Genomic DNA, 57671 nt, shown 5'->3' with positions numbered 1-57671 from the left:
AATTTGACATCGGCAAAGATTTCTAAGCCTCGTTCATCTTTAATTTTTAATAGTTCTTCCCGACTACTGTGAACGATTAAAATATCACCAGCATTGAGAACTTTATCGGCTAAAGGTTGGGATAAATGTACCTTATTTCTGATTAATTCCAAAACATCAAAATCGAACTTTCTTTGTAGTCCACTTTGAGATAAAGTTTGACCGATAAGATTAGAACGAGGGCTAATAATTACCTCACTCAGATATACTTTAGAACCATAATCATCGTCCAAAAATTCCCCCGTGGAAGATTTGCGATCGGGTAGTAATTTCGGGGCAAAAATTGCTAAATAAATCAAACCTGCTAAAAAAGTTACTACTCCCAAAGCAGTGAATTGAAATAAGCTAAATTGCCCATAACCCAGCTTGGCAGAAATACCACTAGCGAGAATGTTAGTAGAAGTCCCCACCACGGTAATCATCCCCGCTAAAACCGTGGCGTAGGAAAGGGGAATTAATAACTTAGAAGGGGAAATTTTTTGTTTTTTACACCAATCTTCGACGATGGGTAAAAAGATCGCCACCACTGCCGTGTTATTAATAAAAGCACTAATCGGCCCCACCAATGCCCCTAGTACAAATACCTGTTGGTGGGGATTTTTACCCCCCCAAACCAACAAGCGATCGCGAACTACTTGAATCACTCCCGTGCGGGTAATTCCGGCACTAAGCACAAACATCGCCATCACTGTCACCGTGGCAGAATTACTAAATCCGGCGATACCTTCTTCGGGAGTAACTAAACCCAACAGAATCAGGACAATCGCCACACATAAAGCGGTTAAATCTACCGGTAGCCATTCCGCCACGAAAGCGACTAAAGCAACGACTAAAACCGTTAAAGTCAGAATAATTGGTGTTGGCATTGATTTATTTTTTCGTCATGAACCAGCGAATAAATAACTTCTCCAACTCGATCCAAACAAACATTAAGGCACTAAATCCAAAACAGATTAATAATTCCGTGCCACTAATCCATTGAGTGCCGAAGAAGCTTTGTAGAGGAGGAGCATAAATTAACAACAATTGTAGGATCGTTGTCAAGCCCACGGCGGCGATAATGTAAGGATTAGAGAAGGGATTCATTTGCACAGCTAACTGGGTATGGGAACGCACCGCCAAAGCATGACCCATTTGTGCTAAACAGAGGGTAGTAAATACCATGGTTTTCCAGCGTCCGGGATCTCCGATTTCGGGGGTTGCCTGAGTATATTGGTAAGCCCAGTACATCATAATAATGGTGAGAATGGCAAAGACGATGCCGATGCGAATCATATACCAACCCAACCCGCGAGCGAAAATGCTTTCCCGGGGGCTAAAAGGTGGACGTTTCATCACATTAGGTTCGGCGGGTTCCATTGCCAGAGCAAGAGCCGGTAAACCGTCAGTAACAAGGTTCATCCAGAGGATTTGCAAGGGAGAAAGGGGTACACCGCCTAAACCGAGCAGCGGAGCCGCCGCAATGGTTAAAACCTCGCCAATATTACTGCCGAGAATATATTTAATAAAGCGCCGAATGTTACTGTAAACCACGCGCCCCTCTTCGGTGGCAGCGACGATGGTGGCAAAATTATCATCTAGCAAAATCATATCGCTGGCTTCTTTGCTGACATCGGTTCCGGTAATGCCCATGGCGATGCCGATATCCGCTTGTTTTAGTGCCGGAGCATCATTGACTCCATCCCCCGTCATGGCGACGAATTTGCCCCGTTTTTGCAGGGCTTGGACGATTCTCAGCTTATGTTCGGGAGAAACGCGAGCATAGACGCTAACACCATCTACTTCTCCCTCTAGGTCATTCTGAGACATTTTTTCTAATTCTTTACCCGTGATTACTCGCTCCCCGGGGGCAGCAATGCCTAATTCAATGGCGATCGCCTTGGCCGTTAATTGGTGATCTCCGGTAATCATAATCGGACGAATTCCCGCTTGACGACAGAGGGCAACCGCTTCTTTAACTTCTTTGCGGGGTGCATCGAGCATTCCCACCAATCCCAACCAAACCAAGGATTGTTCCTCACTATCTTCTCTTTCCGCTTCCGGCACTTCTGTCATCGGTTTATAGGAAAAACCTAAGACTCGTAGGCCATTACCCGCCATTTCGTCATTTTGTGCCAAAATACGGCTTCTTTGTTCATCTGTTAAGGGTTGACTTTCCGCCCCAACTTGGATTAGAGAACAACGTTCGAGAATTAATTCCGGTGATCCTTTGGTAAACATTAAATAGGCAGAATCCCCCAAACCTAACTGGGCATTCTCACAGATTACTGACATTCTCTTTCGTTCGGAAGAAAAGGGAAATTCGCCTAAACGAGGGCTTTTTGGTGCCAATGCTTCCCGATATAGTCCTCCTTTACCCGCTAACGTCAGTAAAGCTCCTTCGGTGGGATCGCCTAAAATTGACCATTCTTGCTCTTTATTCTGCAAAAGTGCATCATTACACAGCACACAAGCCGTTAAAATTGCCTGTAGTTCGGGATCACTTTCACTAGCACCATTAAACTCACCGATGGGTGCGTAACCTTCCCCCGTGACAGTAATTGTCTGCCCGAAAGTATTGACTTTCTGCACCACCATTTTATTTTGAGTTAAAGTTCCGGTTTTATCGGAGCAAATCGTCGTTACCGAGCCTAAGGTTTCCACTGCCGGCAATTTACGGATTAAAGCTTGTCTTCTCACCATTCTTTGGGTTCCAATTGCCAAAGTCACCGTCACCACTGCCGGTAAACCTTCGGGTACAACGGCCACAGCCATACTGAGGGAAGTTTCGAGGAATGATTCAAAAAACTGCCAACCAAAGCGAATTACGCCACCAAGCACGACTACAGCCACTAAAGCTAGGGAACTACTCACTAAAACGTTACCTAACTGCGACATTCGCTGTTGTAGGGGTGTGGGTTCACTTTCTACTCCTTGCAACAAAGCGGCGATTTTACCGATTTCCGTATCCATTCCCGTCTTGGTAATCGCCACTTTCCCCCGTCCCTGTACTACTTCTGTACCCTGATAGACGAGGTTAATGCGATCGCCTAAAGAGGCATCTTCCGGTAAAACCCTCTCTGCTTGTTTATTCACCGATTCCGCTTCACCCGTGAGGGCAGCTTCGCGAATTTGCAGGTTTTGTGCTTCTAATAATCTGCCATCGGCGGCAATTTGTACCCCCGCTTCCAGTAACATAATATCCCCAGGGACAAGTTCCTTGGCCGTTACTTCAAAGGTGCTACTATTACGAATAACCCGGACTTTCGGCGAGGATAACTGCTTAAGGGCTGCTAAAGCCTTTTCTGCCCGACTTTCCTGTAAATATCCTAAAATACCGTTTAAAATAACAATTATAAAAATAGCGATCGCATCTTTGGGAAATTCCGCTTTTTTCAGGTCTAAAACCGCCGAAACCACCGCCACGGCAATCAGCATCACTAACATAATGTTAGTAAACTGTTCCCAGAGAATCATTAACGGGCTGCGTCCTCCCGTTTCTTTTAGTTCATTTAAACCGAAAATATCTTTTCTTTTAACAATTTCCGCCTCGTTTAAGCCAGTTTCCCCATTGGTTCTCAGGATTTCTAGGGTTTGTTCGCCAGTTAAATTATGCCAAGCACGATTGTTCTCTATCTCCGAGACTTGAGGTGAAGTAGTGGGAAAAGTCATAGCGATCGATTGAAGAGGGTGTACGCGTAAACTAAAAAGGTGAGCTAGTTAAGCTAATTACATATCACAATATCAGTTATCAGTTATCAGTGACCAGTTATCAGTTATCAGTGACCAGTAAGCAGTCAGCAGTTATCAAGGAAGTGGGGTGTGGGGAGAACAAAGTCGCCTCCTGCCCCCTGCCTTCTCGATAATCTGAAAAAAAATGTAACGAAATGTGAAGTATAATGGCGAATGTAATAAAGACAAGACATTAGAGAGTAGATAGGAAACGATGCGAGTTGCGATCGCTGGTGCGGGACTAGCCGGATTATCTTGTGCGAAATACCTTGTCGATGCGGGACATACGCCCATCGTACTGGAACGTCGCGATGTATTAGGGGGAAAAATTGCCGCTTGGAAAGATGCCGATGGTGACTGGTACGAAACCGGTTTACATATCTTCTTTGGCGCTTATCCCAATATGCTGCAATTATTCCAAGAATTAGGCATAGAAGATCGTTTACAGTGGAAAGAACACTCGATGATCTTCAATCAGCCGGAAAAACCAGGGACCTATTCGCGGTTTGACTTCCCTGATATTCCCGCCCCAATTAACGGTATTGTTGCCATTCTTCGCAATAATGATATGTTAACTTGGGAGGAAAAAATTAAATTTGGACTCGGTTTACTCCCTGCCATTGTTAAAGGACAAAGTTACGTCGAGGAGATGGATAAATATTCTTGGTCAGAATGGCTAGAGAAACAAAACATCCCTCCTAGGGTAGAAAAAGAAGTGTTTATCGCTATGTCGAAAGCCCTAAACTTTATCGATCCTAACGAAATTTCCGCCACGATTCTACTAACGGCATTAAACCGATTTTTACAGGAGAAAAACGGCTCAAAAATGGCCTTTCTCGATGGTTCACCCACAGAAAGACTCTGCCAACCTTTAGTTGATTATATCACCGCTAGAGGTGGCAAAGTGTGCTTAAATGCCCCTTTAAAAGAGATTCTCTTAAATGAAAATGGCGCAGTTAAAGCCTTCTTAATGCGCGGTTTAGATGGCGGGGAAGATTATCTTTTTGAAGCCGATCTTTATGTGTCTGCGATGCCTGTAGATCCCTTAAAAGTTTTACTGCCTAAACCTTGGCAAGAAGATAAATTCTTTCAAAAATTAGAAGGATTAGAAGGGGTTCCCGTCATTAATTTACACCTCTGGTTTGATCGCAAACTAACCGACATCGATCATTTATTATTCTCCCGTTCACCTTTACTCAGTGTTTATGCTGACATGAGCAACACCTGTAAAGAATACGCCAACCCCGATCGCTCGATGTTAGAATTAGTTCTCGCTCCCGCTCAGGATTGGATTAGCAAATCCGATGAAGAAATTATCGCCGCCACGATGAAAGAATTAGAAAAACTCTTTCCCCAACATTTTACTGGCGATAATCCCAGTCAATTGTTAAAATATCATCTGGTGAAAACTCCCCGATCGGTTTATAAAGCCACCCCTGGCCGACAAGCTTATCGACCTTCTCAGAAAACTCCGATCGAGAATTTTTATCTCGCCGGTGACTATACCATGCAAAAATATTTAGGAAGCATGGAAGGAGCGGTTTTATCGGGGAAATTAGCGGCAGCAGTGATCAGCAAAGATCACCCCGCAGCACCGCTAAACCCGAATAAAACCCAATCCACACCAGTGTCCAGCGCTCGTTAATTCTCTGGCTAGGGACTAATGACGAAAATGGCCTTGAGTGAGACAATGCTATATCATTAGCCACAGTTCGCCGTTAATCTAAGTCAATCATTCCGCCCCAGCAGAATGCTCCAATTGCCAAAACCGACCCACCCCACCAAACCCCTCGTCTCCCTTGCGGAGTCCTACGAACTCTGTCGCCGGATTACAGAGAAGTATTCCAAAACGTTTTATCTCGGTACTCTCCTGATGCCGAAAGCAAAACGTCAAGCGATCTGGGCAATTTATGTCTGGTGTCGTCGTACCGATGAACTGGTCGATGGTCCCCAAGCCTGGTTAACTACCCCTGAAACCCTCGATTTATGGGAAAAACAGCTAGAAACTGTCTTTTCTGGGGTTGCCCTTGAGGATGCCGATGTCGCTCTCGTGGATACTCTAGAAAAGTTCCCCATGGATATCCAACCCTTTCGGGACATGATCGCCGGGCAACAGATGGACCTCTATCGCAGTCGTTATCAAACCTTTGATGAACTAAAACTGTACTGCTATCGGGTGGCGGGAACGGTGGGGTTAATGTCCAGCGCGGTGTTAGGATTGGAAGATGGCGATCGCTCGGCTCCTTGGCGACGCAATCAAAGCGTCTATATTCCCCAAGAAGAAGCGATCGATCTCGGTATTGCCAATCAATTAACCAATATTTTGCGGGATGTGGGGGAAGATGTCCATCGTGGGCGGATTTATCTACCTTTAGAGGATTTAGAGCGTTTTAACTACAGCGAAGACGATTTACTCAAAGGGGTTAATGATCACCGTTGGCAGGCGTTAATGCGCTTCCAAATTGAGCGCGCTCGTTATTACTACGATTCCGCCGAAAGGGGGATTCGCGCCCTTAATCCCGATTCCCGTTGGCCGGTTTGGGCGGCTTTACTGCTTTATCAAGGCATTTTAGACGTAATTGAAGCAAATAATTATGATGTCTTCGCCCGTCGTGCCTTCGTGCCTTTAGCCAAGAAAATGCTCTATTTACCCGTGGCTTGGTTGCGATCGCAAGCCTTATAAAGATGCGACGGGTTTTGTCGCTTGGCGACTCCACCCATCGAGTCTTAACTAGGGTTGGCTGAAAAAGTCTTTCCTGGGGGCAGGGTGTGGGGTGTGGGGTGTGGGGTGTAGGGTTTTACCCATTTTCATCTGGTAAACTACCTAATTTTCAGGGAAAAAGTCCCTGAATTCTCCCCCTGATCACTACCATATCTGGTACTTTTTGACCTCCCCAAAGTCTAAAAGTCTTACCCAACAAGGTTTTTAGATTTATTCAGCCAACCCTAACTATTAACTTTTCCCAATTCAGCTGCTCAACTTGGGTTTGCTTTTTCAGCGCGATTTAGGAGTCACCAACCAGAAAGGTCCGGTTTCCGTGCAGGGAACATCTCGATCGGTTTCGTAAACCACAAGGCCATCTTGCCGATCCAAAACCAGGGCTTCTCCTAGACGGACGTAGGATATAAATGGGCCGAGATAGCGGACAATAGGCTCATCGCTACAGGCTGGCAATACCCGATCGTTAAAATACTCGCACCCCACATCCTCGACGCTTTCATAGTAGCGGATGCTGAGATCATCGATCGCTTTCCCCGGAAAGCGGTCTTGGATAGCTGACCGGAGAAATTCTGGCAGCGGTCGATCGGGCGATAATAATGTGGCAGATTTCATGGCTTTTCCCCCTAAAACTAAAGGAAGCGGGAAACTCTGACAAATGTCTATCCTCTCGGAACTATTCGCTTCCGCTCCCCACCTGGTCAATTTTTTACTAGGGATGGGATCTGGCGCAGGGAGTCCCCTTGTATTCATTGTAACAAATTTCTCCGCAAAGGTTCAGGGCGATACGGTGAGAACAGTTTTTCTTGATTTTTCGTTACAAAGATTGACAAATTTATCCTTTTATTTTGGCGATAATAATAATGGCGTTGCTTAACCGAGGTATAAATACTATCGCTCTTGGAGGGAGTCTGGCAAAAGTCTTACAGTCTCTAAACTCTAGCTCTCTTATGGGGTAAGCCTTCAAGCTATCGCTAACTAACAGAAACCCGAAATTTGAGTTTTTATTAGAAAAAAAGTTAGCGATCACTTGTCAAGCAAGAGTTTCAGAATCTAGATTCGGTCAGGGATTTCCGAAAGTTCCAGAAGAACGCTATAGCGGTTCTCACACCTGTGTGGCACAGCTAAACCTTTGCTGGGTAAGCTTTTTAACATCTATAATGTACCTCTTGCAAACAGGAAACGCTATAATTTGGCACATATCCACAAGTTAGCTTAGTCCGAGGTTTTAAAAATTGCCTAGAGGACAATTCATAGTTAAAATCGGCAACGCCTCCTCCCAATACTAATTTTCAATAATCTTTTCTTAAGGAGTTTATTTCTCATGACACATCAACATATCATTCTCAAACTCAATGATGGAATTTTCGATACTAAACCGGAAGTCGTTAACGAAGTCAAACGGCTGCAACAAACCCTAAAAGATTGGGGAACTTTAGCGGCAAACGAATCAATAGATGGAAAGTTCGGACCGAAAACTGACGAAGCCGTTAAGCGTTTTCAAGGGAAACACTCTCTCACACAGGATGGTATAGTGGGTCGAAATACCTGGGCGGCACTCTTGAAAGTGCCACTATCAGAAATAGATATTATCCCTCGCCCCAGTGGTGGCACAGGTCAGGGGAATTCACCATTTTCAGGAAATAAAGGGATAATTCACAATGAACTGATAAGTCATGGATTTTCTCCTGTACAATGTGCAGCAATTTTAGGGTGCTGGCAGCAAGAATCTTCGTTTAATCCACGCGCAGAGGAAGGCCCGCCACCAAAGGGATTAGGATTAGCTCAATGGAGTTTTGACCGACGGAAACTTGTACCTGCATTCACGAATAGTGTGGCTACTGACATTCACAATCAAGTCGATCTTTTCGTTCAGGAATTAAATACTACAGAAAAAAAAGCTGGACAGATTTTACGTTCTGCCATAACTCTAGCACAAGCAATGCAGGGAATGAAAGAGTATGAGCGATTCGGAATTGCGGGAAATCGCGAAAAGTTCGCAAAACAAATCTTAAAGGAACTCACATAGTCATCAGTAAGCGATGCTCGGTTTTTGAAGTTCTCTAGATTTGCTCTGCTGACAAAACTATAGGAGAGGGAAATAATAGTGTGTAGTTTACTAAGAAATTAACTCTAGTTCTAACAAAGTTATTATAATCATCTCCTGATAAGCGAAAAGTCAGACTATTACCATAATATGAAATTAACGTTCCCTGATGTGAAATCAACATTCCCTTTAACGGCAATTCTCATTTTTTTGAGTGTTCCGACCTTTTCCCTCAAATCACAAGCTGCACCTCCACCTACTAAAGTAGGACAGTGTAGCAACACTTTTGTTTCTAAGGTAATGACTAGATTACAAGATGCAGTTACCAAGAAACCGATCTTGGGTTCGGGAACATCAATTGAATTTACTAACGGAATCTATCTGGTTTCTTATGACACGGTTCCTGAAGCCGAATCTTCCAAGCCCAGAGATCCAGTAAAATTGTGTTTAATTTCAATTCCGAAAAACTGCCCTCCTGGTGACAATCGAGGAAAAGTTTATACCGTAACTAACCTCAGAACCAAAAAAACATTCACGCTCCCAGATTCTCAGCATAGTTGTGGAGGAGCATAAACAGGTTTATTTTTCAATCCTCTAAACTATTCTAATTTTAACTTACTCTAACTAAGGAGAACAAAAAAATGCCTTTTACCGCCAAAGTGATTACAACTAATGAATGGGGATCAAGACCAGCCGGTCCCTTTGATAAAACAGTGCCTAAATTTATCGTGATTCACCATACCGATAATCAGAATCCCCCTAACGATTCCTCAAAGGGAACAATAGATGGAGCTAAACAATTAGCTCGTGATATTCAAAAATTTCACATGGATAGTAGAGGCTGGAGTGATTCTGGACATAATTTTCTGAATACAACTGGAGGAATTCTTCTAGAAGGAAGACATGGAACTCTTGATGCAGTCAAACAAGGAATGTGCGTTCAATCTGCCCATGCTCGCCAAGACGGAAACCGACTTGCTGGCGGTAATAAGTGTCCTGGAATTGAAAATGAAGGCAACTTCATGACTTTTCACATGGGACAAAAACAGTGGGATAGTTTAGTAGAATTATGCGTTTCTTTATCTAGCTCTTGCAACATTAGCCCCAAGAATATTCGAGGACATCGAGAGTTTAGTAATACTGATTGTCCGGGGGATTGGTTATTTAGTCAATTACCTCGTTTACGACAGGAAGTTGCTAATAAATTAGGTAGCACAGTTGAAGAAGATGAACCCTTACTTAAACTAGGTTCAATTGGTCAAGATGTTATTGAACTTCAACAAAAACTAACAGATAAAAGCTTTTCTCCGGGGGCAATAGATGGAGATTTTGGAGAAAATACCAAGCAAGCTGTTATTGCTTTTCAACGTTCTGTTGGACTAACTGCTGATGGTATTGTTGGACCTCGTACTCGCAAAGCTTTAGGTTTATAGGCTTAATTTGATGTGTAATTAATTCTATCGAGGTACTTATGACTAGAAAATTTATCGCCTGTAAACAACAAGTCTTCAATCGTGGAGTACCCCCTGATTCGTTTCTGAATGAATTGATCGATTGGGCCAAGCAAGCTCCAGATGATATCTTCACGCCGAATGATAAACACGACATTTACTCCAACGTCAAACCAGAACTCGGACCTTGGCAAGGTGTCCTACACCGCAAGGCAGTCATGCTGGAGGTACTGAGGGTGCTTGGCGGCTTCGAGAGTTCATGGAACTGGAACGAAGGAAGGGACACGACGAATCCTGACTCCAACACCCCTTGCTCGGAAGAAGCTGGAATTTTTCAATGCTCAGGCGATTCGATGGATTTTGACCCTAGCTTGAAAAAGTTGCTCAAAGATACTTCTGGCAAGACGGATTGCGAGACGTTTATCAAAGTCTCGAAAAGCAACCACAAATTCGCTATCGAGTATTGCGCCAGACTTCTGCGGTTTACCGTCAACCATCACGGACCTGTAAAACGAAAGGAAATTAATCCTTGGTTGAAACGCAATGCGGTGGTGGAGTTTCAGGGTTTTCTATCTGATTGAATTTCTGTAAGGGGGTACTAACCCCCCTCAATTTCAAGCTGACGACAAGGAGACTACTCCATGAAAAATCGGCGTTGCTGAATCAAGGTATGAATGCCAACTGTGCAGGTTCCCGTGCAAAAGTTAGTTTGGCTCTAGGTTTTAAAAATACTAGAAAAGAAGATTCATATCTCAAATCAGCAACTCCAGAAGTGGTTTAGTAGTGCCGAATTCTCGTTCCCAATCATTTAGGAGGTAGGAAAGATGACAATTTATGTCACCCGCGAGGGAGATAAACTGGTGGCCGATTCCCCACTGGAATTGGTGGAAAAATTACAACAATGTCAGGGGAGAATGACGGAAACAAGACAGGAATTCATGACTCGGATGGCTGCACAGATGGTGGCCAGCCAAGGCGTTACTGTTCCTATCACCGATCCAGAGAATTTTATCGCCGAGCTAATCCATAACGATTTTCTCAGCGTGGTGGACAGTATTGATGGCTGAAAGTCGGCCGGGGAATTGACGGCAAAACTTCGCCCCTAGGGTTTCTAACACTCAACCCCACTACCCTAGGTCAAAAAGCAAAATTTCCGAGTCTTCTAGAGATTGAATAGCCAAAGAAGTTTCCTCGCTAATTGCCGCTCCATCCCCCGCTCGTAAATGCACGCCATTTAGGGTTATTTGCCCTCTAGCCACTTGTAACCAGCCATAACGACCGGAAGCTAAGGAATGAGTCAGGGACTGGCCTAGGGGCAGAATTCCTGCGTAGAGATTAACGTCTTGATCGACTTTAACCGCGTTACCGGCACCGGTGGGAGAGGCGATTAATTGTAGGGTATGGGGAGAAAATTCGATCGCTTTTTGTTCATAACTGGGTTCTAGATTTTTTTGGTCGGGAATAATCCAAATTTGCAGAAGATGGAGGGGATTAGTGGCAGAATGATTAAATTCACTGTGTTTTATCCCCGTTCCTGCGCTCATCCGTTGAATTTCACCGTGTCGAATCACGGAACCAGTGCCGAGACTGTCTTGGTGTTCTAGTTCTCCCGCCAAAACATAGGTTAAAATCTCCATATTCTGGTGTCCGTGGGTGTGAAATCCTTTTCCCCCAATCACTTTATCCTCATTAATAACTCTGAGACTCCTAAAATTAATCTGTTGGGGATCATAATATTGGGCAAAAGAAAAAGTATGATAGGTATCCAACCAACCATAGTTAGCGTGGCCTCTTTCCTCCGCTTGGCGTATAGTAATCATCAGTTTTCCTCTTTTTTATCTCTATATTCCTAGTATATGAAATCTTGCCAAAAATGAGCAGTAGGCACTTAAAATTCAGATAGTTACTTTAGCTGCTTTTTTAGCACCAAAAGCCTCCTATTGGGAGCTTAGGAAGAATGTAGTTACTTCTTAGAGCAGAGCAAATCATACTAAATCTGGTTATTAAAGACTGATTATTTATTACCCCTTTTGCCTGTTCTCATAAGTAGGCTATACGCAACGGATTTAGTATCATCTCGAGAATTGGCAAATATAGCTCGATTTTTGTTTAAGCTGTACTGCATTAAATTGCGTATTGAATAATTTAGTACAAATGCTCAAATTTCTTCTCCCTGCTTCCTTTCCCCCTCTCCCTGGCAGTCTTAAAGAGTTATTTAGATAGTCAACAGCTTATGATTGCGGTAAAAAACCCTAACTATAGCATTTGGGCAGGTTACTTCATAAGTTGCAGTTCAGCTTGCTTGATCAAGATTTCAGGTCAAACTTAAACCAAATCTCGCCAATCTATCCCTAAATCTTGTAATTTTTGAGCCATCTTTTCCGCTACTTCTTCAGGGGGGGGAACGAGTTTACCTTCAGGGGTAAAAAAGCGTAATTGGCTGTCATGAACCCCTAAAAATAATTCTAACTGTTGACTCCATAACCAACCCTGTTCATTCGCTGCAATTTCTTCGTATTTTCCTGCCATCAACTGAAACCCCTTAAATTCTAAACTGGTGGGATCAAACCAGAAATAGTTAGGAGTCCGGAAAGTTTCCTGATAAATTTCTTTCTTGAGACCTCGATCGGTTTCTGCCGTTGAATCAGACAAAATATCGATGATGACATGGGGATATTTGCCATCTTCTTCCCACACTACCCAACTTTTACGCGGTTTTCTTGCTACTCCCAAAACCACAAAAAAATCAGGACCCCTAAAATATTCTGATTTACGTTGATTGGGACTGTAATAAATAGTCAGATTACCAAAAGCATAGAAATCTTGGCGGTCTTTCCATAATAACTCTAGTGATTGGATCAAAAGCATCAATTGACGCAGATGTAACTCTGTTTCCATAGGGGGTTCATCACTCAGTAAATCACTTTTGGGAAAGATAATTTTCTTTAACTCATCTTCAACAATAACCATGACAACCACTCAATTATTTAACCTTCCCTATTTTAGCTCTTCAGTAGAACGTTCTACTGTTTCCTATCAACCTAATCGTTTAGCAGGATTACGACGCTTTGCCATAGCGATTACCTTTCTCAATATTTTAGGTCATACCGGCCTTAGATTTGAACAATCTTCGGCCTGACAGGGGGACAAGAAGGCTGAAATCCATATATCGTAAGCTTTTCATGGTTTTAGCTCGAAAAAGTTTGCCGCACCATCTCTCACTTATTAATAATAATTCCTAGTAAGCTCGCTCCTATCCCTAGTTCTTTCGTTAGCTTTTTGCCTAGAATCGCTAGATCTATTTCTAGTGAGAGAAGCCAGAAGCCTTTGTTAGCAAGTTTTCTAGCTCGCTTGTCCCCCTGTCAGTTAAAAAGCCTGAATCAATTTTATAACCAACGTCGGGCTAAGTTACAATCTCTGTTAAAAGGCAATCGTCAAAGTTCCCAGAGAATTTGCCGTTTAACTCGCTGTCGTAATCAGAAAGTAGATGATTATCTTCATCAGGCTAGTCGTTATTTAGTTAATCTCTTAGTTGACCAAGAGATAACAACTTTAGTAATTGGGAAAAATGACGGTTGGAAACAAGAAGTGAACTTAGGAAAAGTCAACAATCAAAAATTTGTGACCATCCCTCATGCTCGATTAATTGAGATGATTAGTTATAAATGTCAATTAGTAGGAATCTCTGTGATTATTCAAGAAGAATCCTATACCTCCGTTGCTAATTTTTTGAATTTAGAGCTGCTACCAGTGTATGGACAAACAACTGAAAAGCCAGTGTTTTCAGGAAACTGAATTTCGCGAGGGTTATATCGTACAGATAAGGGGATTCTGGTTCAATCTGATGTCATGGGTTCCTACAACATTTTGCGAAAAGCATTCCCAAATGCGTTTAACCGCTATGGGATAGAGAGGTGCGTAGTTCACCCAAGGAGAATTAATCTCTCGAAGTAAAAGTGAAGGGAATTTCTGAAATGGAATTCAGTCTGTCTATATTTGACTATACTTTTACTAACTATAGTTACTTTAACAAAATAGTCCTAAAAGTCTTTCCCAGTAAACATTTCACGATTCCATAGGCAAAAATTATCACAAAAAGTCTAGAAGATACAAACTTTTTCAGCAAACCCTAATTAGTTGTCGTAACAATTGTCGTCAGAAGCGGGTAACGCGACTCGAACGCGCGACATTCACCTTGGGAAGGTGACGTTCTACCACTGAACTATACCCGCAAAACTATTCCTAATCATAGCATTGACCCCCCGACGAGAGCAACTGCTCTAGGCTGTTTTTCATCATCGCGCCGGTTTGTCCAGAAACGCTAAACTGTAAAGCTTCCCGATAGACTCGCCGCCGGATGATCAAGAATATTCACCGTCCCACCAGAAGACTCGACTTCCCCTTTGACAAAAGACCATAACCTCTGCTGTAGGAGGGGTTAAGACAATTTCTGATGCTCCGTTACTGGGTACCAATCAACGCCTTCTGTTGCGGAGAAGTCGGTCGAGTTATCTTAGAAAAACGATAACTTCCCTCTCTAATCGCACATTCTACCATATTCAGGTAAATCGTCTCTAAGTCCCCCAATAAAGTCCGAAAACTATTTCTAGGGATCTTCCCTTGATTCTGTTCTTTTCTCTGTTTAGATTGCACCGATTCACTGCGCCTCGGTTTAATCACATTCAGGGAACTATCATCAATTTATTCATCCTCAAATAGTCAAGGAGCTAGAGATTGTTTTCAATGCCATTTGTCGATAATATCACCGGGTAATTTTGAGAAGTTGGCAAGGTTTCTTTTAAAATGCCTCTGAGCTTGGACAGGAATTTAGGGGGTATTTTCTGACAAAGAATCACTATAATTAAATAAAAATGGTACGCTATTTTTTCCCGATCCATCCATGACTAAAACCCGGGGCATTTGCGCTCCACCTTCGCGCCAAGCTTCGATCGCTTCTTTCTGTAAAACCAATCCTCCTCCCTGTTCTTTTAAAGTTTCTGCTAATAGTCTTTGTGCCTCAGCTTTCCCTTTAGCGCGATTAACTTCTGCTTGGGCCTGTTGTTCCGCTTCTTGGGTGATATAAACGGCTCTTTGGGCGCGTTGTTCTGCGATTTGTTTATCTTCGACAGCCCGGGCAAATTCCGGAGAAAAATTCAAATCTACCACACTGGTATCTAAGACTAGAATACCATACTTTTCTAACCGAGTCGATAGGGCATTATCAAAGTCTTCTTTTAACTCACTGCGTCGAGTAATTGCCTCCTCTACGGTTCTTTTAGCGGCGGCAATTTTAAAGGATTCTTGGGTTTGAGGGGCGATAATTTTAGCGACAATATTTTGCAGGGTGCCTTGGGTTCTTCTAATGGCCACTACTTGGGTCGGATCGAGACGAAAATTAATCGCAAAACTAGCAGATAAATCCTGTAAATCTTTAGTGGAACTTTGGGCGGGAACTTCAAATTTTTGCACCGTAACATCGTAGATATCGACACTAGAGACAAAGGGAGGTTTAAAGTGCAATCCCTCCAATAAAACCCCGTCCTTAGCCTTTCCTAAAACACTTAAAACCCCCGCTTGTCCGGGAGTGATAATCACATAGGCATTAAAGGCCGCTAAAATTACAATAGCAGCTAATAATCCCCCGATCAGGGAAAGTAAATTAATAGCATCTTTTTGGTTCATAGTTTATACTCCTTGACGAGCGACTAAAGCGAGAATTTTTGTTGCGATCGCTTGATTGACAGGCATCACTGACAGACGATTTCCTGTCCTTACTAATAATAATTCATCGGCGGTAAAATTTTGTTTTAAAATTCCTAGGGGCAGCAGTTGGGGAAAAAGGCGATCAAACTCAACTTTAACCGTCCACCAGCGTGGGGAATCTGGAGAGGATTTGGGATCATAGTAGGGACTATCGCGATCGAATTGTGTGGGATCGATCATATCGGTTTCCACTACGCGCATCAAGCCGACAATCCCCGGCGGGGTCGTATTAGAATGATAAAAAAAGGCTAAATCTCCCCGCTTCATCTGACGGAGAAAATTGCGGGCCTGATAATTTCGCACTCCCTCCCAAATAGTTTGACCATCTTTTTTAAAATCCCCGATACTATAGACATTGGGTTCCGATTTCATTAACCAGTAATTTAAATTCATCATTTATAGTTGTTATTAATTCAAATAAGCTCAAAAATATTTTTAGCCGTTCCTGTCAGCCTTGTTGCCATAGGATTAAATATAATTCACTTTAGCTGCTTTTGTAGTTCTACTCAAACAATTACTGAGAAGAATGTATCTAAAAATACTTTTGTTAGCGGCAATTTTTAAGGACTATGAGCGTTCAAGTCTAGCTATTCTTGGCAACCGTCAGTTTTTCCCCACAGCTAAAAATAATTTATTCTCCACTATTAAATCGCTAAAATAAGCTGTAAAATAGGATACATTGCCCTAAAAATCTCTAGCCAATAAATAGATTATCGGTGTTCCAAGCCACTCGCCGCCGTTTAGCCTTATGGTACACTGTTGTCACTGCCATACTACTGCTTTTTCTCGCTACGGGAATGTATTTTTATGTGCGGCATACCCTAGTGGATCGCATTGATGATACCCTTAAACACATCATTGAGGTGGTAAATCGTTCCCTCGTGATCGAATCGATTCCCCCGAACCAAGGACGTTATCGCGTCGATCCCCTCGCAAGTTTTCCCAGTCAGGGTAAATCCGTGGAGGACGATCATATAGATTTGGAATGGTTCGATCCCCAAGGTAATCTAGTTTGGTCAACTCTGCCCGAATCCTTAGATATTCCCCTCCATCCCCACCGTCAGGGGGAAACTATTCGCTTATCCGATGATCGTCTGCTGCGACAAATAACCGAAAGGGTGGAAATCGATCATTATGTTTTGGGATATCTGCGGGTAAGTCATCCTTGGTTTGAGGTGACAAAACCAATTAGACAGCTATTATTGGATTTAATCGTCGGAATTTGCCTGATGATTGCCAGTGTCGCCGGGATTGGTTGGTTTTTGTCCGGTTTAGCCATTCAACCGGTAAAAGAGTCCTATCAGAGTTTAAAACAATTTACCGCCGATGCTTCCCATGAATTACGCAATCCGATCGCCACTATCCAAACTAACGTGCAAATGGCGATCGCTTATCCCCAAACTGGCGATCAACGCTTGCAGGTGATCGAGCGTTTAACGGAAAGATTGGGCAATTTAGTCAATGATCTGCTTTTTTTAGCCCGTTCTGATAGTGGCATCGTCCAACCGATCGAGCAAGCTGTACCTTTGGATGCTTTATTGATGGAAGTGGTGGAAGAACAGCGTTTAATCGCCGATAAGCAGGGAATTTGCCTCTCTTTGTCGATTGTGGAACCGAACCAAGAGGATTTTTCCTACAGCGATGAAATGTTTACTATGGAGGGAGATTGGGATCAATTAGCTCGTTTATTCACAAATTTAATTTCTAATGCCCTAAAACACGCTTTTTTGCCCGAATCTGAGCCTAAAAATGTGGCAGTGGAATTGGAAAAAAGTAAACGCGATCGACAATCGGTGTTACTGGTGCGCGTCAAAGATAACGGAATCGGGATTCCCGAGGCTGCTTTGTCCCATATTTTCAATCGCTTTTATCGTCTCGATCCCGCACGGCAAAATTCCGCCACTTCCGGGGGAACAGGATTAGGATTAGCGATCGCTTTAGCGATTACCCTCAGTCATCATGGACAAATTAGCGTCGAAAGTCAGATCGATCGGGGAACAATCTTCACCGTCACCCTACCGAAAAGCCATCAACGGGAGAAAAAAACCGAAAAGTCAGAAGCTTGACACTTCTGACTTTTTTGCATACCCCCAAGGGAATTCGAATCCCTGTCGCCTCCGTGAAAGGGAGGTGTCCTAGGCCACTAGACGATGGGGGCTTGGATTTCAGACCTTTTTAAATATAACAATAATCTTTCCTAGAGTCAAGGGTTTTGGCAAAAATTTTTTTTATCCCGCCCTTGCACAATAGGATAGTCTAAATGAAGATGTTATCGCCCAAAATCCATGGCTGCCGATCCCTATAAAAGCCGACTGTTCAACCTGATCAACCGTCGCTTGATCCGTCTGAAAGATAACCTCGGCCGCGTTTCCCGTCGCGGTCAAAATGCGATCGCTCTTGCCCTGCAAATAGCCATCTATCCCGTCTATTTACTGATACAATCCCTGCGGGTGACGGCTAATCAATTGGGGAACAGTCTCCAGAAACAATTATCACCCCCCGGCAAAGAGGGGACGGATGCGATCGAAGAATTTCTACAGAGCTTATCTGACCAAGAAACGCCATTTATTGGCATAGCAGCCGATCTAGAGGATCAAGCTTTAGTTTTCGTCACTAACGATCACCAGACTGTTAAAATCACCGATAATCAAACCCAAAGACAAATAGAAAAACAAATTAGGACGGCACTGGCTAACTACGCCCTCGAAAAACGGAAAATTAAGCGATTAAATCGTCAATATCCGCCTTTATTACCAAATTTTACCGATAAAAATCCTGTCTTGCCTCCGATCCGTTGGTTTTGGAACCTACTACGCTGGGAACAACAGGGACGGATAGCGATCGCGATAAATCTCTTCCAAGAATCCCATCTCGTCAAAACCCCGACACCACCCTCCTTACCACTGCCTAATTTAAATTCTCAAGCGATTTTAGAAGTTATTGACGAAAAATTAGCAATTTTCGAGGCTAAATTTCTCGCTATCTCCCCCGCAATCCCCAGCAGTTTGAGCCACACCTCTAAACCCCCTTCCGATCTCGTTAACCAGTCCCCGAATCTGGAGAAAAATTCCTCCTATCTCTGGCGACTTTATTGGTTAATTTATGCGGCGATCGAGCATTTCTGGGCAAAAGAGAAGAATAATTTAGAATATAGTGCTGATTCCCCCGCTTTATCGGCAAAATATCCCCTAAGTCTTCCTAATTCTCTGCTGATCACCTTCAAGCAACGTCTCCAGGATTGGCTAGAAAAACAAACCCAAGCGGATCCCTTCACGATCGGCAAACTCATCCAAGCGGCGATCGATCACTTTTTTTCCTCTCGCCAATCCCTGACATTTTCCGCCGTCAGCGAGCAAAATTGGCTAGAATCCGCCGATATCTTGGCTATTTCTCCCCAAGACTCCGAAAAACCCCGCCTTAATCCCGCTTATCCCCTTCCCCAGTCCCCAGTCACCACAGCCGAGCCTAGTATCACAAAAAAAGCTTTTAGTCAAGAAAAACAAAATAAATCTTTACAAAAAATCCCCCCGGCCGCCGCTGAAATTACTGCCAGAGAATCTCCCCCCGCCACCCAATTAGATCCCCGCTATGCTAAGGAGATAATTCAACCAATTAACGAGGAATGGTTAGAAACCGAATCAACCCCCGTCGGCTACGTTAAACACCCCTTAGAACGGATTTTAGAGGGATTAGATGCGATCATTTTATGGGTAGAGGAATTGGTTATTAAAATTTGGCGTTGGTTGCGGTATGATCGACGCATTTCTAAATTACTCAAACGCAAACGCTAAATCGATCGAGCGATTTTGGGTATAGTTGATCGGGTAGTCTTTCTGTTGTGAGAAACTTGAGACTATCTTTAGGGACTTATACCAATTTTCTAAACTAGCGGCAGAGATGGCTAGTTAAAAAAGGCACTCAACTGACCGATATTATCCTATGGGAATGCACCACCGTTTTATTGCTTTTGATAGTCCCTTCGATTAGTCCCAAACCCTATCAAACACCGAAACCAACTTTAAAGTAACCAGAAAACTAGGCTTAGGAAAACAATAATTAAGGGTGATGCTAAATCCGGTTATTTAAAGAATTATTTATTGCTTCTATTGCCTATTGCCTGTCCTGATATGTAGCCTATACTCAATGGATTTAGTATCAGTTATCTTAAGGGTGAGTTAGGAAGTCTCTGGTTTTAGGGAACGGGCAACGGGGAACATGAGCCAGTCGTCTAGAGATGAGACAAATTAGGTTACACTTCATCTGTAGAAGAAACGCTGTAACCTAATTCCGATGATGGCTGTACTTTCTGACCTATTTTCGGTTCTGTGCCTGCCAACAATCTTTTAATATTACCCTGATGACGAACAATCACATAGATTCCCCCCATCAAACTAAATAAAATATAGGGGAGAGGTTGACCCAAAACAATCATTAAAATATTGACCACCAGCGCCCCAATAATTGAACCTAAAGAAACAATCCGGAAAAGTGCCAGAATAACTAAAAAACTCGCCAAAGTTCCGCAAGCCACTAGGGGATTCATCACTAATAAAACCCCTAAACTGGTGGCGACGGATTTACCACCACTAAAATTCAAGAAAATCGATTTACTATGACCGATGATTGCTCCCAATGCTGCCCCGATAATTAACCAATAATACCAACTTTCTGGGAGAAGATTGACATCAATAAAATATAGTCCTCGTGCCAGGGCTACCGCCGCCATTCCTTTTAACATATCAATTAATAACACCGTCGCCCCGGCAGTTTTTCCCAGAGTTCTCAACACATTGGTGGCCCCGGTGGAACCGGAACCATAGTCACGAATATCGATACCTTTGCTGTATTTACCGATTAAATAACCCGTGGGAATTGAACCGAGCAGATAGGATAAAAGTAAGATAGTAACACTGATAAGAATCGGAATAAGCATAAATTAAACCCAATTTTTAGCAAGAGCGAGCGCCGTCATCAGTGTATCAGCCCGAAGACAAAAAACACTCACAGGGAACCATAGACGGGAATTGCCGCCCCGCGCAAGTCTTTCGCCCCTTCCCCCGCTAGAAAACAGATCACCTCGGCTAGAGATTGGGGACTTACCCAGTCCTTGGCCTTTGCCTCTCCCATCGCTTCCCGGTTGCTCGGAGTATCGATAACACTTGGCAAAACCACGTTAGCGGTAATATTAGTCTGTTTGGTTTCTTCTGCGATCGCTTGGGTTAAAGCCACTACCGCCGCTTTCGAGGCACAATAGGCGGCCAAATTTGCCCCCGGTTGTACGGCACCACGAGAACCGATAGTGACGATACGACCATAATTATGAAGTTTCATCGAGCGTAAACAGTGTTTACACAGTAAAAAAGTGCTATGGAGGTTTAAATCAAACATTTTTAGCCAATCTTCATAGCTAAACTCCTCCGTCGCCCCCATGGTAAAACCCCCGACTAGATGAATTAAAACATCGACCCGACCGAGATCATCAATTAATCTGGACACGGCAGTTTCTTGGGTTAAATCCACCCTGACAAAGCGAATACGCTCAAATTCCGCCGCACTCAGCCGAGATTTCAGACGACCTACCTCCCTTTCCTCCCGATAGGTCATGGTTAGATGACCGCCATGGTGTAAAACCGCCGGAGTGACTCCTAAACCCAGTCCCCCCGTACCGCCGGTCAGCAATACCCGTTTATCTTTCATATTGATTGATAGATAGTCGATCGCTCCAATTATAGATGATTTAACGGGACAATTGGGCAATATTACCGCCTTTCTCGCCAGACTAGGATTCCTTCATCGCTTGTTTTTTCTCCGCCTTCAGGTCGCGACTGCTGGCGGCGGCAATTTCCGCATCCATCAGGGTGCGTCCGGTGGCCGCCAGATAGACATCATCGAGACTAGGACGGGATTGGGCCATGCTAAACACGGGTAATCCCGATTCGGCTAGGGTTTGTTCAATTTTGCTTAAAGGATTGCTATTGGCCGTGACGATGAGATTCAGGGAGTTACCCTGGGCGGTATTAACGATTACTTCCTCGACAAAAGGCAGACGGGATAATAATTCTTTCGCTTGGAAAGCCTCTTCCTCTGGGGAAAATTCTCGCACTTTCAGGGTAATGCGATCGCCACCCAGTTGCTCCTTCAGTTGTGAGGGGGTACCGCGAGCGATGACGATACCATTGTCGATAATTGCCAAGTTATCGGCCAAAGCGTCAATTTCTTCGAGATAATGGCTGGTAATTAATACACTGGTTCCGGCCGCCCGCAATTGTCGCAGAAAATCCCAGACAATCAAACGACTTTCGATATCGAGTCCCACAGTCGGTTCATCCAGCACCAAAACCTCTGGCTGATGCAGTAATCCCGCAGCTAAATCCAGCCGTTTTTTGATGCCGCCGGAATAGGTCCCCGTTTTTTTGTCCGCGTATTCCTCTAATCCTAAAAGATTTATTAATTCTTTAATTCGATCTCTTGACTTTTGAGCGGGAATGTGATAGAGAGCCGCTTGTAGTTGCAACAGTTCCCGGCCGGTGAGCATTTTATCGAGGGCGACTTCTTGGGCAACGTAACCCAGGCGTTTACGGGCGGATTTGGGGTTATTCAGGGCATCGACACCCCCCACCTCGATTTTGCCGCCATCGGGTTTAGCAAGGGTGCAAAGACAGCGAATCGTGGTGGTTTTCCCCGCACCATTGGGACCGAGTAAACCGAAGATTTCTGCCGCTGCCACGGTAAAGGAGATATCTTTAACCGCTGCTGTCTGACCGTAGGATTTTTTTAAGTTTTCGATCGCCACCGCAAGGGTCATAAGCTGATTTTCGCCCACTTGAGCGAGACAATTTTTTTGTTAACTTTCTCGGTCTATTTTAACCCAGATTCCCCACTTGAAAATCTGGTATTGTAGATTTGATCTGCTCACTGCGCTCTCTGCGGCGGTAATGACTGGCAGCTCAAAGGTTGAGAAGGTGGCACTCGTTGGCAATCCCCACTGATTGCCGATTGTTGGGCCAGGGTTTCCAGTTTAGTCTCAACGACAAGGTGTAAAAAATGGCGGTCCGTTGCATCTTCAATTACCGTAACCGATCAAGGTTCCGATTTTTAACCACAATTTTTCGATAAATTCTCCTTTTTAGCGAAGTTTTTTGTCTCTCGACTGGCAAAATATTCAGCCAGTTTTAAGTAGCTGGTTATAATTAAATTAAAAATGGATTTTAGGTTCGATCCCCCCTGCCCCCCTTGATAAGGGGGGTGCCGATAGGCGGGGGGATCCCCCTTGATAAGGGGGGTGCCGATAGGCGGGGAGATCCCCCTTAATAAGGGGGGCATCTGATAATTTTTAACGCCTACCTACTTAAGCCGGTAGATACTGGTGTTTGTTAGGGAGAGTCAGGAATTTTTTACCTAGATTTTTTAACAGTTCCCGAACCATCAACTCCGAGTGCCTTAATACTGTTCGGGTCAATTTTATTAACTCGATCGAGGAGTAAAAACTAAAACCAATCGGTTTTGGAGAGAGCAAAATTATCCCCAAAACCGCTCCAGATCGACATCGGCTTTGTTGAAATGGAAAACAGGAATTATTCCCTAAAAAACTAGCAACTTTTTTGACTATAATAACGACAAGATTATCAGTATAGTTTTAAACTATCCTAGGATAAGCCCTATCTCGATCGCAGTATATATTTATGAAATTTAGTGAAATTGCCCAAAAATTAAGCCCTTTAGTCTCTGCTCACAGTTTAACTGCCTATCCCGACAGAAATCCCCAAATTAAAGCCATAACTCCCATCGAAACCGCCCTAGTCGATACGATTAGCTATATCGAAGGGGGAAAATTTGCTGCCTTTGTCGCCAAAACTGAGGCTACTGCCCTAATTCTGCCCCTGGATGCCAATTTACAACAACAGGCCGACGAACGCGGTATCGTTTGGTTAGCTAGTGCCAATCCCCGACTTTTATTCGCCCACGCCATCAAATTATTCTATCAACCCTTTCAGCCCCAACCCTACATTCACGCCACCGCCGTGGTGCATCCATCGGCTAAAATCGGCCATAAAGTTGCCATCGGGGCCCATGCTGTGGTAGAAGCGAATGTCATCCTCGGTGATGGGGTGTGCATTCATCCTAACGCCGTTGTTTACCCCGGGGTACATATTGGCGATCGCACAACTCTCCACGCTAACTGTACCATTCACGAACGGGTACAAATCGGCAATGATTGCGTTATCCACAGTGGCGCTGTTATTGGTGCGGAGGGCTTCGGTTTTGTGCCGGTTCCCGAAGGCTGGTTTAAGATGGAACAATCGGGTATCGTGGTCTTAGAAGATGGGGTAGAAATTGGCTGTAATAGCGCCGTGGATCGTCCGGCAGTGGGAGAAACCCGCATCGGTAGCCAGACTAAGATCGATAATCTCGTCCATATTGCCCATAATTGCCAAATTGGCCAAGCTTGCGCCCTAGCAGGACAGGTGGGCATGGCAGGAGGCGTAAAATTGGGCAATCGGGTTATTTTAGCAGGACAGGTGGGCATTGCCAATCAAGCAGCGATCGGGGACGGTGCGATCGCAACCGCTCAGGCTGGCATTCACAACGATATCGGTGCAGGAGAAGTGGTTTCTGGCTCTCCTGCTATGCCTCATAAACTATTCCTCAAGGTAGCAGCCGCTTACAAGCGTTTACCCGAAATCTATCAAGCGGTTAAGCAATTGAAAAAATAGCCCTATTCAGGAGACAGGAGACAGGAGATTATTTCTATTTATTCTTCCGACACCCCACACCCTCTTTCAAGTCAGTAGGATTATTGATTAGGGATTTTTCGATAATGGGTACAACTTGCAGGCGTAACCCAAGTGCTTGCAAAACCTTAAGAACTGTAGCAAACTCACCGATTACCCCGATTCGACAAAGATTTATAGAGACTCTCCCGTCCCAAACCCGTCTCACGAGCAATATGAGTCATCCCTTGAGAACGAGCAATATCGCCTAATGCTGCCACTACTAAGCTAGGATCGCCATCTTCGAGGGCAGCTTCCAGATAAGCAGCGATATCTTCTTTTGTTTTCAAATGATCTGCTGCATCCCAAGGATAAGTCTGAATTGTAGCCATAGAGAACCTCCTATAAGTATTGGGCTAAATCTAATGCTGTTTTGATGTCCCGTTCAAAATCAATCGAATCTAAATTTTAGCCGGTGCTTAAAAGAGGGTGGCTTTCATGCTCCCGTGTTACTATCGGTAATTAGTAATCGGCGAACATAGTGGTGTGAGCTTGTTTACTTCTTATCGTTTACTGTTTACTTTCGAGATACTCATGTTGCTCTTGCGTTATGGTATTACCGTGAGTGCGGTGCTTGGGTTGATTTTCTTGGCTGAATCCTCGGTTAAGGCACAAACTCAGTCCGCTGCCGATTTATTGAAGAAACCCCGACCTACTGCCAATCCAGTGTCTCAATTACCTGGTCCCTCGGCGGCACCGGCAACCACGGAAGCGGATCCCAAAGCCCCTAATTATCTTAATCCTAGTGGCAATCCCCTGATTTTTCCCACCAAACCGGATGAGGTGAATATTAGGGTAGTACAACCGATCACCTTAAATCAAGCGATCGAATTAGCTTTAAAAAATAATCAGACCTTACAGACAGCCCGGGTCGATTTAGAAATCGCTCGCGCCCAATTAAAGGAACAACAGGCGGCCTTATTACCCACGGCCCAAGCGGAAACCAGTCTCACTCAAGCTCAATCGGCAGTTGCCCAAAGACAGAATGAGTTAGCCCGTCAACAGGGAATCCCAGCCACTACACCCGAAGATAGTACCAACTTTCAGGGTAGTGTTCGGATTGTCTATGGGGTTTATACAGGGGGTGAACGGGCAGCCCAGATCAAAAGGGCCGAAAAGGTCATCCGGCAACGGGAATTAGAGGTGGAAACAGTCTCGGAACAAACTCGTTTTGATGCCACCGATGCCTATTATGAATTACAGAGGGGTGATGCCCAGGTAGCGATCTCCCAAGCCTCGATCGAAGATGCTAGTCAAAGTTTACGCGATGCTCAATTATTGGAGCAAGCGGGACTAGGAACCCGATTTGCTGTCCTACAGGCGGAAGTTGACCTCGCTAACGCTAACCAAGACTTAACCCAGGCGATTTCTACCCAACGCATCGCTAGACGGCGACTGGCACAGGTATTGAGTGTCGGTCAGCACATCGAGTTAACCGCTGCTGATGAGATTCGCGAGGCGGGAACTTGGGGCTTAAGTCTTGATGACAGTATCGTTTTAGCCTATAAAAATCGTGCGGAATTAGAACAACAACTCTTACAACGGGAAATTAGCCAACAGGATCGCTCGATCGCCATTTCGGCTGTGATTCCCCAAGTGGACCTTTTGGGCGAGTATAATGTCCTCAACGATCTCAGTGATGAAGCTGGTTTTGGCGATGGTTTTAGCGTCGGCGGCCGGATTCGTTGGACTTTCTTTGATGGTGGCACTGCTTTTGCTCGCGCTCGTCAAGCGGAAAGAAATATCGATCGCGCCGATACGGAATTCTCCCTCCGTCGCAATGAAATCCGCCTTCAGGTGGAGGAATCCTACTATAGTTTGATTTCTAACCAAGAAAACATCAAAACTTCGCAAAAAAGCATTGAATCCGCCACGGAAAGTCTGCGATTAGCCCGTTTACGCTTTCAGGCGGGTGTGGGAACCCAAACGGACGTTATCAACTCCCAACGGGATTTAACCGATGCCAGAAGTCGTTATCTACAGGCGATCGTCGATTACAATAAATCCTTGAATAGTCTCCAGCGATCGATTAGTAATTTACCGGACAATCGTTTGTTTGAAGTGCGTTAATTGTACGATCTATCGAGGTGTGGTGTGGGGAGAGATGGCCAAATCTCCCCTATTTTAACGGGTTTCAATAGATTTCTGGGTTAGGCGATCGTTCCCGTCAGGGGGGAACTAGGACTAGCATAGGACTTAATCGGCATTCTTCCCGCTAAATAGGCTAAACGTCCCGCTTTTGCCGCCATTGCCATGGCTTGGGCCATCATAGCTGGATTGGCCGCCATAGCGATCGCACTGTTAATTAATAAAGCATCGGCCCCCATTTCCATGGCCCGGGCCGCTTCTGAGGGTGTACCGATCCCGGCATCTACCACCACGGGAATTTGGGACGATTCGATGATAATCGCGATATTTGCCTCATTTTTCAGCCCTTGTCCCGACCCAATCGGCGATCCTAGGGGCATAACCGTGGCGCAGCCAGCTTCCTCTAAACGTTTGGCTAAGAGAGGATCGGCGTTAATATAGGGCAGTACGGCAAAACCTTCTTTAACTAATTGTTCGGCCGCTTGCAAAGTTCCGATCGGATCGGGTAATAAATATTTAGGATCGGGAATAACTTCGAGTTTAATAAAGTTATTGTCTTCCTGTCCCAATAATTTGGCCATTTCTCGCCCTAAACGGGCCACCCGAATCGCTTCTTCGGCCGTTTGACAACCGGCAGTGTTGGGTAACATCCAAATTTTAGACCAATCGATCGCCTCTGCTAATCCCTCATGACCGGGTGCGTTCGTTTGTACTCGTCTAACGGCAACGGTGACGATCTGACATTCACTGGCACTAATACTTTCCTGCATAGTTGTCAGATTGGCATATTTGCCAGTCCCAGTCATCAAGCGGGAGTGAAAGGTTTTCCCAGCAATAGTGAGGCGATCATTTTGGGGCGATAAAAGCGCTTGGGGTTTATTCTCAATAATAGTTAAGGACATAGGTGGAATAGTAACGGGTGATGGTTGATTAAAGCGATCGCAGCTAAAATGGGTCAAAATGGGATTAACTTTGTCATTAATCACCAGGTCAGCGATTAAGGAAGCAGTGACAGGAGCTAGTAAAATGCCATTGCGATAGTGACCGGTGGCTAAAATCAGGTTATCACAGCTACTGCGGCCTAAAATGGGTAATTCATCTGGTGTACCCGGACGGAATCCCCACCACATCTCCTCGATTTCCCAGTCAGCTAAAGGGGGATAGAGACGGGTAGCGCGTGCAAAAAGGGTTTGTAGTCCTTGGGGTGTATTGCCAGTTTGCCAGGCGACTTTTTCGGAAGTGGCCCCGATAATTAAACGACCATTGCGACGGGGAACTAGATAGGTTTGCGGACCGAATAAAATCCTAGCTAAGGTCTGGTTAGGGGGCATTTTTACTGCGGCCATTTGACCTTTGACGGGATGGATAGGGAGGGGTAAAAGTTGACTCGTCCAGGATCCCGCCGCTAAAATGTAAATTTTTGCTTCTAATTCCCCAATTGAGGTATAAATACTCTTGACTTTTCCCTGCTTTTGCTGTAATGCGTGGACTTCTACCCCTTGGCGAATTTCTACCCCTAAATTTTCGGCCGCTTGTTGCAGCGCAGTCACTAGCTGCCGGTTGTCCACTTGTCCATCGTCGGGATACCACCAACCACCGATCACATCTTTACCTAGTCCGGGTTGGTAGAGGTGAACTGCATTGCTGTCTAACCAAATTTTATTAACTTCCTCGGTAGTAACGGGCTGCTCTAGCTCGTAAATGGGAGCAAGAATACCACAGGGATAGTAACCGCTGTTTATCCCCGTTAAATCCTCGATTTTGCGGCTCCACTCTGGATATAGCCATCGTGATCGCAGACAAAGATCGAGAAACGGGCCCGGGGGAATGCCTTCTGCATGGGGGGCCAACATTCCCGCAGCCGCACGACTAGCGGCCTGAGCTATATCTCGAACTAGGAGGGTAACTTTTGCCCCGCGCAATTGCAAATCGACGGCGATCGCTAATCCGATGATACCACCGCCCACGATCAAAATTTCGCTAGTTGAGTTCTTGACCCTCCCATGGCTAAAAGCGAGGGATTCTTGGTTCAACGACATGGCTTAAAAATCTAAAGGAAATGTAACCTTGATCCTAACTCGCAATTAGTCAGCCGAGAGGAGGGAGAAGTGAGGCTACTGGCATAATTTAAGCTTAAGATAATTTGTAGTCGATCTTTTCTAAGCTTCCCTTTTTCTTTAGAGCATTATGACTTCCCCTGCTGTCGATCGAGTTTATCAAGGTCAATTCGGAGAGTTTACGATTACGGATAGTGATCGCCTAGGGGTGCGTCTCTACCGTCTGGGTTTAAATTTAGCGGCTTTTAGTTTCGCTGTCGCTACAATTATAGTTCTCACCCGACCGCAATTACTGCCCCTGACTAACCTTTTATACATGGGTTTTTGTCTGGGGTTAGGCATCAGTTTATTGACTATCCATATATATTTAATTCCCCTCCATCGTCTCCTGCAATTTTTTTGGCTAATCGGGGCGATTACTTCCCTAATTTTCAGCCTCTATTCTCACCTTTCTCCCCTAGAATTTGTCTATAACCATCCGGTGAGTTTATTGGGTGTTGGCTTTATTTTTGCTAGTCTCACGGGGATTTATTTCAAAGAAGCTTTTTGTTTTAATCGTCTAGAAACCAAGTTTTTAACCCCTCTAGTTCCCACCCTTTTACTCGGTCATCTTTTGGGGATATTGCCCTTAAATTGGGAAAAGGGGCTATTAATTCTCTGGGCGACTTTATTCGTTATCTTTGCTCTGAGAAAATTAAGCCAACCTCTCCCCAACGATATCGGTGATAAATCGGTCTTTGAACATCTTAATCACTGATAAACTCTCCAGAGATTAAAATCTATTCTAAGATACAGTCTTGCGGGCAAGTGAGTGGAACGAACCACTCCAGACACAAAGGACACAAAGATCGATCACTACTATATAAGTTAAACTGATCGGGTTTCAGCTTTTTGTTCTTTGTCTCTTTCTGGTTTATTCTTGGTCAGTAATCAGTAAACAGTAATCAGTGAAAAGATAGTAAGAAACTTATATTTAATACTGTCACTTAAAACTCAAATCTGATAACTGATAACTGATAACTGATAACTGTTACCTATCTGGAGTCCTCGATGGTAGCCGGATTAGTAGTATTGGCAGTCTTGCTGGTGAACATTTGTATCAGACTAAAACCGACAAAAGCGAGTAAGGCTATGCCACCGATAGTAGCAACAATTTTACCCACGAGATTTTCTGTGCGGGGTTGTTCGGGGGCATCCTCGTTGGGATCCTCCGAATGGGCAAAACGATTGTAGAGGAAATCGAGAGCTTCATTGCGGAGTTCGTAGTAACGGGGATCCTCGGTAATTTGGGAACGAACCCGGGGACGAGCAAAAGGCATCTTTAACACCTCCCCAATTTTAGCGCTTGGGCCGTTGGTCATCATCACCAAGCGATCGCACAAGAACAAAGCCTCATCAATATCGTGGGTAATCATCAACACGGTTAACTGGTGTTCTTGCCAGATTTTCAGCAATTCTTCCTGTAATTCTTCTTTAGTAATCGCATCTAAGGCCCCAAAGGGTTCATCGAGGATGAGGACTTGGGGACGAATGGCCAGGGCGCGGGCGATCGCAACCCGTTGTTTCATGCCTCCCGATAATTGGGGGGGTTTTTTCTGGGCTGCTTCTGTCAATCCCACTAGGGATAGATTTTCTTCCACGATCCTCACCTTCTCAGCGTGAGATTTTTGGGGATAAACCGAACTAACCCCGATATAAACGTTCTCAAAGGCAGTTTTCCAAGGCAAAAGCGAATAATTTTGGAATACCATCATCCGGTCCGGTCCTGGTTCCTTAACCTCTTTATCCTGTAGCAGCACTTGCCCACGACTAGGAGAAGAAAACCCCGCCACCATATTTAAAAGGGTCGATTTACCGCAGCCGGAGTGACCGATAATGCAGACAAATTCCCCCTCATTGACTTGCAGCTCCACACCGTCTAAAACGGTGTAAACCCCTTCGGGAGAGGGGTATTCTTTGGCAACATTACTAACTAATAAAAAAGGCTGGGTGGTGGTGCTGGAATTCACGGTCTTATCGGTAAAAGTTTGCATATTCGTCCTAGATTTATTTTAAGGTGGGCAAAGCCCACCACAACCATTAATTAGCGACGGGATCATCGAGGAGAACTTCTGAGACGCGATAATCGCGACGGATCGAAAAACGTTCCAGATAGCCGATCGGATCGTCAGGATTGAAAATAAGACGATCAAAGAGGGCAAAACTGTGGCGATCGGGTTCCAAATCGGGAAGGCCCAGGGACCGGCAAGCTTCACCAAACAGATCGGGACGACGGACGCGTTCAATCACTTCCACCCAGTTGCGGGGGAACGGTGCGTAACCCCAACGAGCAAGCTGAGTTAGGGTCCATAGGGCCTCACTGCGGCCTGGACAGTTAGCTTGATCGACGTAAAACTGATTAAATCGGAATAGGGGTTCGGGGGCAGTTCCTAAACCGCGATCGTAACCATCGAGGAAACCGGGGCGGATAATTGCCCTATCCACACCCACATACTGGGGCTGACTGAGAATATTAACGATATGTTCTCGATTACGCTGATCATCGCAGTATTCACAGGCTTTAATTAAAGCTTTCACCATGGCGATATGGGTTTCGGGATGTTTCGCTGCCCAAGTTTCCTTGACTCCGAGGACTTTTTCCTGGTGTCCGGGCCAAATATCAAGATCGGTGGCGATAACGTAGCCTAATTTTTCGTGAACGGCGTAGGAGTTCCAGGGTTCCCCCACACAATAACCGTCGATCTTACCCGCTTTTAGTAGGGAAACCATTTGAGGCGGCGGAATTACGGCTAAATTGACATCACTATCGGGATCGATGCCGCCACTAGCTAACCAGTAGCGTAACAGTAGATTGTGCATGGAAGCGGGGTGAACCATGCCGAAAGTGGCGATTTGATCGGGACTTTGCTGGAGGGCCTCCTTTAAGTCCTCCAGTTTTTCTACCCCCAATTCCCTGTATTTATTGCTGAGGGTGATGGCGTTACCGTTGCGACTGAGTACCAAAGCACTAATCACGGGGACAGAGGGCTTATTTCCAGCCCCAATGGTCATGCTCAGGGGCATTCCCGCCACCATCTGGGCCGCATCGAGACGACCGGTGGCCACTCCTTGGGCGAGTGCTTTCCAGTTGGGTTCCCGTTGCAGGATAACATCCTCTAATCCTTCCTCGGCGAAGAAGCCTTTCTCTTTGGCGATAATAATCGGGGCGCAATCGGTGAGGGGGATAAAACCGATGGTGGGATTGGTTTTCAGTCGGGTAGCTTGGCCGATCACTGTTACTGGTTCGGTGGGTTGGCCGACTTTCTTCGATCGCTTCTGTTGGTTGAGGAAATAAACGATCTCGTTACGCAGGGAGTAGTAACTGGGATGGTTAACTACTTCTAAACGATGCCGGGGCCGGGGAATGGGAACATCGAGAATCTGACCGATATGGGCCTCTGGACCGGTGGTTAACATCACCACTCGATCGGATAGTAATAGGGCTTCATCCACATCGTGCGTGACCATGATACAGGTAACGTGGCTTTCCTCGACGATTTCCATCAAACGTTCCTGTAAATTGCCTCTGGTTAACGCATCCAGCGCCCCAAAGGGTTCATCAAGTAGCAGGACTTTTGGCCGTAGGGCTAAAGCGCGGGCGATCGCTACCCGTTGCTTCATGCCTCCCGATAATTCTCCCGGTCGTTTGTTGGCGGCATGGCGCAGGTGTACCATATCGATACTATGTTCGATGACACTTTTGCGTTCAGCAGCCGGTAGATGACGCAGCACGCGGTTAACTCCTAGGGCGATATTTTCCCGGACGGTTAACCAAGGCAGCAGCGAATAATTCTGGAACACCACCATGCGATCGGGACCGGGACCTTTAATTTCTCTTCCCTCTAAAATCACCCCTCCCACCGTCGGGCGATCGAGTCCAGCGACCATATTTAAGAGGGTGGATTTCCCGCAACCGGAGTGACCGATTAAAGAGATAAATTCCCCTTGAGTAACGCTGAGATCGATATTTTTTAGGGCGATATATTGACGGCCATCGGGGAGAGGGAAAACCTTATCAATGTGATCGACTTCAATAAATGCAGACATTTTCAGTTATCAGTTATTAGTTATCAGTTATCAGTTATCAGATGTGAGTTTTTAGTTTACTGTTTACTGTTTACTTAAAAAGCTCCCCACACCCCACACCCCACACCCCACACCCTGCCCCCACCGAAAAACTTTTTGCCGCAAACCCTATTTATTTTCTTCTGGTACAACTAATTTAGCGATGTAGGCCATGAGGCGATCGAGTAGGAAACCAACAATACCCACATAAATCAGGGCGAGGATAATTTCACTGATCATGGAACTATTCCAAGCATCCCAGATAAAAAAGCCAATTCCCACGCCACCGATCAGCATTTCCGCCGCTACAATTGCCAACCAAGATAAACCGATACCGATTCTTAATCCCGTGAAAACGTAGGGAACGGTGGCGGGAAAAAGAATATTGAAAAAATATTCAACTTTGGATAATTTTAGCACTCTAGAGACGTTTTTATAGTCTTGGGGAACCTGTTGTACTCCCACGGCTGTGTTAATAATAATTGGCCAAATTGCTGTAATAAAAATTACAAATATGGCACTAGGTTCGTTATTGCGAAAAGCCGCTAGGGAGATGGGTAGCCAAGCTAGGGGGGGAACGGTACGCAGGATTTGGAAAATCGGATCGATCGCATCATAAATTAGGGCGCTGCTACCGATTAAAATACCCGCAGCGATGCCAACAATAGCGGCAAGGGTAAAACCGACGGCCACCCGTTGTAAACTGGCGAAAATTTGCCAGAATAACCCCACATCCGTGCCACCATTATTGAAAAAGGGATTAATAATTAATTCCCAGGTATCGCTAACCACTTTAGTGGGACTAGGGAGGGGAGCATCGGGACTAAAACAGAGTATTTGCCAGATGACGAGGAAAATTAATAAAGCAATCGCCGAAGTTGCTAGTTTGGGTAATTTTTTTTTGAGGTCTTTTACCCATTTCGGACCTTGAGAACGACGAGAAATAGAAACAGCCATAATCAGTTATCAGTTATCAGTTATCAGTTATCAGTGGTTCAGTTATCAGTGATCAGCATCAGTGATCAGTTATCAGTTATTAATTACCAGTTATGAGCAAATCATCTTTAACTGTTGACTGGTTGCTGATCACTGAACACTGATTTAAACCTTTTTAATCTTGAGAGATTTCAGGTAAGCTTGGGGATTTTCGGGGTCAAAAGTAACGCCATCAAAGAAAGTTTCCACACCGCGAGAGGTAGAGGTGGGAATTTGATCAGCCGGAACATTGAGGGCTGTGGCGGCTTCTCTCCAGATATCTTCCCGGTTAACCTTATCAACTAAAGCTTTGATGTCCGTATCGGCGGGAATATAGCCCCAACGGATGTCTTCAGTCACAAACCAAGTATCATGACTCTTGTAGGGATAGGAAGCGTTATCAGCCCAGAATTTCATGGCTACGGGGCTATTTTCGATTTTGCGACCATCACCGAAATCGATATTACCCTGCATTCTTCCCAAGATATCGGCGGGGTCAATTTTCAGCCATTCCCGTCCTGAAATAATCTCGCACATTTCCTTAACATTAGCGGGATCGTTGCACCATTGCTGCGCCTCCAGAACAGCCATGGTTAAAGCTTTTGCCGCTTTGGGATTTTTATCCACCCAATCGGCGCGTAAAGCGAAGGCTTTTTCGGGGTGATCCTTCCACAGTTCCCCAGTAATCAGGGCCGAATAACCGAGTTTTTTGTTAACTAATTGGGCGTTCCAAGGTTCCCCCACACAGAAAGCTTGCATCGTGCCGACTTTCATGTTAGCCACCATTTGTGGTGGAGGAACAACAATTAGGGATAGATCTTTATTCGGATCGATGCCGCCGGCGGCTAACCAATAGCGCATCCAGAGATCGTGAGTACCACCGGGGAAAGTTACGGCGGCTTTAACTTCTTTGCCCGCAGATTTAGCTTTAGCGAAGGATTCTTTCAGTACACCGCTATCGAGGGCAACTTTTAGATCCATGTATTCATTAGAAATGGAAATCGCTTGACCGTTGGTATTCAAACGCGCCAGAATATACATTGGTACGGGCTGTTTGGTGATTTTGCCCAAGGTCATTAGGTAGGGTATGGGGGATAAAATATGCGCCCCATCGATACCGTTACCCACCGAACCTAATTCGAGGTTATCCCGGGTTGCAGCCCAAGAAGCTTGTTTCATCACTTGCACATCGGGCATCCCGTGTTTAGCGAATAAACCTTTTTCCTTGGCGATAATTAAGGGGGCAGCGTCGGTGAGGGCAATAAAACCTAGTTTAGCGGTGGTGACTTCGGGAGTTTCTCCACCGGCAGCGGGGGAAGCGGCAGGACTGCCGGCCGGGGAGGGACTGGTCGCGGTATTATTGGGAGTGGCGCAACCGTGGAGAATTGCTGTTCCTACGGCAGTTGCCCCGGCAGTGAAGATAAATCTACGTCTAGAAAGTTTACTCATGGACTAAAAAATCGTGATTAGAAACTAAACAAAGGTGATGAAACGGTGAAAAATTCTCATTATTTCCCCTAACTGACTGCGGTGATAACCGAGAAAATTCCTTGCAAGTAACTGTTGATTCAGTAAGGAGGCTTTGACTATTTTTATCTCTCGATCGCTTTTGCTTCTCCATCTGGGGAGATTTAGCAGTAGTTTTTGTCTAAGAGATTTTTTCTAGAAGCATAACAGTTTTGAGGAGTGGATAGATAGATAGGGGGAGTTTAGTCATCTGGGCTAGAAAGATCAGTTTATTTCAGGGTTATTACCGAAGCAATTAACTTAAATTTACAGTCTTCAACAGGAAAATTCGTATAGATTGTTACAAAATATTGTCAGCCATGTAATAAAAGCATAAAAATTTGTCTGAAACGCATGGCAGAGCGATGGGGGTTTTTAGCTATCTTGACTCAGTTATCGGATTTGAGTTTGCAGTTCACTGATTACCGGTTACTATTTACCGATTACGGAAAAATCCCCGCAAGTATTAGCGATGCCAGCAGCTTGAGACAATCTCTGTTATGCTTTGGAACTTGCCAAGGGCAAAAGCATATTATTATCGATCGATGCTTCCCTTTTATTAGATGAGTTCGCCGAATTAGAAGGGGTAGTTTTAACTATTGAAGATAAGCTAAGACGAATTTAAACTGGGCATTATTAAGTTAGCTAAAAAGCAGATAACCCTTGCTGTTCCAGTGTTCCAGTATTCTGGTGTTGCCCTATCGATCTAGACTAATTTAGATGCGCGGGCGGCTTATTTTGATTAATGCAGAGGAAATTCGCTATATTGAATTTTGGCAGGATCAAACAGAGGTAACTTAAATGTCGGACAAACAAGAAAGACGATATGATAAATTTAAGCGCGGCTATCAAGCTAAAATTGATCAACCCCCGGGTAAACCGCCCCAGGGTGGTTCTAATGTTAAACCGCCACCAAATCAGGACAAGGAGAAAAATAACCCACTGATTATCTATGCCCCCTTTTACCTGTTCCCTGTTCTAACTGATAACTGATAACTGATAACTGATAACTGATAACTGAATATGGCTTATTCTCGCATTAAAAAACTAGCAAATTATCTACGTCCCCATTGGCAAATAGTAACTGGTGGGGTAGTTGCTTTGCTTATTGTTAATCTTTTGGGTGTTTATATACCGCTTTTAATCCGGGATAGCATCGATGATTTAAGTAAATCTTTTGACTTCCAAAAAATCATTTACTATGTGATTTTTATTATCGCTTTAGCCTCGATTATGTGGTTTATCCGCATGATTTCCAGAGTGCTATTATTCGGGATCGGTCGTCAGGTAGAGTTCGATCTTAAACAAAAAATCTTTCAGCATTTATTAACCCTTGAACCCGCCTATTTTTCTCGACAAACTTCAGGAGATTTAATCAACCGTGCCACTAGCGATGTGGATAATATCCGTCGTCTGGTGGGTTTTGCTTTACTCAGTTTGGCTAATACTTTTTTTGCCTATGGGTTAACTTTGCCCGTAATGTTAGCGATTCATATTCCCCTTTCAGTCGCCGCCATTTCTGTCTATCCTTTGATGTTAATTGCTGTGCAGTTATTTAGTGGTCGTCTGCAGCGGCAACAGAAAAAAGTACAAGAAAAACTCTCGCATCTGAGCGATTTAATTCAAGAGGATATGAGTGGTATTACTCTGATTAAAATCTATGCCCAAGAAGGTAACGAGCGCCTAGCATTTAAACAAAGAAATCGCAAATTATTACAGGCTAATTTAGATTTAGTCCAGACTCGTAATTTTCTTTTTCCCCTGATTGAAGCTTTATCCTATGTGAGTTTATTGGCGTTGCTTGCCCTCGGTACTAGACAAATTATATCGGATAATATCACCATTGGGGACTTTATTGCTCTGTTAATTTTGGCGGAAAGATTAGTTTTTCCCACTGCTTTATTAGGTTTCACTATTACGGCCTACCAACAGGGAGAAGTGAGTATCGATCGCCTAGAAACTATCCTGTTAGCTGAGGCTAAAATTAAAGACAATGCCGATTGTATTCACCTAAAAAATATTCAAGGAAAAATTACCGCCAAAGCCTTGACTTTTTTCTATCCTGATGCTAAAGAACCAGCCTTAAAATCTCTTTCTTTTACCATTAATCCGGGGGAAATGGTAGCGGTAGTCGGTGCGATCAGGTCGGGAAAATCTACCCTTGCTAACGCTATTCCCCGTCTTTTGGATATTGCGGAAGGACAGTTATTTATTGATAATCAAGATGTCACTCAAATTGCTCTTGAAGATCTGCGAAAAGCGATCGCTTATGTTCCCCAAGAAAGTTTTTTATTTAGTACCACCATCGAAGATAATATCCGTTATGGCGATCCGCTGCTGAATTTTTCGGCAGTGAAATCGGCGGCCAAACAAGCGAGAATTGAGGAGGAAATCGAGAATTTCCCGCAAAAATACGGAACTTTAGTGGGAGAACGTGGGATTACTCTTTCCGGGGGTCAACGTCAACGGGCCTCTTTAGCGCGAGCTTTAGCCATCCAAGCACCGATTTTAATCCTTGATGATGCCCTATCTAGCGTCGATAATCAAACGGCCACGGCTATTTTGGAAAATCTCAGCCAAGAAAGCCAAAAAACCGTGATTTTTATCTCCCATCAATTATTGGCCGCTGCCACTGCTGATCGCATTTTTGTCATGGACCTCGGAGAAATTGTCCAGATAGGAACCCACGAGGAGTTAATCGCAGTCCCCGGAGTCTATCAAAATCTCTGGCAACAGCAGCAGTTAGAGTCTAAGGTTTTAGATTAGCCGATAAAATAGGGAATCTGCTAGTTATTACCGGTGAAGTTGTGGACTATCTCAATTATTCCTTAAGACTGTTTAAATGCAGCACAGCAGTTATCTTTTAGCGACAATGAACAAGGAGCAACTTTTAACCGAACCTTTTTTACAATTACCCACCGAAACATCAATACAAGTGATTTGGTTTACGGAATTTTTTGGCACTGGTCATCAGGTGCGCTACGGGGAAAAACTAGAGAAAATGTCCCCCGCTCGCACTAGCAAATTAACTAGAGTTAGAGAAGATGCCAAATCGAGAACCCTTGAAGCTTATCAATCTTTAACCGATCGAGAAATCTGGCGACATCAGGCCGAAATTACTGATTTAAATCCGGGGGAAAGGATTCCCTATCAAGTCACCAGTTTTCAGGAAAATAAAGCGATTAGAAGTGATATTTATACTCTTACCCCAAGACCAAAAAAAGGAACTAATCTCAAAATTCTACTCACTTCCGATCATCAATTAATGCCTATGACTGCCGCTAATTTACAAAAAGTTATTGAAACTATTGGACAGGTGGATGCAGTTTTTTTAGCAGGAGATTTAGTTAATATACCCGATCGAGCTTCCGAATGGTTTGATGATAGTCGCGGTGGGGCATTTTTTCCCTGTTTACAAGGTCGTGCCAATTATACTCTGACAAAGAATGGTATTCAGACTATTTATAAAGGGGGAGAAATTATTCAAAATGCTCCCTTATTTCCTGCTATTGGTAATCATGAAGTTATGGGCAGATTTTCTAATTCCACAGGTTTAAATGAACAGTTTAAAGATGCTATTCCTCAGTTTATTGCTAAACAACTAGCGGAGGATACAGCAGCAATTAGTGAAAACTGGCTAAAAAATAATGCTTTTAACACAGAAACCTACGAAGAAATTTTTTCTTTGCCTCAAAATAAATATTATTCTCTCACTTTTGGCGATATTCGTTTAGTGGTTTTATATGTTACTAATATCTGGAGAAATCCCAATTTAGAACCCAGTGCAAGGGGAAGATATTACGAAAATCAAAGAGATTTAGATAGTCCCAGTCGCTGGGGTTACGGTCAGCATATTTTTGAGCCAATTGCTCAGGGTAGTCCTCAATATCAATGGTTAGAAAAAGAGTTAAATAGTCGAGAATTTCAAGAGGCTAAATATAAAGTAGTTATGTTTCATCATCCTCCCCATACCCTAGGAGGAAATATCGTGCCACCCTACACCGATCCCGTGCCGACAATTGAACGGGATGCCACGGGAAAAGTTAGATCAGTACGTTATGATTATCCCCAAGAAAATGATTATATTATTCGTGATCTCATTCCCTTATTAGAATCAGCCAAGGTTAATTTGGTTTTTTATGGTCATTCTCATTTATGGAATCGTTTTCTTAGTCCTAAGGGTATGAATTTTCTTGAATCTTCTAACGTTGGTAATAGTTATGGCGCTCATTTAGGTGATAAAAAACGTCCTGTACCTCTCGATAGAAATTATGCGGCCATCGGTAATCCCAATGGATTACCAGCAATTATCCCGAATATTGCTCCTCTAGTGGATTTGGTTAATCAACCTTTACCCTATATTGCCAGTAATGATCTGACGGTTTTTAGCATTTTAGATACAGAAAAAGGAACCGTGAGCAGTTATCGTTTTGATACCCGTTATCCTGACTCCGAGGTAATTAAATTTGATGAATTTGATCTTTTTAGCGTAGGTGAAATATAATAAAATCAAAGAGTGCCGGTTAAATAGATTCTCTTGGGGTTAATTCTATGACTACTGTTACCAGCAATGATATTCAATAATTGAAAGACTTACTCTCGACAATGCGAGAAGAAACCCGTGAGCAAATAAGTTCCTTGCGAGAAGACACCCGCGAGCAAATTGATACGCTAAAGGAAGATAATCGCCAACAACTAGAAACCCTGAGAGAAGAAAATAACAAGCAATTTATTAACCTACACAAAGAAATCACGGAAGTCAAAATTATCACAGCTAAAATTGAAGGAACAATTCAATCCCAAGCAGTATTAACCCAAAAAATTCCCGATTTAGTTGAGCGGTTGATAAGGTTTTTAATTGGGCGATCGCCTGCTCAAGTCGTTCAGTCATAGACAACATCTAGCGTATAGGGCTTAATATATTCTAGCTTTCACGTTGCTGCAGCGATGGCGTACTGCTACCCAGTGCCTTCAGCATCGCACTTTAACCCACAGCTTCAATCAATCTGCATGGTGCGTTCCCCAAAATCGATCGGTGTAGCAGTAAGACCCCCATTAGGGAATGCACCTGACAAGATCGGCAATCGCTACTTCAACGCTTCGATCGTAACTAAACCACCCTCAACTGCCTGAATTCGCAAATCTTATCCTCGTAATAGCTGCATCCCAATCAACGGAACCGTCTCTGATTCGTTGATGTAAATCTCACGATATTGCCCGTCCCAGATCACAAGCCCGATGTAAACTTCAAACGTGCAGAAAGTCCCATCGCCTAACGTCGCAAGATCTCGACCCTCCCAAATAAACCCTAACCTAGCAATTATCTCAGACGGCAAGGTGAGAAAACCCGAAAATCCTGTATCAATTACAGCATCTACTATCTGCGTTGTTTCATGGTTTCTGACTGCGATCGCCAACGTCGCCTCACACCCTTGATTTACACGACCTTGCATCATGGCTTTGTTCTCAGGCTCCTTGCGCCAAAGTGATCGACGGCTGAATGCCCAATGCGAACAAACCATGTCTGAGTATCAGGCACTCGTGCAGAAAGTTGCTTCGCTGCGCTTACCAAATCATCCGCTACTTCAAAAGCCCCTGTTTCAATGTCGATCGCCACAATTCTCCCCTGATTTCCCTCCTCGACTTGGGGAGGTACCTGAGATTGATAAATCTCATTACCACGTCGAGCAAATTCTTCTTTACTGTAGCGGGGTTGTCGAACTGTCATTGAAGCGACCCTGGGGCGACTTTTGCCCCTCTATTTTAATCAAACATGGGGAATCTTCCCTAACATTCCTCAACTGGTCCCACCAGAGCGGCATCGTACTTAAACTCACAGTTTCAATCCATGGGCATGGTACGTTCCCCAAAATCGATCGGTGGAGCAGTGGGAGTCAGATTAGGAAACGCACCCTAGGGCTAAAATTCCTCAACTCCAACGGGATTGTTAGGCTGCGGTTTATTGCAGCAACCCTAATTTCTTCAACCGAGAACGAATACCTCCTGGCTTTCTTTGAAACTCCCTAGCCAAATCGTTGATCACTATACCTTGTTTGTAACGTTGCCTTAGCCGCTCATCTTCAGCTTTAGTCCAAGGCTCATAAGCACGCGGGTGCGTTTTCTGAATGTCCTTAATGCTGTAAGACTTTTTAGGCAAAGCTTCTTCTGATGACTTATCGTAAGCTCTAGCACCTTCTTGCTTGGAAGTTTCAGGTCGAACCACCTCAAAGCGTACTCGCCCCGCATTGATTGCTTTCGCAATAGCCTGTTGCAACTGGGATAGATTTGCTTGCCCTGTTTTAACATCTAAAATTACAACTTCTAAATTGTTCTCGTTACCACCGTTATCTTTGATATCTGTATAACCATTAAAAACAACGTAATCGATCGGATCGCCTATAAATCTAGCATCTGACGGCAAATACTTAAAATTTGGAAGAACTGGTGCTAACTGCTCTGCTATTTTCCCCTTTATAACAGCGCGACTTCCATCTAAGCTTCTATTCCTGGCATCCTTAAGGGCTTGCTGATGCTGTTCTTTTAAAACTTGAATTTGAGTTTCATATTCTCTAACGGTTTTTCTCAGGTTTATTTTCTGCAAAACGTAATACGTGACCGCACTACCAATAATTATGCCCAGCAGTAATGAAACTACAATTTCCATTATTCAAGCCCAACAGCTTTTCTTCGACTTTATCAATTAAGGAATACCCGTCAGATAGCACCAAATAAGGTCCCAATCGAGAATTTGAGCAGCCTGACTACATATTATAGGCCAACTTTCTAGATAACACTCTTTAGAGTAACGATATGGGTCAACTTTCCCTATATCACACCCAAAAGCCTGTTAGCCAGATTAGTTTACTGCAAACAATCTCTTTTAAGGAGACTTATCACAGAAGCTTTCCAGGATTCTAGCAAAGATTCTTATATCTGACTGCACTTTGTCACAAAAATTTACTATTATTTTGGCACTCTTAATGGTTAGAAGGTAAACAGTGATCGCCCTCTCTCAAATTAGAAAAAAGCGATCCTAAAACCGAATAAATTCAGTAACAATCAGTAGTGAAAAAATTCAACCAGGCGATCAGCCACTATCATGGCTAATCGTTCGTCTAGACTGCCAATTTTGGCAACAATTCGGATTTTGTCAATCGCCCTAATTTGGTCTAAAGCGATACTACCTCGCACATTTTCTTGGTCAATTGTGATTCTAGTTGGGTAATTTTTGACATTACTGGTGATCGGTGCAATAACGACTGTTCTTAATCGAACATTAATCTCACTAGGAGAAACAACGACACAAGGCCGAGTTTTTTGCAGTTCAGACCCCCTAGTTGGATCGAGTGCCACCAACAGGATGGCAAATCTTTCTACCATTGATTTTCTCGCTCAAACTCGTTTTCTACCCCCAACCAATCCTGTAAATCGGTTTCAAGAGGAGCATCATCAAATAACTCAGCCCAACCTTCCCTCACCTTCTTTTTAGCACTCAGAATAATCATTTTACCATCAACTATCGCCTCAACTTCATCTGTGAATTCACACTGTTCCATGATTGCTTGAGGAATTGTAATTGCTTGGGAATCACCGATTTGTACGATTTTAAGCAACATTTTGACGACCAGATAAACATAGGATAATTATATCAATCTATACCGATCAGATGGAGATCGCCTCTCCCTATTTTTTCAGAAAAGCGATCGCCTGATTAAAGCTGATCAATTTATCCGCAGGATTTGCTAGGATGGGGATGCTAACAACTTATTTAAGGATGAGTAAGTAGATGTGGTGGCCAAGTTCCCAATTAGATCGTATTGAAGCAAACCTAGAGGCAAATCAGAGCTAACTACCTCTTGCCTCTCCTAACCAAGAAATTAATTTTGCACCACTACTTATTACTTAATTACTGTTTATTTTGTAATTTTATCACTAATTCGTGGAAAGGTTGCCAATCGTCTTTAGAGGTAATTGCTTCCCAAACCGATTCGATTAGCGGTCTAAGTAAAGCGGTTTTAGGATTATAATGCTTTAAAGTGTCGTCAATTTGAGACAAGGAATCTGGGGGTGATTGATTTAAGACCAAACTATATAACTCTCGCCAACGTTGCCAATCAGCTTTTGGTAAATCCATATTTTCAAGAATTAGAGAACTATTTTCTCGCCAACCGTAATTAAATTGTTCACTTAATTGATAGAAAAATTCGTGATAACCGAGGCCAGTTTCTTGGAGAACTTCCACAGTTTTGCTAACCAGTAAAGCGGATTCGGGAGTAAAAATATCCTCAAAACCTAACTTTTTAAGCATCATTTTTTGATAATAAAAATTGTAGTGCTGGTCATAGTTAGCCAAGGCCATATCTAACTCTAACAAGGAGACAACCATGGACAGGGGAGATTGCAGTAACTCTAGATTTAAACGACAGATAAAAGGCTGATTACCGTAACTATAACGACCACCGTAGTCGAAATAGGCCGCCGTAAATTGGGGGTTATAGTAAGGAATGAAAGCGTAGGGACCATAATCAAAACTTTCCCCAGTAATTGACATATTATCGGTATTGAGAACCCCATGACAAAAACCTGCGGCCATCCATTGGGCTGCTAATTTAGCGGTTCTTTCGATTAAAGCGGCGTAAAATTTTAAATAGCGATCGCTATCTTGGGGATCGATTTCAGGATAATAATAAATAATCACATGATCGAGGAGTCTTTTAATTAAATCGGCACGTTTAATATGAAATAAACGCTCAAAAGTCCCGAAACGAATATGAGAATTACTAACTCGAATCATCACCGAAGATCGCGTCGGGGAAGGTTCATCACCACGCCAGAGGGGTTCCCCCGTTTCCACCAAACTCAAACAGCGAGAGGTATTCACCCCTAAACCGCGTAAAGCTTCCCCAGCTAAGACTTCTCTAACTCCACCCTTGAGAGTTAACCTACCGTCCGCATGACGGGAATAGGGGGTCCGTCCCGATCCTTTCGTACCAAAATCGTATAATTTGCCATCAATACCCCTAACTTGACCGTAGAGAAAACCGCGACCATCTCCCAAGAAAGGATTATACTCGCCAAATTGATAACCATGGTAACGCAGGGCTAAAAAAGGGGTCAGGGCTTGAAATTTACCAAAAGCCTCGATAAAATGCTCATCTAAGGTTAATTCTGGCTGAATTCCCACCAAAGGTAATAAAGCATCATTGCGAAAACGAAGGATATGACGGGGAAAATCCGCAGCCGCAACTTGATCATAGTATTGGTCCCCCAAGTCCTGCATGGCGCTTTCGTAAGGGAGACTGAGAAAGGGATTGGTGAGATGGTCTGTCATAGTGGTGGTGTCGATCGAGCTTTGAGGCGTTAAAGTGATAAAGATAGCCAAAAATTTTTCCTACTGAGACTATCAAACAGCGATGCCCGATTCTATTATGTATCAAGGGGACTATTTTCTTGTCCTTGAGGCCGATCAATCTGAACAATTCCAGACTCCCGACCAGTTACGCGATAAGTTAAAAGATTTAATCGCCGCAAAACCGGAGATTTGTCCTCGACAATTGGCAAAATTCTCTAGTTTTGAGGAAAAAGCTCTCTATCTGCGCGATAATTACTGCGAGTTAGACCTGGGTGAGGGGGGTTATCTACAATGGTATGTGGTCCGTTTGGAAAAATAAGGAAACCCATTATTAAGTAGTTAGGTGTTAAAAACTGTCAGACACTCCCTTTATCAAGTAGGGCTGTTTTATTCTCCCATCAGAATATCAAAAGTAAAAGCGATCACTGTCTTTGTAAAATGAGAAGTGACCGCACTTTCCACTCTCCTATTAAACAGGATTGAGAAGGACTAACTATTCTATCATCAGTCAGAGCGAGGTAAAATTATAGATTATGGAATCACCGATCGAACGTTTTCGACTATCTCAAACCGCCAAAGATAGCCTCATAAAATTAAAACGCTACACCAAAATTGACCAATGGAATATCCTCTGTCGTTGGGCTTTTTGTCGTTCCCTTGCTGAACCGAGTCTCCCCTCTCCCGTTCCTATTCCTGCCGATAGCAATGTAGAATTATCTTGGAAAGTATTCGGGGGAGAAATGGCCGATATTTTCTTAATTGCCCTCAAACAACGTTGTCATCAAGACGGATTAGGAACCGATAAAGAAACTCTAACTCAACAATTTCGCTTACATTTACATCGCGGGATCGGTTATCTTGCTGGGGATGCCAAGCTAAAAAAAATCGATAATTTAATCGAATTAGAGAGGGAAAATCTCAGAGAATCTTAATCAAGAACACTCTATCTTCCTCTCCGTGTTCTTTGTGCCTCTGTGGTTTATACTTAATCCTTATAATGGTTCAAACTCACCCTAAAAAACCTTCGGTCGGCCTAAAGTAGTGATATAGATAACTGCTTCATCGGAGGGAATTCCTAACACTTCATTAACTTGATCATCAAAAAAACCACCGATACCACTAACCCCTAACCCCAGATGAATAGCTGCTAAATTTAATCTCTGTCCCAAATGACCCGCATCTGCATGAAGATAACGATAGACTCGATCGCCGTATTTAGCCACTGCTTTTGACAGATCCGCCGTATGAAAAACCACAGCAGCCGCATCCCGTCCCAAATCCTGACCTAAACAGAGATAATGTAACTCTTGCCGGAAATTTTTAAAGCGAATTTGCCGCAATTCTTGGGCTTTAGGAGCATAATAATAACAGCCTTCCTCTAATCCAGTTACTGCCGAAACAGCGATAAAAGTTTCCAATAAATCTAGATCAAAATAATCGGGATTGGGATCGAGATTTTGGTCGGCATAATCTTGGGGTTGATAGGTAAAATGCAGCAGCGCTCGCAATTCGTCTAAACTGAGACTAGCACCACTATAAGCGCGGGTAGATCTGCGTTTAAGCATCGTACTTTCCAGATCGACTAAATCTTCCCCCCAATTGACGGGACGAGATGTCACCGAAACTTTTAGACAAAAAGGAAAATTATATTTATCTTCCCAATTAGACGGGGTAATATTTGCTTCTATCTTCTCATCTGTGGCTATGATAGTCGCTTGGTGTAGAGAGTTTAATAATTCCCCCTCGGCAATTTTGGGATAAAGAGTCGTGGTTGTCGAAGGGAGTGCCGTGGTACTAGGGGGGAGATTTTGCCGGATATTGAGCAGATCTGCCAAAGGAATCACCGTCATGACACTTTCTTTCTCGGAATCGAGATAAAGCAATTCATTCATCTGACTATCGTTAAAACCACCGATTAAATGAGCGCGATAGTCATTAATCGAGGCTGATAGCTCAATATTGCCCAATAAATGCCCTGTATCGAGGAAAATACGCCGATAGGCTCGATCCTCGTAGCGCCAAGCGGATCGATAAAAAATGGCACTGGTAACTAAAGCGATATCGGTATTTTCTAAAACAGGATTCCAGAAACAAGCAGATTGTAGGTTCGTCCAGACATCACTTTCCCAGAATAAAAGCAGCGAGTGACTTTGACCTTGATAACTGTAGAGACCGGCGGGTAAAAATTCCGTGCCACGGGAGATCAGATAGACCTCGGCGGGGTATAATCCACCAGCAGAGGGTGCAGAACGTAGGTACAAGGGACTACCCATAGTGGCGATTTTGGCAGTTAATCCATAGCTACAGCCCAAAATTCGCGATATACGTCGCCAAAAGTCTCCTTTCTGGGGAACTGTTTGACGGGAGAGGTAGGGTTTGAGATCGAACGTCTGACCGATTTTGTATTCTTTGAAGGGATAGGGTTGTTGACTCCAATCAAGACCTTTACTTTTTGAGGCGATCGTCTGGGGGTCGTATTTGGTCCGCTCGTGGTAGTATTGGGCGATCGAGATTGGCTGATCTGGCATGATAAAGATAGGCTGTCTAAGCTTTACTTTTTAGTTTAATATCGATGACCCCCAAAAAATCAACCAGCCAGAGAGTCGATCGGCTAAAAGTAAAGATAATCACCAATTTCACCCACATAAAATCTATGGAAATTATCGCTGTTTTACTGGGAGTTTTCGGTTTAGGGACAGGTGCGGGTTTATTAGTCATCCGTAACTATTATCACATCTGTCAACCGAGTGAAGTTTTAATTTTTGCCGGCAGTCGTCGTCCCACGGCCACGGGCAAAACCATCGGTTATCGTTTGGTAAAAGGGGGCAGCAGTATTCGTTTACCGATGCTAGAACAAGTGTATCGAATGGACTTGACCAACATGATCATCGATCTCAGGGTGGTTAATGCCTATTCTAAGGGCGGTGTGCCGTTGATCGTCACCGGGGTGGCGAATATTAAAATTGCCGGGGAGGAACCGATTATTCATAATGCGATCGAGCGTTTATTGGGCAAGAAACGCAACGAAATCGAACAATTGGCTAAAGAAACCCTCGAGGGCAATTTGCGCGGTGTCTTGGCGAATTTAACCCCAGAACAAGCGAACTCCGATCAGATTGCTTTCGCTAAAAGTCTCCTAGAAGAAGCGGAACAGGATCTGGAAAAATTGGGTTTAGTTTTGGATAGTTTGCAGATCCAGAATATTTCCGATGAGGTGCGTTATCTGGATTCGATCGGACGGAAGCAAAAAGCCGAATTACAGAGAGATGCCCGGATAGCCGAAGCAAAAGCCCGAAAAACATCGATTATCAAGAATTCCGAGAATCTACGCCTAACCGCTTTGCGTCGTATCCAAAAAGATTTAGAAATAGCCAAAGCTGACGCAGAAAAACGGGTGCGCGACACTCAAACTAAGCGCGGCGCCATGATTGCCGAGGTAGAATCGGTGGTTATGTCCGATTTAGCTAAAGTACAGGCAGAAGTGGCGGTACAAACTGCCCGAATTAAGCAGGTGAAACAGCAATTACAAGCAGATGTGATCGCCCCTGCGGCAGCGGAATGTCAACAAGCGATCGCAAAAGCCCGGGGGGAAGCAGCCAAAATTATCGAACAGGGGAAAGCGCAAGCGGAAGGAACCAAAAAACTGGCGGCCTCTTGGCAAGGAGCGGGAAATAACGCTAAAAACATCTTTTTATACCAAAAACTGGAGTTATTGCTGAAATTAATGGCCGCTAGTGTGCCAGAAGTGCAGGTGCAAACGGTGACGGTGGTGGACGGGGGTGATGGTAATCTTGTCCCCAAAATGACTGCCTTTGCCGAACAATTGCGTCAAGCTACCGGAGTGGATCTGGTACAAATGGCTAATCGCATAGCACAAACCGAGCCATCTGTCAAGGGAAAAGAGACAAATTTTGATTTTAAACAATTGCCCTCTTGAATCAGTTATCAGGAGACAGGAGACAGGAGACTATTTTTATTTATTCTTCCCATCCCCCCATCTCCCCACACCCTACACCCCACACCCTACACCCCACACCCCTTGAGCTAATAGCTGCAAACCAGAGATTGTCCACTAGAATGTTAATCAAGTTTGGAGACCACCGCCATGGATGACTTAATTAATGATCCCTCCCCTTCTCCCCAAGACATAGAAATGACGCGGACTCCCCCCTGGGGAACGGTGACGGTATTGGAGGAAGGTCCGCGGTATCGCATCAATCGCATTGTCATTAAACCCGGCCATCACATGAGTACCCAAATGCACTACCATCGCAGTGAACACTGGATTGTCGTCTCCGGTACAGCGCGGGTAATCTGTGATGAAAAAGAAACTCTCCTCAAACAAAAAGAATCTACATACGTTCCCATGAATACCCGTCATCGGGTGGAAAACCCCGGTTCTATTCCTCTGGTGATGATTGAGGTGCAAAATGGCGAATATTTAGGAGATGATGATATTCACCGTTTTGATGATGCAGAATAGGACAGTTTTCTTCCGTATATACTTTAGTTATTTGCCAAAATCTCGATCGTGGATGAAAAAATTATCCTAGTTACAGGGGCTGCCCGTTCTGGGAAAAGTGAATGGGCCGAATATTTAGCCAAAATCAGCCAAAAACCCGTTATTTATATCGCCACCTCCTCGGTGGATGAAAAAGATCAAGAATGGTGCGATCGCATTGAAAGACACCGGCAGCGACGTTCCCCCCAATGGCAAACCCAAGAAATTCCCCGACAATTGAGCGAAACTATTGATAATAGCCCATTTACTCACTGTTTATTGATCGATTCCCTCGGTACTTGGGTAGCCAATTGTTTAGAAATGTCGGCAGCCGAATGGTTAGAAATTAGCGATCGATTCTTGTATTCCCTCAAAAATGCGGCGGTTGATGTTATTCTGGTGGCGGAAGAAACCGGTTGGGGTGTGGTTCCCGCTTATCCCCTCGGTCGTCTGTTTCGCGATCGTTTAGGCGATCTCTGTCGTAGAATTGGCACAATAGCAGACGCGGTTTATCTAGTTACCGGAGGCCATGCTCTTAATTTAAGTCAATTGGGTCAGTCTTTGTCGATAATTGGGCAATAGAGAAGATGAGCAACGATTATCAGCGTCAAGTAATTGATTTTTATGCCCTTCGTCACGATTACGATAACGATTTTACACAAGCTCGCGCCCTTAAATTAGTAAATTATCTCTATTTACAAAAAAGCCAATCTGTGCTAGACGTGGCAACGGGAACGGGATTTATAGCGGTAGCAATTGCCCCAAAAGTAAAAAGTGTCATCGGGGTTGATTTCACGCCAGAAATGATTGCCAGAGCCGAAAAAAAGCTAGAAGCATTAAATATCGAGAATATTGACCTAATTAACGCCGATATAGCTGCCATTGACTTTGCCGAGTCTAGTTTCGATCTGATTACCTGTTCTCTGGCGATTGCACTTTTCCCCGATATCCCGCAAGTGCTGGCAAAATGGTATCAATGGTTAAAAAAAGGCGGTTCGGTCGCTTTTTCCTGTAATAATTTAGAATCCCACTTCCTACCCTTGATCAGTGGTGTTTGTCGCGAAACCTATGGTTTTGAGTTGCCTAATCTGCATACTCCCATCGCCACCCCGGAAAAATGCCATCAATTGCTGGAAAATGCGGGATTTACCAATATATCGGTCAATGTCGAACAACTAGGTCGATATTTGCCCCTAGAAACCGCCAAAAACTTCTGGTATGGGCAGTATTTTTATCCTCAGCATAACCCTTTTGACCGCCTATCGGCTGGCGAAATTGCGACTCTAGTGAACAATTATCGCCGAGAAATCGAGAAAAATGCCACCGATCAGGGGGTATGGCAAGATGCAACCACCTTTTTTATCACTGCTAGTAAAACTTAGAAAAAGATCATGAGTCAAGTTAAAACCATCTCCGGACGAGCTTTACCCTTGCGAGGCAACGATATTGACACCGATCGCATTATTCCGGCTCGTTTTTTGCGTTGTATCACCTTTGAAGGTTTAGGCGAACAAGTGTTCGCCGATGATCGAGCCGCTTTACAGGGGAGTCATCCTTTCGATCTACCCCAGTACCAAGGGGCGAAAATTCTGGTAGTCAATGGTAATTTTGGTTGTGGCTCTTCTCGGGAACACGCACCGCAAGCGATTTTACGTTGGGGAATTCAAGCAATTATCGGGGAAAGTTTCGCCGAAATATTTTTTGGCAATTGTATCGCTAATGGGGTTCCCTGTGTCACTGCTGAGGCAAAAACCATCACCCATTTACAGGATTTAATTGGAGCTAATCCCGAAATTCCCGTCGATCTTTCCTTGACAACCATGACAGTGGAATGGGGGGATTTTGTCGCTACCGTGTCTATGAATGAAGGTTCCCGACAGATGTTAATAGAAGGGGGTTGGGATACCTGCAGACAGCTGTTACAAAATCTCGATCTGATTCAATCTACCGCGCAAAAGTTACCCTATTTAAGTTTCGTCTAGGGAAACAATCTAGGCTGAGGGTGCGTTAGCAATAGATTAACGTACCCCGGCAGGGATTTTGTTGGAAATGCAGCAGCTGTAAATATTAAAAAATCTGCCCTATGACTAATCCTGATAATAATCTCCAAAATATCCAAGAACCGATTTTAAACGCTCCCGAAGATGTGCGAAAAATCATCGATCGCGTTTTAAAATTGGAAAGAGATAAGTTATACCAGCGCAATCCTCGCAATATCAATGATGATGTTTTAACAATTATTAAAGAAGTAATCCAATAATCAGTTATCAGTTATCAGTTCACTGTTCACTGAAAAAACTTGTCCATCATCCCCTCTATATAAATATGAAACTACTATCAATAAAGTTATGTAATTTTCGACAATTTTATGGCAAGACTCCTGAGATACATTTAGCGGCGAGTTCTCGCAATACGACGGTAATTTATGGCAATAATGGGGCAGGAAAAACAACAATTTTAAATGCTTGTACCTGGGTTCTTTATGAAAAATTTACAGCAGCTTTTGCCGAACCAGAGTTATTAGTTAATAAACGGGCAATTACCGAAGTAACAACGGGAACCTCCATAGAATGTTCCGCGGAAGTAAACTTTGAACATGAAAATAAACGCTATCAGGTAAAACGAAAATTTTTCGCCTACCAAGATGTAAATAGTAAGATTAAATACGGTTCAAATAGTTTATATATGCTCTACGCTGGTGATGATGGTAATTGGTACACACCCAATCAACCAGCGGAGGATATTATTAATCAAATTTTACCCGAAAGTTTACACCGTTATTTCTTTTTTGATGGGGAATATATCGATCATCAATTTCGTAGTAGCAGCCAAGGTAAAATCGCCGAAGATACAAAAGAATTATTGGGAGTTAAAGTATTAGATCGAGCGATCGAGCATTTAAAAAAAGCTAAGAAATCTTTACAAGATGAGCTTAAAGATTTAGGGGAATCGGATTTAAAAAAGTTATTAAAACAGGAAAGTAAAATTGAGCAGGATTTCGAGAAATTAAAACAGCGTCAGCAAGATATTATTAGCCAGTTATCCCAGCAAGAAGAATTAAAAAAAGCCGTTACTAATCGCTTACTAGAGTTAAGTGGTGCCGAGGAATTAAAACAGTTAAAAGAAAAATTAGAACAACAGGAAAGAAATCTGCGGCAAGATTTAGTCAGAACTAAGGATAAGTTAAAGAAATTAATTTCTCAGCAAGCTTATCAAGTCTTTTTAAAAGAAATTAATCAAAATTTTCAGCAATTAATCGATCGCCTACGACAACAAGGGGAATTACCCAGTGGTATCAAACAGCAATTTGTCCAACAATTATTAGAGCGGAAAAAATGTATTTGTGGTCAGGAATTACAGGAAAATAGCCAAGCTTATTTACAGGTACAAGATTGGATGAATAAAGCAGGAATGGCCGATGTAGAAGAAGCAGCCATTCGCTTATCTTCCACAGTCAAAGAAATAGATAAACGAGTCTTAGATTTTTGGCAAGAAGTGGATAGTTATCAAGCTAATATTCACCAGTGGCGCTTAGAATTATCTTTAGTAGAATCAGAATTAGATGAAGTTCGGGATAAATTTCGCCATTATCCCGATGAAGATATTAAAAATCTGCAATCTCGCTTAGATGCGATCGAGGATTCCCTAAAAGATTTACGCTTGGAACAGGGCAGCAATAAAAATCAACTAGATATCTATGAAAAAGAGTTAGAATCCCTGCAAAAACAGGTACAAAAACAGCAACAAAAAGAGGAAAAATCTAATTTAGGACAACGACGTATTTTAGCGACTCAAGAGGCAATTAATCGCATTAGTGAGGTAAGACAGAGATTAGAAAATCAGTTTCGTTTGTCCTTAGAAAAACGGGTACAGGAAATCTTTAGCTCAATTTCTTTTACTCCCTATATTCCCCGTATTAGTCCCGATTACGAGGTAAGATTATTAGAAAATACCACAGGATTCGCAATTCCCGTGGCAGCTTCTACTGGAGAAAATCAGATTCTTAGTTTATCTTTTATCGGGGGAATTATCGATCGAGTGCGAGAATGGAGTCAGAAAAATACTTTGATGGGAATTGATAGCAGCACTTTTCCTCTGGTGATGGATTCCCCTTTTGGTAGTCTTGATCATATCTATCGTCGGCAAGTTGCGATCGCTATTCCTAAATTAGCCAATCAGTTAGTTGTTTTAGTGACAAAAACTCAATGGAGAGGAGAAGTAGAAACCGAGATTTCTCCCTATATTGGTAAAGAATATGTGTTAGTTTATAATTCTCCGAAAGCAGATTGTCAAGAGGATTTAATTAATCTTCATGGTGTTGATTATTCTCTGGTTAAACGCAGTCCTAATAATTTTGAATATACGGAAATTATCGAAGTTAATCGATTTTCCTCCTGACTACTAAATTCTGTTGTTATAACTAAATTTTAACTTCTAATAAAACGATCAATTGCTGTGTTCATTACCCCAACGCGACTGGATAATTCCACAAGTTCCGTGGTGACAATATTATAATCCCCTAAATATTTCTGGAGATTAGTTCCCTCTTTTTGATGGCCAATTTCCACTAACCTTTCCTCTCGCAATTCTTGCAAATGATCGAGGATATTTTCTAAAGTATCTTCGAGGGGAGGTAAGAGAGAAGGAGGATTATTTGCTTGCAAAGCTTGGGTTAATTGCGTCAAAGCTTGGGTTATTTGTTGCGTGAATAGACTCAGATCAGGATGGGGAGGACTACCGCGATATTGTTCCAATTCCGTCAATAAAACTGTCACCCCGCGACCAAAACGAGGAATATAATTACTCAAAGTTATTGCCGGTTCCATTTGTGGAAAGGGTGTGCTAGGATCGTCAATTAATCGTTGTAAGGCCGTTTGCATAGTTGTATTTGCTCGTCGAGCTTTATTGCGATAGGAAGATAAAATTGCAGTTTGATAGGATGATTCTCCCAAATAAACTGCCATAACTGACTGAAAAAATATTTGATTAGCTTCTAATGCTTTAATGGCAGCGAGGGAAAAACGTTCATCTTCATTAACCCGTAAAAAACCGAAGGAAAGTACAAAGGCTAAAGCACTACCGATTAAAGTATAAACTATTCTGATATACTCTAAATTAATCCCGTCATTGCTGGCATCGAGACGACTGATAATTAAAGCAAAAATTGTGATAAAAAATACGGCTAAACTATAGTGAAATCGCACTAAAGCTAAAGCGATCGCTATAGAAATCACCCCAATAATTTCTAACCAGATCGAATTATCTATAATTGGCAACAATGCCAAAACAAAAAACGAGCCTAAAATCGTGCCAAACACCCGATTAAAAAAGCGTTGAAAAGTCAAGCTAAAATCTGGTTTTAACACAATAACTAAGGTTAAACCAATCCAAAAACTATGGGTAATTCCTAGCTTATTGTAAATCAAAACTCCTAGCGCACTTCCCAAACCTAAGCGTAAACCATGGCGAAATAGGGGCGATTCTAGATTAAAATTAGATTTTAATGGTTCCCACCAAGCTTTTTCTTGACCGTACTCTTTTTCTATCCCTTCAAAGTTCCGCTGCCAGGGATTTTTTTTATCTGGAAATTCCTCGCTTTGCCGCAAATGTTGCGCTGTTTCACTGGCTATTTTTAGCTGTTTAAATAATTTTTTTAAACGATTATTTAATTGCGAAATTGCCACATAACTGCTATAATCATCCTGAGCATTTTTTAAAACTTTAGCTTGCAGGTTTTTTTGTTGCTCGATCGCCTTGAGTAATAGCTGCAAGCGCTCACAATCCGGTCGTTTATTTCTACCCAAAATTAACCCGGCAATATCTTCGCTAATTTCCGCCACTTGCACGAGAATATCTTCTAATAAAATACCCACCGTGGTCAGTTGTGGCAAGGGATGAAGATGAAGCAATTCTCGCAGCGCAATTAAGCTGGTATTAATGCGATCGCTATCTTCAATCAAGACGATTAACAATTCCCGCAGCTCATTCTTTCCCCAACGTCCCCGACGCGTCAAGGTGACAGTTTTCCTCGAACGGAGCAACAGTTGGCGAATTTGGTCAAAATATGGCTCCTCATGAGCATTAGAACAAGAGTGTAAAGGCAAAGAACGGAGATAGGTGGCGATACCCTGAAAATTTTCCGCTGTTACCTGACGTAAAGGCTGATTAGGACGAAAAGGCCAGATAAACAGGGCTAAAAAAATTGTCCATCCCCCTCCCAACACAGCAATTCCGGCCCGTTGTAAAGCGACGATCATATCTCCCGATGGCAAAGAAACGGCCAAAAGCAGCAATAAACTGATTACTACCCCAGCTAACGCCCCATTTTCCCCGTAAACCGTCAAATAACCCGCTAGAAACAACCCGCAAAAAACTATCACTACGGTCAATCCTAGCCAAGCACTGGCTAATGTGCCGATAATCAAAGCTAAAGCCATCCCGATAGTCGTAGCGACTAGGGTTTTCGCTCTCAGGCAGTAAAGTCCCCCCACATCCGCTAAAATCAAGGTTTGAGCCGCTAAACCGACCATTAACCCCAATTCTGACCGATCTAAAATATCACCGATAATAATCGGCACTGTGATGGCTAATAAAGTCCGAATCCCCCGCTCGATCTCGATATCGCCACTGGGACGCAATAAAAAAGCAAATCGCTGAAGTAGCATATAGCACTTATCTTAATGGTAAGGTATGAGGTTTTCGTTTTCGGGAGTCAGCATTCTCCGAGTCACCTGATTAGGGAAAGATTTCTCTCCTGTCTCCTGACTTGAAAGAGGGTGTAGGGTGTGGGGTGTAGGGAAGGAAACCTCTTTCATCTGTGGGGGTGAAAATTTTTTCATCGGGACTGACTCCTAACTCCTTAATTCTGCTGTGTTAGGGCAGCCAACGGGGTTTGAAACCAGGGTTGAGTTCTTGAGGTAAAATTTTCGGGATGCTATTGGGACTGAACTGATCAGGAAGCGGTAATAACCAGAGACGACCATCGGCAATACTCGACCCCTCCCCAGTGACTAAATCATTTCCGACTCCAAAAGGTATGGTTGCTAACTGATCAAATAATAAAGCCACGCCATCGGGAGACATACTCATCTGCACGTCACGATAATTAGGTAAGGCCAGCAGGGGGATCATTTTACCCGTTTTTAGCTCAATAATCGCTAAAAATGGTTCTTCTTTCACCTTGCCATCGCTGCCCATAACCAGATCGCTTTTCAGACAGTAAAGGGTTTTTTCCTGTCGCGGTTCAAATTCACAGCTAATAATCGGATTAGCTGTTCTTAATAGTAGTCTTGACTCTCCCTGATCATTGAGCAAAAATAGCGATCGCTGATTATCTGGTTCCGATTTCACCATGAGTTTTTGGCGACCATCCCGGGAAAAAGCGAGTATTTTCTCGTAGGTGGGCAAAAATTGCGGTTTTCCCCCTTGCACATCCAAAGGAATCACCGCTACTCCTCCCGTTTGACTGACAACCGCTTTTTTACCGTCGGGAGATAGTAAAAAAATATCCCCTTGTATTCCTAACGGTCGCGATTGTCCATCATCCCTGATTACCCATAAACTGGCATCCCCCGGATTCCCGTGATTGATTCTCTGCACGATTAGAGTTTTGCCGTTATCTGAGAGATTAAAGCGCAGATTTTGATAGGTTTTCGCATCTAAAAACCTTTCTATACGACCACTAGGCAAATTTTGACTATTTTCGTCATGATTTAAACCCGTGGTAATTGTGTAAAGTTGCTGTTTTGGGGTATCTCGTCCTAAGTCAGAGCGATCGAAGGCCGAGAATAAAATTCTATCCCCCCTCGGATAGATTTGAAAATCCGTGACCACTAGATCCCCAGGGGTAAGGATGGTTTTTTTCAGTTCTGTGACCTTATTTGCCCCCTGAATGATATTACAGACGATTAAACGGCCTCTTTCCTCTTGGTTGACTCCAATATAGGCAAAAGCTCGATCATGGCTGTAAAATTCGCCGATAAAGTCCTCACCTTGGGCAATGGGTAACTTTACTTGATATTTCTTGCCGTAGATGGGCAATTCCGTCAAAGTATAGGTCAAGCGATCTCCGGCCCAGCTAATTTTACCCGGTAAGGGAGGATTGATCACCAAGCTGGTTTCTATATCGGAACGGTCAATCGGTCGATTAAAACTTAAAGTAAAATAATTGTCCCTAACGCCGATTTTTCGCCCTTGCCAGCTAAAATTCTCCCCTCGGGTCGGGACTTGATTTCCCTGGATCAAAATCGACGATATCGCGGCAATTAAAGCCAAAATACTCGCTAACACTAAGCGATCAAACCAAGCTAATCTTTTCATCAGTTATCAGTTATCAGTTATCAGTAGTCGGTCGTCGGTCGTCAGGAGATTGCTTTTATTTATTCTCCCATCTCCCCCCTCTACAATAATTACTCGCCACCAGAAACACCTTGCGCCCGTATCATACTTTGTGCTTTTTGTCAAAAAAACTTTTTTTTTGCAATAAAACTACACAAAAAAAAGATCATCGTTGTGGGTGAAATTGACTCATTTACCTGTCTTAATTAGGATCACCTTCTAGGTGTGGCAAGGGTTTCAACCGTTGCTG

52 protein-coding genes, 2 tRNA genes and 2 pseudogenes (1 of these 56 running past the window's edge) are annotated in these 57671 nt (G+C 43.6%); 28 read left to right on the top strand and 28 right to left on the bottom strand.

The window, feature by feature from the left end; translation table 11 throughout:
* Both PN470_RS07905 and PN470_RS07900 read right to left on the bottom strand, forming a co-directional pair.
* On the bottom strand, positions 1-905 hold the 5' portion of the coding sequence (locus tag PN470_RS07905) for an SLC13 family permease (RefSeq protein WP_272104247.1). Its footprint begins 895 nt before the window's first position; the window shows 905 of its 1800 coding nt (coding positions 1-905); it begins with the start codon at positions 903-905; its stop codon lies beyond the left edge, outside the window.
* Between the two features lie 4 nt (positions 906-909).
* Complete coding sequence (locus tag PN470_RS07900) at positions 910-3690, bottom strand: cation-translocating P-type ATPase (protein WP_272104245.1); 2781 nt, start codon at positions 3688-3690, stop codon at positions 910-912.
* Between the two features lie 274 nt (positions 3691-3964).
* On the opposite strand from PN470_RS07900, the gene pds reads away from it, so the two are divergent.
* A complete protein-coding gene (gene pds / locus PN470_RS07895; protein ID WP_016516130.1) occupies positions 3965-5395 on the top strand; it encodes a 15-cis-phytoene desaturase in 1431 nt (476 codons plus the stop codon).
* Between the two features lie 105 nt (positions 5396-5500).
* Positions 5501-6433, top strand: coding sequence for a 15-cis-phytoene synthase CrtB (crtB, locus tag PN470_RS07890; protein ID WP_271937794.1), 933 nt, complete (start codon positions 5501-5503; stop codon positions 6431-6433).
* Positions 6434-6745: 312 nt separating this feature from the next.
* On the opposite strand, the gene PN470_RS07885 is transcribed toward crtB, so the two are convergent.
* Positions 6746-7222 carry a hypothetical protein gene (locus tag PN470_RS07885; RefSeq protein ID WP_334310427.1) on the bottom strand — a complete coding sequence of 159 codons (477 nt, stop codon included), beginning with the start codon at positions 7220-7222 and terminating at the stop codon, positions 6746-6748.
* Positions 7223-7793: 571 nt separating this feature from the next.
* On the opposite strand from PN470_RS07885, the gene PN470_RS07880 reads away from it, so the two are divergent.
* From PN470_RS07880 to PN470_RS07860, 5 genes are all read left to right on the top strand, one after another.
* Positions 7794-8498, top strand: coding sequence for a phage tail tip lysozyme (locus tag PN470_RS07880; RefSeq protein WP_002755590.1), 705 nt, complete (start codon positions 7794-7796; stop codon positions 8496-8498).
* A gap of 168 nt (positions 8499-8666) precedes the next feature.
* Positions 8667-9089 (top strand): hypothetical protein, encoded by a 423-nt coding sequence (locus PN470_RS07875; protein WP_002792669.1) that lies wholly within the window; start codon positions 8667-8669, stop codon positions 9087-9089.
* A 68-nt stretch (positions 9090-9157) separates the two neighbouring features.
* Positions 9158-9949, top strand: coding sequence for a peptidoglycan recognition protein family protein (locus PN470_RS07870; protein WP_002755594.1), 792 nt, complete (start codon positions 9158-9160; stop codon positions 9947-9949).
* A 38-nt stretch (positions 9950-9987) separates the two neighbouring features.
* Positions 9988-10548, top strand: coding sequence for a hypothetical protein (locus tag PN470_RS07865; protein WP_016516133.1), 561 nt, complete (start codon positions 9988-9990; stop codon positions 10546-10548).
* Positions 10549-10791: 243 nt separating this feature from the next.
* Positions 10792-11034 carry a hypothetical protein gene (locus tag PN470_RS07860; RefSeq protein ID WP_002737723.1) on the top strand — a complete coding sequence of 81 codons (243 nt, stop codon included), beginning with the start codon at positions 10792-10794 and terminating at the stop codon, positions 11032-11034.
* A 60-nt stretch (positions 11035-11094) separates the two neighbouring features.
* Here the strand turns inward: PN470_RS07860 and PN470_RS07855 are convergent, their stop codons facing one another.
* Both PN470_RS07855 and PN470_RS07850 read right to left on the bottom strand, forming a co-directional pair.
* Entirely contained in the window at positions 11095-11787 is a 693-nt protein-coding gene (locus PN470_RS07855) for a pirin family protein (protein WP_002737203.1), read from the bottom strand.
* 505 nt (positions 11788-12292) lie between these two features.
* On the bottom strand, positions 12293-12937 hold the full coding sequence (locus PN470_RS07850; protein WP_272104240.1) for a Uma2 family endonuclease: 645 nt from the start codon (positions 12935-12937) through the stop codon (positions 12293-12295).
* On the opposite strand from PN470_RS07850, the pseudogene PN470_RS07845 reads away from it, so the two are divergent.
* Positions 12936-13103, top strand: a pseudogene (locus tag PN470_RS07845) (enediyne biosynthesis protein UnbU); the annotation flags it as partial. The gene PN470_RS07850 and the pseudogene PN470_RS07845 sit on opposite strands and share 2 nt — an antisense overlap.
* A 230-nt stretch (positions 13104-13333) precedes the next feature.
* Positions 13334-13921, top strand: a pseudogene (locus PN470_RS07840) (IS200/IS605 family accessory protein TnpB-related protein); the annotation flags it as partial.
* Positions 13922-14127: 206 nt separating this feature from the next.
* Here the strand turns inward: PN470_RS07840 and PN470_RS07835 are convergent.
* From PN470_RS07835 to PN470_RS07820, 4 genes are all read right to left on the bottom strand, one after another.
* Positions 14128-14199, bottom strand: a tRNA-Gly gene (locus PN470_RS07835).
* 10 nt (positions 14200-14209) lie between these two features.
* Positions 14210-14332, bottom strand: a complete 123-nt coding sequence (locus tag PN470_RS07830; protein WP_256380580.1) for a hypothetical protein — start codon at positions 14330-14332, stop codon at positions 14210-14212.
* 462 nt (positions 14333-14794) lie between these two features.
* Complete coding sequence (locus PN470_RS07825) at positions 14795-15649, bottom strand: prohibitin family protein (RefSeq protein WP_002755602.1); 855 nt, start codon at positions 15647-15649, stop codon at positions 14795-14797.
* A gap of 3 nt (positions 15650-15652) precedes the next feature.
* Entirely contained in the window at positions 15653-16126 is a 474-nt protein-coding gene (locus tag PN470_RS07820) for an EVE domain-containing protein (RefSeq protein ID WP_194032917.1), read from the bottom strand.
* A 130-nt stretch (positions 16127-16256) separates the two neighbouring features.
* On the opposite strand from PN470_RS07820, the gene PN470_RS07815 reads away from it, so the two are divergent.
* Together PN470_RS07815 and PN470_RS07810 are read left to right on the top strand one after the other, a co-directional pair.
* On the top strand, positions 16257-16391 hold the full coding sequence (locus PN470_RS07815; RefSeq protein WP_272104233.1) for a hypothetical protein: 135 nt from the start codon (positions 16257-16259) through the stop codon (positions 16389-16391).
* Positions 16392-16446: 55 nt separating this feature from the next.
* On the top strand, positions 16447-17796 hold the full coding sequence (locus tag PN470_RS07810; protein WP_002736017.1) for a sensor histidine kinase: 1350 nt from the start codon (positions 16447-16449) through the stop codon (positions 17794-17796).
* A gap of 19 nt (positions 17797-17815) precedes the next feature.
* Here the strand turns inward: PN470_RS07810 and PN470_RS07805 are convergent.
* A tRNA-Glu gene (locus PN470_RS07805) sits at positions 17816-17888 on the bottom strand.
* A gap of 127 nt (positions 17889-18015) precedes the next feature.
* On the opposite strand from PN470_RS07805, the gene PN470_RS07800 reads away from it, so the two are divergent.
* Entirely contained in the window at positions 18016-19521 is a 1506-nt protein-coding gene (locus PN470_RS07800; RefSeq protein ID WP_272104230.1) for a hypothetical protein, read from the top strand.
* 458 nt (positions 19522-19979) lie between these two features.
* Here PN470_RS07800 and plsY read toward each other — a convergent pair whose 3' ends face one another.
* The 3 genes from plsY to PN470_RS07785 all read right to left on the bottom strand — a co-directional run bounded on the left by plsY (position 19980) and on the right by PN470_RS07785 (position 22535).
* Positions 19980-20663, bottom strand: coding sequence for a glycerol-3-phosphate 1-O-acyltransferase PlsY (gene plsY, locus PN470_RS07795; RefSeq protein WP_002736324.1), 684 nt, complete (start codon positions 20661-20663; stop codon positions 19980-19982).
* 68 nt (positions 20664-20731) lie between these two features.
* Complete coding sequence (gene fabG, locus PN470_RS07790; protein WP_271937777.1) at positions 20732-21427, bottom strand: 3-oxoacyl-ACP reductase FabG; 696 nt, start codon at positions 21425-21427, stop codon at positions 20732-20734.
* A gap of 82 nt (positions 21428-21509) precedes the next feature.
* Positions 21510-22535 (bottom strand): ABC transporter ATP-binding protein, encoded by a 1026-nt coding sequence (locus PN470_RS07785; protein ID WP_272104228.1) that lies wholly within the window; start codon positions 22533-22535, stop codon positions 21510-21512.
* 877 nt (positions 22536-23412) lie between these two features.
* Between PN470_RS07785 and lpxD the strand changes: the two genes are divergently transcribed.
* Positions 23413-24444: a UDP-3-O-(3-hydroxymyristoyl)glucosamine N-acyltransferase gene (gene lpxD / locus PN470_RS07780; RefSeq protein ID WP_271937773.1), complete on the top strand. Its 1032-nt coding sequence runs from the start codon at positions 23413-23415 to the stop codon at positions 24442-24444.
* A gap of 164 nt (positions 24445-24608) precedes the next feature.
* On the opposite strand, the gene PN470_RS07775 is transcribed toward lpxD, so the two are convergent.
* Positions 24609-24833, bottom strand: a complete 225-nt coding sequence (locus PN470_RS07775; RefSeq protein ID WP_002755617.1) for an addiction module antidote protein — start codon at positions 24831-24833, stop codon at positions 24609-24611.
* A 202-nt stretch (positions 24834-25035) separates the two neighbouring features.
* Here PN470_RS07775 and PN470_RS07770 point away from each other — a divergent pair, with 202 nt between their 5' ends.
* Positions 25036-26571, top strand: a complete 1536-nt coding sequence (locus PN470_RS07770; RefSeq protein WP_271937771.1) for a TolC family protein — start codon at positions 25036-25038, stop codon at positions 26569-26571.
* Positions 26572-26651: 80 nt separating this feature from the next.
* On the opposite strand, the gene thiO is transcribed toward PN470_RS07770, so the two are convergent.
* Positions 26652-28628: a glycine oxidase ThiO gene (gene thiO / locus PN470_RS07765; RefSeq protein WP_103112158.1), complete on the bottom strand. Its 1977-nt coding sequence runs from the start codon at positions 28626-28628 to the stop codon at positions 26652-26654.
* Positions 28629-28776: 148 nt separating this feature from the next.
* Here thiO and PN470_RS07760 point away from each other — a divergent pair, with 148 nt between their 5' ends.
* Positions 28777-29403 carry a DUF2301 domain-containing membrane protein gene (locus PN470_RS07760; RefSeq protein ID WP_002737508.1) on the top strand — a complete coding sequence of 209 codons (627 nt, stop codon included), beginning with the start codon at positions 28777-28779 and terminating at the stop codon, positions 29401-29403.
* Between the two features lie 277 nt (positions 29404-29680).
* Here the strand turns inward: PN470_RS07760 and PN470_RS07755 are convergent, their stop codons facing one another.
* The 4 genes from PN470_RS07755 to PN470_RS07740 form a co-directional block, all read right to left on the bottom strand.
* Positions 29681-30679 (bottom strand): ABC transporter ATP-binding protein, encoded by a 999-nt coding sequence (locus PN470_RS07755; protein ID WP_272104226.1) that lies wholly within the window; start codon positions 30677-30679, stop codon positions 29681-29683.
* Between the two features lie 46 nt (positions 30680-30725).
* Positions 30726-32732, bottom strand: coding sequence for an ABC transporter ATP-binding/substrate-binding protein (locus tag PN470_RS07750; protein ID WP_272104223.1), 2007 nt, complete (start codon positions 32730-32732; stop codon positions 30726-30728).
* Between the two features lie 147 nt (positions 32733-32879).
* Positions 32880-33707: a nitrate ABC transporter permease gene (ntrB, locus tag PN470_RS07745; protein WP_103112161.1), complete on the bottom strand. Its 828-nt coding sequence runs from the start codon at positions 33705-33707 to the stop codon at positions 32880-32882.
* 144 nt (positions 33708-33851) lie between these two features.
* Positions 33852-35174: a CmpA/NrtA family ABC transporter substrate-binding protein gene (locus PN470_RS07740; protein ID WP_272104221.1), complete on the bottom strand. Its 1323-nt coding sequence runs from the start codon at positions 35172-35174 to the stop codon at positions 33852-33854.
* A gap of 858 nt (positions 35175-36032) precedes the next feature.
* On the opposite strand from PN470_RS07740, the gene PN470_RS07735 reads away from it, so the two are divergent.
* From PN470_RS07735 to PN470_RS07720, 4 genes are all read left to right on the top strand, one after another.
* Positions 36033-36224: a hypothetical protein gene (locus tag PN470_RS07735; RefSeq protein WP_002755630.1), complete on the top strand. Its 192-nt coding sequence runs from the start codon at positions 36033-36035 to the stop codon at positions 36222-36224.
* Positions 36225-36254: 30 nt separating this feature from the next.
* Positions 36255-37997, top strand: a complete 1743-nt coding sequence (locus tag PN470_RS07730) for an ABC transporter ATP-binding protein (RefSeq protein ID WP_130756832.1) — start codon at positions 36255-36257, stop codon at positions 37995-37997.
* Positions 37998-38073: 76 nt separating this feature from the next.
* On the top strand, positions 38074-39735 hold the full coding sequence (locus PN470_RS07725; protein WP_272104219.1) for a purple acid phosphatase family protein: 1662 nt from the start codon (positions 38074-38076) through the stop codon (positions 39733-39735).
* Between the two features lie 101 nt (positions 39736-39836).
* Positions 39837-40124, top strand: a complete 288-nt coding sequence (locus tag PN470_RS07720) for a hypothetical protein (RefSeq protein ID WP_002773086.1) — start codon at positions 39837-39839, stop codon at positions 40122-40124.
* A gap of 251 nt (positions 40125-40375) precedes the next feature.
* Here PN470_RS07720 and PN470_RS07715 read toward each other — a convergent pair whose 3' ends face one another.
* The 6 genes from PN470_RS07715 to PN470_RS07690 all read right to left on the bottom strand — a co-directional run bounded on the left by PN470_RS07715 (position 40376) and on the right by PN470_RS07690 (position 44613).
* Positions 40376-40687: an aspartyl protease gene (locus PN470_RS07715; protein ID WP_016514852.1), complete on the bottom strand. Its 312-nt coding sequence runs from the start codon at positions 40685-40687 to the stop codon at positions 40376-40378.
* Complete coding sequence (locus PN470_RS07710) at positions 40684-40959, bottom strand: hypothetical protein (protein ID WP_103112166.1); 276 nt, start codon at positions 40957-40959, stop codon at positions 40684-40686. Before PN470_RS07710 ends, PN470_RS07715 begins: the two co-directional genes overlap by 4 nt.
* Positions 40960-41190: 231 nt before the next feature.
* Positions 41191-41895 (bottom strand): Holliday junction resolvase-like protein, encoded by a 705-nt coding sequence (locus tag PN470_RS07705; protein WP_002737990.1) that lies wholly within the window; start codon positions 41893-41895, stop codon positions 41191-41193.
* A gap of 395 nt (positions 41896-42290) precedes the next feature.
* The gene (locus PN470_RS07700) at positions 42291-42611 is read right to left on the bottom strand and encodes a type II toxin-antitoxin system PemK/MazF family toxin (RefSeq protein ID WP_002799954.1); all 321 of its coding nucleotides are present in this window, start codon (positions 42609-42611) and stop codon (positions 42291-42293) included.
* On the bottom strand, positions 42605-42847 hold the full coding sequence (locus PN470_RS07695; RefSeq protein WP_016514853.1) for an AbrB/MazE/SpoVT family DNA-binding domain-containing protein: 243 nt from the start codon (positions 42845-42847) through the stop codon (positions 42605-42607). The genes PN470_RS07700 and PN470_RS07695 overlap by 7 nt, the downstream gene beginning before the upstream one ends.
* 290 nt (positions 42848-43137) lie before the next feature.
* Entirely contained in the window at positions 43138-44613 is a 1476-nt protein-coding gene (locus PN470_RS07690; protein ID WP_271937749.1) for a protein adenylyltransferase SelO, read from the bottom strand.
* A 31-nt stretch (positions 44614-44644) separates the two neighbouring features.
* Here PN470_RS07690 and PN470_RS07685 point away from each other — a divergent pair, with 31 nt between their 5' ends.
* Together PN470_RS07685 and dndE are read left to right on the top strand one after the other, a co-directional pair.
* The gene (locus PN470_RS07685; protein WP_103112168.1) at positions 44645-44902 is read left to right on the top strand and encodes a chlororespiratory reduction protein 7; all 258 of its coding nucleotides are present in this window, start codon (positions 44645-44647) and stop codon (positions 44900-44902) included.
* Between the two features lie 214 nt (positions 44903-45116).
* Positions 45117-45515, top strand: a complete 399-nt coding sequence (dndE, locus tag PN470_RS07680; protein ID WP_002735106.1) for a DNA sulfur modification protein DndE — start codon at positions 45117-45119, stop codon at positions 45513-45515.
* A gap of 81 nt (positions 45516-45596) precedes the next feature.
* Here dndE and PN470_RS07675 read toward each other — a convergent pair whose 3' ends face one another.
* Positions 45597-47111 (bottom strand): SagB/ThcOx family dehydrogenase, encoded by a 1515-nt coding sequence (locus PN470_RS07675; RefSeq protein ID WP_271937746.1) that lies wholly within the window; start codon positions 47109-47111, stop codon positions 45597-45599.
* A 125-nt stretch (positions 47112-47236) separates the two neighbouring features.
* On the opposite strand from PN470_RS07675, the gene PN470_RS07670 reads away from it, so the two are divergent.
* The 7 genes from PN470_RS07670 to PN470_RS07640 all read left to right on the top strand — a co-directional run bounded on the left by PN470_RS07670 (position 47237) and on the right by PN470_RS07640 (position 53482).
* Entirely contained in the window at positions 47237-48520 is a 1284-nt protein-coding gene (locus tag PN470_RS07670; RefSeq protein WP_271937744.1) for a flotillin family protein, read from the top strand.
* 168 nt (positions 48521-48688) lie between these two features.
* Positions 48689-49066, top strand: coding sequence for a phosphomannose isomerase type II C-terminal cupin domain (locus tag PN470_RS07665; protein ID WP_002773075.1), 378 nt, complete (start codon positions 48689-48691; stop codon positions 49064-49066).
* A 48-nt stretch (positions 49067-49114) separates the two neighbouring features.
* Positions 49115-49666: a bifunctional adenosylcobinamide kinase/adenosylcobinamide-phosphate guanylyltransferase gene (gene cobU, locus PN470_RS07660; protein ID WP_002736797.1), complete on the top strand. Its 552-nt coding sequence runs from the start codon at positions 49115-49117 to the stop codon at positions 49664-49666.
* Positions 49667-49671: 5 nt separating this feature from the next.
* Positions 49672-50466 (top strand): class I SAM-dependent methyltransferase, encoded by a 795-nt coding sequence (locus tag PN470_RS07655; RefSeq protein WP_271937741.1) that lies wholly within the window; start codon positions 49672-49674, stop codon positions 50464-50466.
* A gap of 9 nt (positions 50467-50475) precedes the next feature.
* On the top strand, positions 50476-51066 hold the full coding sequence (leuD, locus tag PN470_RS07650) for a 3-isopropylmalate dehydratase small subunit (protein ID WP_271937739.1): 591 nt from the start codon (positions 50476-50478) through the stop codon (positions 51064-51066).
* Positions 51067-51167: 101 nt separating this feature from the next.
* Positions 51168-51344: a hypothetical protein gene (locus tag PN470_RS07645; protein WP_002737666.1), complete on the top strand. Its 177-nt coding sequence runs from the start codon at positions 51168-51170 to the stop codon at positions 51342-51344.
* Positions 51345-51409: 65 nt separating this feature from the next.
* Complete coding sequence (locus PN470_RS07640) at positions 51410-53482, top strand: AAA family ATPase (protein ID WP_271937737.1); 2073 nt, start codon at positions 51410-51412, stop codon at positions 53480-53482.
* Positions 53483-53511: 29 nt separating this feature from the next.
* Here the strand turns inward: PN470_RS07640 and PN470_RS07635 are convergent, their stop codons facing one another.
* Both PN470_RS07635 and PN470_RS07630 read right to left on the bottom strand, forming a co-directional pair.
* A complete protein-coding gene (locus PN470_RS07635) occupies positions 53512-55749 on the bottom strand; it encodes an FUSC family protein (protein ID WP_272104216.1) in 2238 nt (745 codons plus the stop codon).
* Positions 55750-55957: 208 nt separating this feature from the next.
* Positions 55958-57403, bottom strand: a complete 1446-nt coding sequence (locus PN470_RS07630) for an Ig-like domain-containing protein (protein ID WP_272104214.1) — start codon at positions 57401-57403, stop codon at positions 55958-55960.
* Positions 57404-57671 lie beyond the last annotated feature (268 nt).

The sequence above is a fragment of the Microcystis sp. CS-574 genome (assembly GCF_028329095.1).
GTDB classification, from domain to species: Bacteria; Cyanobacteriota; Cyanobacteriia; order Cyanobacteriales; family Microcystaceae; genus Microcystis; species Microcystis ichthyoblabe_A.
The sequence above is the reverse complement of the archived record's forward strand: the minus strand, read 5'-3'. Positions and strand labels throughout refer to the sequence as shown.

Excerpts from the sequence above, each read along its gene's own strand:
- PN470_RS07885 (WP_334310427.1), bottom strand. The coding sequence starts at position 7,222 with ATGAATACAAGGGGACTCCCTGCGCCAGATCCCATCCCTAGTAAAAAA.
- PN470_RS07850 (WP_272104240.1), bottom strand. The coding sequence starts at position 12,937 with ATGGTTATTGTTGAAGATGAGTTAAAGAAAATTATCTTTCCCAAAAGT.
- PN470_RS07775 (WP_002755617.1), bottom strand. The coding sequence starts at position 24,833 with ATGGCTACAATTCAGACTTATCCTTGGGATGCAGCAGATCATTTGAAA.
- PN470_RS07750 (WP_272104223.1), bottom strand. The coding sequence starts at position 32,732 with ATGTCTGCATTTATTGAAGTCGATCACATTGATAAGGTTTTCCCTCTC.
- PN470_RS07760 (WP_002737508.1), top strand. The coding sequence starts at position 28,777 with ATGACTTCCCCTGCTGTCGATCGAGTTTATCAAGGTCAATTCGGAGAG.
- crtB (WP_271937794.1), top strand. The coding sequence starts at position 5,501 with ATGCTCCAATTGCCAAAACCGACCCACCCCACCAAACCCCTCGTCTCC.
- PN470_RS07655 (WP_271937741.1), top strand. The coding sequence starts at position 49,672 with ATGAGCAACGATTATCAGCGTCAAGTAATTGATTTTTATGCCCTTCGT.
- lpxD (WP_271937773.1), top strand. The coding sequence starts at position 23,413 with ATGAAATTTAGTGAAATTGCCCAAAAATTAAGCCCTTTAGTCTCTGCT.
- PN470_RS07865 (WP_016516133.1), top strand. The coding sequence starts at position 9,988 with ATGACTAGAAAATTTATCGCCTGTAAACAACAAGTCTTCAATCGTGGA.
- PN470_RS07860 (WP_002737723.1), top strand. The coding sequence starts at position 10,792 with ATGACAATTTATGTCACCCGCGAGGGAGATAAACTGGTGGCCGATTCC.
- PN470_RS07665 (WP_002773075.1), top strand. The coding sequence starts at position 48,689 with ATGGATGACTTAATTAATGATCCCTCCCCTTCTCCCCAAGACATAGAA.
- PN470_RS07855 (WP_002737203.1), bottom strand. The coding sequence starts at position 11,787 with ATGATTACTATACGCCAAGCGGAGGAAAGAGGCCACGCTAACTATGGT.
- PN470_RS07770 (WP_271937771.1), top strand. The coding sequence starts at position 25,036 with ATGTTGCTCTTGCGTTATGGTATTACCGTGAGTGCGGTGCTTGGGTTG.
- PN470_RS07715 (WP_016514852.1), bottom strand. The coding sequence starts at position 40,687 with ATGATGCAAGGTCGTGTAAATCAAGGGTGTGAGGCGACGTTGGCGATC.
- thiO (WP_103112158.1), bottom strand. The coding sequence starts at position 28,628 with ATGTCGTTGAACCAAGAATCCCTCGCTTTTAGCCATGGGAGGGTCAAG.
- PN470_RS07815 (WP_272104233.1), top strand. The coding sequence starts at position 16,257 with ATGTATCTAAAAATACTTTTGTTAGCGGCAATTTTTAAGGACTATGAG.
- PN470_RS07700 (WP_002799954.1), bottom strand. The coding sequence starts at position 42,611 with ATGGTAGAAAGATTTGCCATCCTGTTGGTGGCACTCGATCCAACTAGG.
- PN470_RS07685 (WP_103112168.1), top strand. The coding sequence starts at position 44,645 with ATGCCCGATTCTATTATGTATCAAGGGGACTATTTTCTTGTCCTTGAG.
- PN470_RS07720 (WP_002773086.1), top strand. The coding sequence starts at position 39,837 with ATGCGAGAAGAAACCCGTGAGCAAATAAGTTCCTTGCGAGAAGACACC.
- PN470_RS07735 (WP_002755630.1), top strand. The coding sequence starts at position 36,033 with ATGTCGGACAAACAAGAAAGACGATATGATAAATTTAAGCGCGGCTAT.
- PN470_RS07725 (WP_272104219.1), top strand. The coding sequence starts at position 38,074 with ATGCAGCACAGCAGTTATCTTTTAGCGACAATGAACAAGGAGCAACTT.
- pds (WP_016516130.1), top strand. The coding sequence starts at position 3,965 with ATGCGAGTTGCGATCGCTGGTGCGGGACTAGCCGGATTATCTTGTGCG.
- PN470_RS07730 (WP_130756832.1), top strand. The coding sequence starts at position 36,255 with ATGGCTTATTCTCGCATTAAAAAACTAGCAAATTATCTACGTCCCCAT.
- fabG (WP_271937777.1), bottom strand. The coding sequence starts at position 21,427 with ATGAAAGATAAACGGGTATTGCTGACCGGCGGTACGGGGGGACTGGGT.
- leuD (WP_271937739.1), top strand. The coding sequence starts at position 50,476 with ATGAGTCAAGTTAAAACCATCTCCGGACGAGCTTTACCCTTGCGAGGC.
- PN470_RS07635 (WP_272104216.1), bottom strand. The coding sequence starts at position 55,749 with ATGCTACTTCAGCGATTTGCTTTTTTATTGCGTCCCAGTGGCGATATC.
- plsY (WP_002736324.1), bottom strand. The coding sequence starts at position 20,663 with ATGCTTATTCCGATTCTTATCAGTGTTACTATCTTACTTTTATCCTAT.
- PN470_RS07870 (WP_002755594.1), top strand. The coding sequence starts at position 9,158 with ATGCCTTTTACCGCCAAAGTGATTACAACTAATGAATGGGGATCAAGA.
- PN470_RS07670 (WP_271937744.1), top strand. The coding sequence starts at position 47,237 with ATGGAAATTATCGCTGTTTTACTGGGAGTTTTCGGTTTAGGGACAGGT.
- PN470_RS07705 (WP_002737990.1), bottom strand. The coding sequence starts at position 41,895 with ATGGAAATTGTAGTTTCATTACTGCTGGGCATAATTATTGGTAGTGCG.
- PN470_RS07645 (WP_002737666.1), top strand. The coding sequence starts at position 51,168 with ATGACTAATCCTGATAATAATCTCCAAAATATCCAAGAACCGATTTTA.
- PN470_RS07875 (WP_002792669.1), top strand. The coding sequence starts at position 8,667 with ATGAAATTAACGTTCCCTGATGTGAAATCAACATTCCCTTTAACGGCA.
- PN470_RS07695 (WP_016514853.1), bottom strand. The coding sequence starts at position 42,847 with ATGTTGCTTAAAATCGTACAAATCGGTGATTCCCAAGCAATTACAATT.
- PN470_RS07740 (WP_272104221.1), bottom strand. The coding sequence starts at position 35,174 with ATGAGTAAACTTTCTAGACGTAGATTTATCTTCACTGCCGGGGCAACT.
- PN470_RS07800 (WP_272104230.1), top strand. The coding sequence starts at position 18,016 with ATGGCTGCCGATCCCTATAAAAGCCGACTGTTCAACCTGATCAACCGT.
- PN470_RS07630 (WP_272104214.1), bottom strand. The coding sequence starts at position 57,403 with ATGAAAAGATTAGCTTGGTTTGATCGCTTAGTGTTAGCGAGTATTTTG.
- PN470_RS07710 (WP_103112166.1), bottom strand. The coding sequence starts at position 40,959 with ATGACAGTTCGACAACCCCGCTACAGTAAAGAAGAATTTGCTCGACGT.
- PN470_RS07755 (WP_272104226.1), bottom strand. The coding sequence starts at position 30,679 with ATGCAAACTTTTACCGATAAGACCGTGAATTCCAGCACCACCACCCAG.
- PN470_RS07825 (WP_002755602.1), bottom strand. The coding sequence starts at position 15,649 with ATGAACCAAAAAGATGCTATTAATTTACTTTCCCTGATCGGGGGATTA.
- ntrB (WP_103112161.1), bottom strand. The coding sequence starts at position 33,707 with ATGGCTGTTTCTATTTCTCGTCGTTCTCAAGGTCCGAAATGGGTAAAA.
- PN470_RS07900 (WP_272104245.1), bottom strand. The coding sequence starts at position 3,690 with ATGACTTTTCCCACTACTTCACCTCAAGTCTCGGAGATAGAGAACAAT.
- dndE (WP_002735106.1), top strand. The coding sequence starts at position 45,117 with ATGGAATCACCGATCGAACGTTTTCGACTATCTCAAACCGCCAAAGAT.
- PN470_RS07820 (WP_194032917.1), bottom strand. The coding sequence starts at position 16,126 with ATGATGAATTTAAATTACTGGTTAATGAAATCGGAACCCAATGTCTAT.
- PN470_RS07640 (WP_271937737.1), top strand. The coding sequence starts at position 51,410 with ATGAAACTACTATCAATAAAGTTATGTAATTTTCGACAATTTTATGGC.
- PN470_RS07785 (WP_272104228.1), bottom strand. The coding sequence starts at position 22,535 with ATGACCCTTGCGGTGGCGATCGAAAACTTAAAAAAATCCTACGGTCAG.
- PN470_RS07880 (WP_002755590.1), top strand. The coding sequence starts at position 7,794 with ATGACACATCAACATATCATTCTCAAACTCAATGATGGAATTTTCGAT.
- PN470_RS07675 (WP_271937746.1), bottom strand. The coding sequence starts at position 47,111 with ATGCCAGATCAGCCAATCTCGATCGCCCAATACTACCACGAGCGGACC.